We start from the raw sequence: 44,964 nt of genomic DNA on the forward strand, positions 1-44,964 counted from the left end.
CCAGCCGGATTGCCTCCGCCCTGAACTCGGGCGTGAAGCTCCGTCTCTTCCTTCGTTCCATGGGACACATCCTCTCGTGTTTCGACTCATCAGGGGTGTCCACAAAATCGGGGCAGGCTCATACTTCAAGACACCGCTCCCCTCGCGCAAGCCCATACCCGCTCCCACGCATGCGCCGGACACGGCGCCCCTGGGCGGTGCGCTCGTCGCTCGCTTCCCCGGGTGCATCGGCCTTCCTCGCTATAAGTGCTTCCAGCTGGAGCGCGTACGCTGTCGTGCACGAGGCCTGGGCCGACAGTCCGGGCATTCTCTTGCTGCTCACAAGACAGTAGGGTTATCGCGAGTCTGTGATGGCAACGGGGAGGACCACAGCATGAGCGATGGACCGCATCATCTTGCGGACAAAGAGGAGTTCAATCGCAGAGCCGCGAATTCCGCTCCTGAACTCGTCATTGGTCTCGTAGGTGCCATTGGCACGGATCTGACAGCCGTATCCAAAGCGCTCTCTGCGGCACTCACAGCGGAGGCGAACTACGACCCACGCCCCATCCGCCTCTCGTCCTTGCTGCACGAAATCGAGGGACTCGACACCCACCTGAGTTCCAATGGGGACAAGCACCTCTACTACAAGGAGCACATGCAGGCGGGAACCGAGTTGCGCGCAAAGATGGGATGCGCGGATGCGATGGCATGGCTGGCCTTGAGCGCCATCCGGGCTGAACGAAGCGACATGGTCAAGGCTGAGCGCCGCAGTACGCGTCGCGCGTTCATCCTGCATTCGCTCAAACGCCGGGAAGAGGTCGAGTCCCTTCGGAAGATCTACGGTTCCGCCTTCTTCCTCCTGTCTGCATATGCCCCGAGAGACAAGCGCGTCGACAAGCTCTCCCGAAGCATCTCCGAGAGCCGAGGCCTATGGCGCCCGATGGAACTGCGCAGCGAGGCAGAGGATCTCGTACGCACCGATGAACGCGAAATGGGCGACCCCATGGGCCAGGACGTTCAGCGGGCCTTTCCCGAAGCGGATGTCTTCATTGACGCGACGAATCCCAAGGAGATGGAGCGCAGCATCCAGCGCTTTGTCCGGCTCATCTTCGGCCACCCCTTCCACACTCCGACCCGGAGTGAGTGGGGCATCTTCTTCGCGAAAGCCGCTGCCATGCGCTCTGCGGCTCTGGGGAGACAAGTGGGCTCGGCCATCACCTCTCCTGCGGGAGAACTCATCGCCGTCGGCACCAACGAAGTGCCCAAAGCGGGAGGAGGCTTGTACTGGGAGGGAGATGAACCGGACGGGCGCGACTTCGTAGGAGGCGAGGACACCAGCGACCGGCACAAGCACGACCTCATCTCCGAGTTGCTCCGGCTCTTGCAGAAAGAGGAGTGGCTGACGGAGTCATACCGCGACCTGGATGTCCAGGAACTGCGCGAGCGGGTCCTCCACAAGGAGACAGGCCCCTGGAGTGACTCCCGGGTGATGAACCTCATCGAATTCATGCGCCCGGTTCACGCCGAGATGGCCGCGCTCATGGAAGCAGCGAGACGCGGTGTATCCGTGCAGGGTGGTGTGATGTACGTCACGACGTTCCCCTGTCATGAGTGTGCGCGGCACATCATCGCCGCAGGCATCTCGCGGGTCGTCTACATCGACCCCTACCCCAAGAGCCTGGCTGCGGACCTCTACTCGGACTCCATCGCCTTGGAGGGCTCCGAGGGAGGGTCCACCGGCAAGGTCATCTTTTCACCGTTCGTCGGCATCGCTCCCAGGCGGTACATGGAATTCTTCGAACTCAAGGGAGAGCGTAAGGACAAGAGCGGCAGTGTGCTCGCATGGGTACCTACGAAGGTAGTTCCGAAGCACCCAGGAAACTACACTGTGTACAGCCCTCTGGAGGCTGAACATCTCGCGCGATTCGGCTCCATTGTGGAAAGCATCGGCCTTAAATTCCGAGGAGCGGTGCAACCGCGTGAGGAGGAATCCAGTGAGAAAGCCGGGATGGCTCAAAGCGCAGATCGAGGACGCCAGGGAGGAGATTCGTAACTGGCCGCAATGGCTGCGGCAGGCCCGAGGTCTTGAAGCGCCGGATGACGCCCGCCCGAAGCAGTCCCAGACTTCTTCCGAGGAAACGGTCTCGAGAGACGTGCCCGAAGGAGTGAAGGCCTGAAGTACAGCAGGCCCGACTTGCTCGGGCCTCAAGCACTCTTGAGATGTGTGCCTAGAGTTCGAGTGCCGCTGTTTGCCGTGCGGTAAACGCGCATGAGCCCGCTGCATTGATGGGAACGAGGGCGCGCTCAGTGCACGCCCAGTCGCGAGAGGAGCCCGTCGACCAGGTCGGTGGCTCTCACCCGGTCCAGCAGATCGTCGACACGGGAGACTCCCGTCAATGCTCCGAACCGGCGCAGCAGGTCTGCAGCCTTGAATGCCGAGTCGATGCCTAGCAGCTCGAACAGGTGCGCGCGGCCTCGCTGATAGAGCACCGCGTCGAGGCGCTTCCACGCCTCAAAGGCCGCAGGCTCCTCGAGCGGCCAGATCGTGGCGCGCGTGGCCGTTGAGCCCATCCGGTCGAGGATCGCATTGGCCGCGCGCCGCCCTGCCTCGCAAGCCCCCTCCATCGAGGCCAGATTGGTGTGCGTGCGGACATAGTCGCCCGCAAGGCACAGGTTGGGGATCACGCTCGCCGCTTCGGGACGCACCTCCCAGGAACGCGGAGGATGGACCAGGAGCCGCGACGGGTTTCTCGGCGGCAGGCCCGTGCTGTAGTCGAGGTCCGCGTCCAGGTGGGCGGAGTGCAACAGCTCGTCGGTCAGGATCTGCTCATCCGCGTGCCTGCCATTGAGCGATGCCTTGAGCTGCGCCCAGACCTCGAGCTTGATCTCCTCGGGCGTGCAGTCCTTCGCGCGCTTGGGCACGAACGTGCCGGGCGTGTCCCACTCGGAGATGTCCACCGAGATCAGACCGCCCACCGAGCCGTCCCCAAACTGGCGCCGGAACAGGCCGAGCTCACGCCAGAACTGGGGCTGAGAGATCGAAGTCAGTGCCCACGGCGAGTCCGGATAAAAGATGTGGCCCCGGACCAGGGGCACGTCTTCGTAGAGGAAGAACTGGAGCCCCACCATCCACGACACCAGCTGATCGACATCGGCGGCGCGCAGGCGGGCCAGCGCCGGATCCAACGCGGCGAGCTCCGGCGTGATCAGCACCTGGGCAGCGTCGATAGGCACCGCGAGCACGTAGTGATCCGCGCCAAGTGCCTGGCCATCATCGAAGCGGACCTGCGAGATGCGTCCGTCGGTGACATCGAGCCCGCTGCACCGCACACCACCGTGGAGGTGCACCCCGAGGCGTCTCAGATAAGCCACCCAGGGTTCGAGCCACATCTGGCTCGTCGGTCCGCCCATCGTCCGGTCGTTGTTCACACCGCTCGTGGCGAAGTCGAGGAGCAGCTGTATCGAGATGATACCGATTGTCCGTGCCGAGCCGTGCTGAGGATCCATGGCCACCATCGTGCGCGGTACCGCGCGCAGTTGGCGCTGGAGCTTCGGCGAGTAGAGGTCCCCTCGGAGGTAATCCCACCATGAGAGCCCCTCGTACTCGCCGAGCCGGCGCTCATCGCTCGAGGTCATGAACTGGAGGATCTTCAGTCCAAACAGACTGACATCGGCCGCGTCGAAGTCGAGCTCCTGGAAGAACAGCTCGAGCGCCTCGAGCACGCTGTAGGGCTTGTCGAGACGCCGCCGGTAGAAACGGAACCACGTATCTTCGTCCACCATCGCAATGGCGCTCTCGGTAGTGGCCTTGAGGTGCTGCTCGACGTTGCCGTTCACACCGTTCGTCACCGGAGTCCGCTGCATCTGATCGATCACATGCCGGTAGAAGCGCGGGTAGAAGCGGAAGCCATGCTCGCCTGGCAGGTCGCTGCGCCCTCCCGTGCCGGTCCCGGCCACCGGCTGCGAGCGCGCTTTGCCTCCCCAGGCCGTTCTCGCCTCGAACACATGGACCTCGAGCCCGCGCTCGGCGAGCTCGTGGGCCACGGTCAAACCTGCGACACCTCCACCGATCACGATCACACTTGGCATGGAGATCCGTAGGGATGGGGATCCGCTCTCGACCAGGGGACGGAGGGGCACCTCAGTGGTGGTTGGATGACGGCCCTCATCGAGGCGAACGATCTATGCTCCCACTTCATGAAACCGCATGAACTCCTCCTGGCACTCCTGACGATCGCCAGCCCTGTTTCGTTCGCGCGGGCCGACGAGCCGCCCTACTTCTGCGAGAGTGGGGATCGCGGTCGGGATGCCCGCGACATTGCCTGGAACTCGGACGAGTGGCGCACAATCCAAGGCGCAGTGCTTCGCTACTGTGCTCGTGCCACCGGGGACGAGAAGGGCCATTGCCAGCACGTGGTTCCGCTCCTCAAGAACGCCCACTGCGGCTTCGAGTTCAACCCAGCCACGGACAGGTTTCCCGCGAACGTCGCCATGGGCGGCGCCTCCGACAACGAGGCCATCGTGTGGTACGCCCAGCTCGAGCGCGCAGGCGGAAAGTGGAAGGTGCTCAAGATCTTCTTCGATGATCTCGAGAGGCCGTAGCCGGAGCCCCCGCCACCCTGCCCGCGCGCTCACCCGAGCCCCTCTCGGAAATCCACGTGCTCGGCCCACTCCGGGTGGTCGATGAAGGGATTGCGGTTGCCCTGGCGCTCGAAGATGGCGTCGTTGCGGTGCCGCTCGTGCAGCGACGGCGGCTCCGCCTGGTGCCAGTTCAGCAGCACCGCCAGCCGACTCTCCTCGTACTCAGTGGAGGTGCGGTTGATTTCCCCCGGGTACCTCAGCAGGAAGTAGAGCGTGGCCCGCGCCACCGTCCCCTTGCCGCTCGTCGGCTCGAACTTGTTCGCCACCCGCCGCCCGCACTCCTCCCGCTCCACCTCCTCGAAGTCCGGGAAGTCGAAGTACGGCGTGTTGCCTCGGAAGCTGTTGCAGCCCGACTCGCACGCGAACAGGTGGTGCAGATCTCCCTTCATCGGCTCGCGCTTGCCAAACCAGGACTGGGGCACCACGTGCTCGCAGTTGTAGGGCAGCGCCGCCTCCAGCAGATCCATCCTCGCCGCCATCGCCTCGGAGCCGAGCAGCCCCTCGGTGGTCAGCACCTCGCGGAAGCGCTCGCCTCGTAGCTGGTCGATGCGCGCATCCTCTCGGATGAACTCCTCCGGATCGAACCCCTTGCCCGAGTAGATGCTGCGCAGCATGCCCTCCGGGCGCAGGTCCACCCACGGATAGACCTGGCTCATCGGCGCGTAGCGCAACAGCGTGCGGTGAGTGCCTCGCACGAGCTCACGAAGCATCTCGTAGTCCGGCTCATCCCCCACGTCCGCGTAGTAACGCTCCTGCGCGGCGAGCGAGGCGGCCTCGTCAAAGTAGGGCCGACGACGGGACCGTTCCAGCTCCGCGAGCGCCTCTTCGATCTCCGGCCGTGCGTGGGCGGAGACCTGGATGATGGGCCGGCGCGTCGGCGCCTTCCTGAGCGCGGGCGCGGGACGCGGTTCCACGGCACTACCGCCGAGCGCGGCACCGTCTCCCAGACTCACCTGGATGCTCACGCGCAGCGGCAGTGTCAGCGTGGCATTCCCTCCCGTGAGAATCACCCCACGTGTCTCCTGCGCCTGCTCCTTCAGCTCGCTGGGCGGCGCTTCGCCCTCCGAAGGTTCCTCGACGGACGGCTCGGAGACGTTCACCCGCTGCACTGGAAACCCACGGTTCCGTGGATCCAACACCGTCTCCGTGCCGCCTCCCTTCGCATCCCCCTTCACGTGCCGGGCCACGACCGTGGCGATGCGCTTGCGGATACCCGAGCGCGGGCGCGAGGACGTCTCAGGGTTCGCCGTGGATTCGAGCAGCTCCGCGCGCAGCCGGGCCGCCTCTCCCGAGACGGTCCGGGAACGAATGTGCCGCACCAGGCTGCTCACCCGCACGCCCTCGTTCGCCTTCCACGCGAGCAGCGCCGGGTCCATCCCGGGCTCCCAGGTCTCGCCGTCCACCGTGAGCAGGTGACCGTCCTCCGAACGCTTCGGCACACCCATGTGATGGAGCGCCACCACCTCCCACTGATCATTGTAGACAGGCGAACCCGAGGAGCCCGGCGCCGTGTCCGTCATGTAATGGGTGAAGTTATCGAGGAGATCGACGATCTGGTTCTCCCTCAGCGCGAGCTGCTTGGGCTCTCCGTTGGGGTGCTGGATGATGTTCACGTACTCGCCGAGCAGCACCTTGCCCGTCGCTTCGATGAGCCGGTTGAAGCCAAACTCGCTCAGTGCCTGCCCATCCGCCGATCGCTCCTTCACCGCCACCAGCGCGTAGTCGAGTTTCTCGTCCGTGATGAAGCAGGTCGCCGGATCCAGCTCGAAGAGCACCGAGGGCAGTGCCGCCCCGTCGATTCCGGACTGGTAGTTGAACTCGATCTGGCTGTGGCTGGCCTCCGCCGCACTGCCAAGCACATGGTGGTTGGTCAGCATCAGCCGGGGCGACACCAGGAAGCCCGTGCCGTAGCCCGTCAGCCGCCCACGCGCGTCGTTGATGCGCACCCGCCCCACGGTTCGGGACACCTTCAGGCCTCGCTCCAGGAAGCACACGCTCGTCAGATCGCTGCGCCCCAGCACCCGCTCGAACACCAGCTTCGCGGGCTCGGCGGTGCCAGGGACGATACGGGAGCGGACCTGCACGGGATCCGGGCACAGCTTGCCCTCCGCCGCGTCGATGCCCAACCGGCGCAACCGGGCCTGGACGCGATCGGAGCTGTCCACCTCCAGCGGAGTGCGATGCTCGTCCCGCAGCTGGTGCACCACCCCCTCGCGCACCCGACGCCGCTCCTTGTAACGCTGCTCGGTCTGCTCGAGCTGCCCCTGGACACGCGAGTACCACGTGCCAGGAAGCCCTCCCTCGGAAGCCAGTCTCAGTTCCGCCATGACGCCCTCCAGGCTCCGAGTCCCCTGGGGGACTCTCCCGCGTGGTGGAGTGGCGTGGGCGAGGATGTGACGGCGAGCCTAGAAATCGACCCGGAAGAGTGGTGCGTACGGGTACACGGAGAGCGAAGGAGGATACTCCGGCGCCGCATCCGCTCCCGAGGTGAGCACAGGCAACGGGCCCGTGCGGGTGACGGCGCCCGGCAGCATGTCCAGCTTCCAGCCCTCCGCCGTGTGGCGCAGGTAGCCAAGCACGGGCTGACGCGTCTCGGAGGGCCGCAGCTCCGGCGTGACGATGAGCTCCTGCTCCAGTGGCGTCAGTGCCGACGTGCTGGCCCCCGGTGTGGCGGCCAGACTCGCGGAGGGGAGAAGGAACACGATGAGTACGGAGCCCGCGACCGAGACTGCAAGCGCATCCCAGAAGCGCACCGCAGCGGACGTCATGCCTGCAGCCATGGGTCGCGACCTCCTATCTGGGAAACACATAGGAGGCAGGGAAGGTTCCCGATGGTGGGCCGCCAGCGCTCCTCGCGGGAGTGCCCGGCCTCATTCCCACCACGCTCCCGAGGCAGCGCGAGCGCCCCGAGAGCGAGCAGCCTCCTTCCTACTTGGAAGCGGGCACCTTCACCGGCCCCTGGGTGAGGAAGGCCTCGATGCTGGCGCCCTGAGCCGCCTTCTGGGCGATGCACAGGTCGATGCTCTCCAGTACCTGCGACAGCACTCGCGCTCCGCCCTCTTCCTTCCCGCTGCGCTCGCCGAAGTAGTCCGCCACGTCCTTGCGGTGCTCCGCGTCACACCAGGAGCCGCCCACGCGCGACAGGTGGGCGGCGAAGTCCTCCGGCAGCCGCGCCACGAGCGCGTCGTAGTTCTCCTTCACGAAGGCATACACCACGTCTCGCGTCGCGGGATGGTACGCGGCCCCGATCATCATCCACACCCACTCGCGCGCGTCGTTGGCCGGATCCAGCAGCATGGGGAGCAGCTGGCGGAGCAACTGGGGATCTCTCACACCGGACAGGCCGTGGATGAGCTGCTGGCGCAGCTTGCGCTCCTTGGCCATCTTCAAGGCCGCCTGGAACTTCGGAACGAACTCCGACCCGGCGTACTTCGCGGCGATGCCCAGCACCGTGCCCACCAACTCCGGATCCACCGCCCGGGGATCCGCCAGCCACTTCCCGGCCAGCTTCCTCGCCTCGGCGACGAGCACCGGATCTCCTCCCCCACCCCCCGCCAGCCCCAGCAGCAGCGGGCGCAGCAGGCGCGTGTCCTCGTTCTCCCCCGCGCGCGGAGTGAAGCCCAGCTTTCGGGCCCGCGCCCCATAGGTGTCCCGAAGGAAGCGGTGGAAGTCCTCCCGGCGAGCCTCCGGCAGTTGCCGCTCCTCCACCAGGCCCAGCAGCTCCAGCGAGGCGTTGAACACCTGCCGGTCCGTCTCCTGCGCGAAGCGCACCGCCAGAGAGAGCGCATCCGCCGCGGGCAACAGCCCGGCCTTTGTCAGTGCGTACGTGTCCCCAAGCAGCGCCACGCGCTCGGTGCGCGTCAGCCGCTTGTCCGCCGCCGTCACCAGCTTGCGCAGCGCATCGCCCTTCACCTCGGCCCGGTAGTAGCCCGCGCCTCCGGCGTTGGGGTAGAGCCAATCCGGGCAGGACTTCGCCTCGGGCAGCGGCAGCTCCGCGCGCTCTGTCTCCAAAACGGTGCAGGCCCGGCCCGTCGTCGCGCCCACGCCGTAGCGCACGCAGAGCGGCACATGCCAGGTCTGCGCCGCCACACCCGGCGAGCCCAACGGCAGGTATCGGCGCTGGGAGAGCACCACCTTCGGCGTCTTCCCCGAGCAGTCCATCACGGCGCTGACGACGGGAGCCCCGCCCTGATCCAGGAAGGTGCTCAGCACCTTGCCCACGTCCTGTCCCGCCTCGGCCGAGAGCGCATCCAGGAAGTCCTTCGCCGTGGCATTGCCGCGCGCATGAGCCCGCAGGTACCGCTGCACGCCGCGCTGGAACACCTCCCGCCCCAGCCACTCCTCCGTCATCTCCAGCACCGCACTGCCCTTGCCATAGGTGATGGTGTCGAAGGCGTTCTGGACGTCTCCGTCATTCTCGATGGGCTGGCGGATGCGCCGCGCCGACACCAGACTGTCCGACTCCAGCACGAGCGAGCGCATCTGCACACTCTGCACCGGTGCATCCCAGGTGGGCTGCCAGACCTCGATGATGCGCGGGGTGATCCACGTGGCGAACGCCTCGTTGAGCCACAAGTCGTCCCACCAGGACAGGGTGACGAGGTTGCCGAACCACTGGTGCCCCAGCTCGTGCACCTGCGTGTCCGCGAAGTCGCGCTGGCGCTCGGTGCTGTCCTCGGACTCCTTGGCCAGGATCATCTCCGAGTTGAAGGTGACCAGCCCCGGATGCTCCATGGCCCCCCCCAGCAGCGGCACCGCGAGGGTGTCCAGCTTCTCGAACGGGTAGGGAATGCCGAAGTAGTCCTCGAGCCGGGCGATGATCTCCGGCGTCACCTTCGCGGCGTAGGCACCCTCGGCGGCGCGGCCCTTGGGGGTGATGATGCGCGTGGGCACCTTGTTGCGGCCCGAGGGCGCGGCCTGCAGGAAGTCGAATGGCCCCACGGCGAAGGCGATGAGGTAGCTGGGCAGCGGCGGCGTGCGCGCGAAGCGGAAGGTGCGGCCCCCATCCGGCCGGGACTCCTCGGCCTGCACGGACGTGTTGCTCACCGCCACGTTTCCCTTGGGCACGTGCAGGGTCAGCTGCCAGGGCACCTTGAAGCTCGGCTCGTCGAAGCAGGGAAAGACGCGCCGGGCGTCCAGGGGCTCGAACTCGGTGAAGAGGTACCAGTCCCCGCCCTCCTGGTTGCGGAACGCGCCATCCAGCTCACGGGTGGAGGCCACGGCCTCGTAGGTGATGCGCAGGGTCGCCGGGCCCTTGGCCAGCGGGCTCGCGAACGTGAAGCCGAGGAATTCGTCCGTGCCGGGCACCTGCGTCACCGCGATGGACGCGCCCCCTTGCGTCACGGTGGCCTGTTTCACCGTGAGCGCCTTGCCGTTCAGCCAGAGCACCGAGGTGGGCTCGGCCACCTCGAGCGCCACCTCCTCCACGCCCTGGAAGGTCTCCGCGGTGGGGTCCACGGTGAGCTCCACCGTGTAGCCCGTGGGACGCACCGTGGTGGGCAGGCGCAGCCTGGGCGGCGTGAGCGAGGGTGGAGGAGAGGCCGGAGTCGCGGCCTGCGCGGAGGCCGGGGGAGCAGCGGTCTCGGCATCCGGCACGTTCTGCCGAGCTCCACAGGCTGTGAGCAGGCCCGTGAGGAGGAGAGCAAAGAAAGGAAGGAGGCGCATGGGGACGCGGTCTAGCGCGGCACGGCGCAGCAGGGGAGTGACTTCTCGTCGACTGGCCTTGCTCGCCTGTTCGCTTCGGTGTGGAGTGCGCCGCCGTGTCCCTGCCCGCAACCGTGCCCGCCCCCGCGGTCCATCCCATCCGGCTGACGTCCTCCCACCTGCGCCGAGTCATCGGCGAGCCGCCGGGCCCGCTCACCGGCTTCCTGGCCAACCTCGCGTTGCGCTGGGTGGCGGGGCTCAGCCGCGGCACGCGCGAGCGCCTCGTGCGCTTCGTGGGCGGGCTGGCCTACTCGCTGGGCATCCGGCGACGCGTCGCGTTGGAGAACCTGGCCATGGCCATGCCGGAGCTCACCGAGGAGCAGCGGCACACCATCGTCCGTGGCACCTACCTCACCATGGCGCGCACGGTGCTCGAGGCCCTGGCGGATCGGGACCGGATGCCTCCGGACTGGGAGAAGGAGGACGTGGTGGGTCGCGAAGCGTGGCTGGCGCTCCAGGCGCATCTGGCCACGGGCAAGGGCGCGCTGCTGGTGACGGCCCACTTCGGCAACTGGGAGATTCTGGGCGAGGTCCTCATCCACCGCGGCGTGCCGCTCAACGCGCTGGTGCGTCCCCTCAAGGGCGCGCTCAACACGCGCATCGCGGAAAACAGGGTGCGCGCGGGAGCCGGGCTCATCTACCCGCGCGGCGCCGTGCAGGAGCTCATCGACGCCGTCGGGCGCGGCGAGAGCGCGTACATGTTGTTGGATCAGGCCATCCCCACCAAGGGCGTCTTCGTGCCGTTCTTCGGCAAGCTGGCGTCCACCACGCCGGCCATGGCGGTGGCGGCGCAGCGCACCGGGGTACCCGCGTGGGTGGTGATGGGCGTGCGGGACGGCCCGCGCATGCGCGTGCACATCGAAGGGCCCATCCCGCCACCGCCGCCCGAGGAGGGCAAGGACCCCATCACCGAGCACACCGCCCTGGTCACCGCGGGGCTCGAGCGCATCATCCGTCAATACCCTGAACAATGGCTGTGGCTGCACCGTCGCTGGAAGTATGCGCCGCCTTCTCCCGGAGTATAACCCCCGCCTCACGCGCAGCAGCGGGTACCCATGTCGAAGCGGATCCTTTCAGTGGTTGTCGGGCTCACCGTGTGTTTCTCGATGGCGGCGGGCGCGCAGAGCTCCGTCCAGGTCGGCAAGGATGGGAGCGTCAAGGTCCAGTCCGGCGGGTCGAAAGTGGATGTGGGGGGCGGCAGGGTGAACGTCCAGACGGACGATGACGAGTCCAGCACCCCTGCCTCCGAGCGGGCCGCGGACGAAGCCACCCAGGACAGCTCGGGCTCAGAGGTCGAGATCACCGGCAGCGGCCGGAAGGAGACCCTCTCCTGCTCGGGAACGACCGAGGTGTCGATCAGCGGCTCCTCGAACGAGCTGACGATCACCGGCGACTGCAAGAGCGTCGAGGTGACGGGGAGCACGAACAAGGTGACCCTGGAGGGCGTGGGACGGATCGACGTCACCGGCTCCAGCAACACCGTCACGTGGAAGCGCGCCGTGGGCAAGGCCAAGAAGCCCAAGGTGAGCGCCACCGGAATCGGCAACAAGGTGTCCAAGGCGCCCTGAGGGCCTCCGACCCCAGGTCCGCGGGCTCAGGAGAGGCGCAGGAGCAACTCCGGGAGCCCGTGGACCTCGAGCGCTCGAAGCATCGGCGCTCCGGCAAAGACGAGTTCCGAGAGGCCACTCACGGCGAAGCGCGAGCGGAACGCCCAGTCGAAGCCCGGTGAGATGAAGTCGTAGCTGTCTCCATCCGGCAGCAGCGGCACCTTCCAGACCGAGCCCTGGAGGTACTGCACGAAGCCCCACCACTGCTCCAGCGTCGCACCCTGTCCCAGCGGTGCGTGGGGATGAAGGCGATAGCCGATGTGGTTGAGGTCGGGATCCACGACGTGCACGAATCCGCCGGGCGGCGTCAACTCCCGAAAGCGCTCCAGCATCCAGCGGTTGAAGCCGACGATCAGCTCGCGATTCGCGGCGTCGTAGAAGCCGAAGTCCGCCGGTAGCTGGAAGGTGCGAGGTTCACCCAGCCCGGACTCGGCAGCCTCGAAGCGGGCCAGCACCTGCTCCGGCTCGGGGTTCTCCAGCTCGAGCGCTTCCCAGGCATCGTGAGCATCCATACCGGGGCAGTCTGGTCCATCTCCGGCGTGGATTGGGTCATAATCCCAGCGTGTCTCGATGACCTCTGCCTCTGCCGCCATGGCGCTCGATGTCGCCTGCCTCGCGCACCCGGCCTTCAAGCCGGTGGGGACGTGCTCACGGTGTGGCCGCTTCGTCTGCGCCCGCTGTGAGACGTGGGGAGAACTCTGCGCGGCCTGCGAGTACCGCCAGCTCCGGGAGCTGCCTTCCCTGCGAACACGTGGGAGCCTGACGCGGTGGTCGCTGGGCCTTGTCACCGTCGGGATGGGGCTCGGAGCGATCCTCACGGGCTGGCTGATCTCCCGGCTCGACTCGGGCCTGGCGCCTGACGAAGCGGCGAGGACCTATGAGCGGCTCTCCCGCCTGCTGACCGCTCCGGTGGTCCTCGCCACCGCGCTGTCGGCGTTCTTCTTTCTGCGCTGGCTGCACCTGGCCGTGAGGACGGCGCGGATGCTCGGGTTGGATCCCGGGACGACGCCCGCGTGGGCCGTGGCCTGGTGGTTCATCCCGCTGGCCCACCTGTACGATCCCTATCTCGTGGTGCGCAGCTTGCGGCTGAGCCTGGGAGGTTCGCCCAAGCTGAACGCAGCGGTAACGGCCTGGTGGACTGCCTGGGTGCTCGGCGTCGCGGCCTGGATCGTCAAGGAGTACCTCTTCAGCACCCTCGACTCGGATCCCTTCCTACTCACGTCAGCGCTGCTCGCGGGCTTCGCCTCCCAGGTCATCCTCGCCTTCGGCGCGCTGCTCTGCATCGCCGTCATCGGTCACATCCAGCGGCTGACCGATGAGTGCCTGGAGGACGTGGCCGAGGCCGCCTGAGCCCAGGCGCTCAGTCCACCACCACCCGCCGCAAGTGCGCACCCAGCCGGGTCACCAGCTCGTAGTGAATCGTCTGCGCCCAGCCCGCCAGCGCCTCGGCCGACACCGTCTCGTCGCCGTCGTGCCCCAGCAGCGTCGCCGTCACCGGCCGCTCGTCCGCCGTGGCCCGCGTCACGTCCACGATGAGGTGGTTCATCATTACGCGCCCCAGCACCGGACACCGCCGCCCGTTCACCAGCACGTGCGCCTTGCCAGACACCAGGCGCGGGTACCCATCGAAGTACCCCACCGGAAGCACCGCGATGCGCGTGGGCTCCGAGCACCGGTACGTGCACCCGTAACCCACGTAGCTGCCCGCCGGCAGCCACTTCACCACCTGGCTGCGGCACCGCCACGAGAGCACCGGCCGCAGCGAGGGCACCTCGCCCAGCACCAGCCGCGCCGATAGCCGCGTCTCCGTCGAGGGCCACAGTCCATATAAGGAGATGCCCACCCGCAGCGCCTCGTAGCGGGCGCGGGGCAGCACCAGGCTCGCGGCGCTCGCGGCGATGTGCCGCTGCGGAGAATGCGCCGGGGAGAGCTGCGCCACCAGCCGCCCGAGCCCCGTCTCGAAGGCCTCCAACTGCGCCAGCGCGTACTCCTGCTCCGTCACATCCTCTGTATTGGAGAAGTGGCTGAGCACCCCCACCAGCTCGAACACGTCCCTCGCCTCGGCGAGGAAGCCCGTGTCCCGGGGAATCTGCTCCAGCGTGAAGCCCTCGCGCCCCAGCCCCGTGTCCACGTGGACGTGGACCCGCAGAGGACGCTCCAGCCGGGCCGCGCGCAGCACCGCCCCAGCCTCCCGCCACGACAGGTCCGCCACCACCGCGTCCACGCCCTCACGCGCCAGCGCCACCGCCTCGTCCGGGCCAATGGCCCCAATCACCAGCACCTGCCTGGGCGCCAGCCCGTGCTCCCGCTCGTAGGCCCGCACCGCCAGCCCGTCCTGAGGGTTGATGAGGTAGAGGATGTCCACCAGCGGGTGCACCAGCGGCAACAGCTCCCGGAAGCCGTGCCCATACGCGTTGCCCTTGAGCACCGCGCCCATGCTCCGCCGAGGCCCCGTGCCCGCAGCCGCCTCCAGCGCCCGGAACACCTCCACGTTGTGCCGAAGGGCCGGCGCGCTCAGCTCCAGCCAGGAAGCGCAGGCCGGAAAGCCGCCTGCCATGCCGCCGTGCTCCACCACATTCACCTCCGAGGGCCACCTGTGGCCCGCTGCCCGCACCCGGCGGGCTCCCCCCTCTTACCAGCAACCCGAGTGCCAGGACCCCAGGCCTCGCCATCCACCACCTGCCCGAGTGCGCAGCAGGCAGGTAACATCGCCTCCCGCCCCCGCGCGATACGAAAGAGCCTATGCGGACGCTGTTCATCGGAGACGTGCACGGCTGCGCCGACGAGCTGGATGCCCTCTTGAAGGAGTGCGGCTGGCAACCGGGCGAGCGCGTGGTCCTCGTGGGAGACCTGGTGGCCAAGGGCCCGGATTCGGTGGGAGTGCTGCAGCGGGCGCGCGAGCTGGGCCTGCAGGCGGTGCGCGGCAACCATGACGAGCACGTACTGCGCTGGCACCAGGGGCACCAGAAGCAGGGCAAGAAGCTCAAGCCCGAGCACCAGCAGGTGCTGAAGTCCCTGGGCCCCGCGGACTGGAAGTACCTGGCCTCGCTGCTCCTCTACATGCGCCTGCCGGAACTCAATGCCATCGCCGTGCATGCCGGGCTGGTGCCGGGCGTACCTCTGCGCGAGCAGCGCCAGGAGCACCTGCTCAACCTGCGCAGCATCGCCCCCGACGGAAAGCCCTCCAAGCGCGTGGAGGACGGGGACCCGTGGGCCAGCCTCTGGCCCGGGCCCGAGCTCGTCCTCTTCGGGCACGATGCGCTGCGCGGGCTGCAGAAGCACCCGCACGCCTACGGGCTGGACTCGGGCTGCGTCTACGGCGGACGGCTCACCGCCTACGTGCTGCCCGAGGGCCGCTTCTACTCGGTGCCCGCCCGCCGCGCCTATATGGACCTGAACGGCCCCTGAACTCTGGCCTCAGTGCGCCTCCTCCGCCCCCGTCAGCTCGCGAAGCCGGTCGAGCAGCTTCCACAAGTCGAACGGCTTCTGGAAGAAGTCGGCGCACACCAGCGGCGCATCCCGGGTGAGGATGGAGCGAGGCACGGCGCTCATCAGCACCACGGGTATGGACTGCCAGCGCGCGTCGGCCTGCAGCTCGCGCAGCAGCTCGCGCCCGTCCATCACCGGCATCATCACGTCCACGAGCGCCACGTCCGGGCGGACCTCTTGCATCCGGGCGAGCGCCTCGCGCCCGTTCCCAGCCGTCACCACCTGGAACCCCTCGTCCTCGAGGATGCCGGAGAGTGCATCGAGTATGGCGTGCTCGTCGTCGACGAGGAGGACTGTCTTCACTTCCTGCCCCCTCGGCGTTTGCGCACGGCGGGTTTGCGCTGGCTCCGCCTTCTCGTGGACGACAGGCCCGAGTCGGTCAGCACTGCGCCCGTGCTGTCGAAACGGCCCCCGAGGTGCAGGCCCTGATCATCGATGACGAGCTCGCGCAGGGACGGGTCATGCCCGCTCTCGCGCGTCTTGAGAATGGCGAGCACCCGCCGCAGCTCGCCCTTCCATTCAACCTGGCGCAGGAAGATGTGGTTCTCCACGAGCGCGGACAAGCCCTTGACGGGCGTCTCCACCTCGGGGCCGAAGAGCACCCGCGTCTCCTCGGTGAACACGGTCGTCACGTCCAGCGCGCGAAGCTCGTTGGTGAACGCCGCGAAGAAGCGGTTGATGCGCTCGGTGTGGACGGTGGACTCCTTGAAGCCCACCAGCCCGTCGATGAGCAGCCGCGTCACGCCCCGGCGTTTGATGGCCGCCAGAATCTTGACCGCCAATGCGTCCAGCACCAGCTCTACAGGGGGTTGCCAGAGCATCTCCAGCTGGCCATCGCGCACCGCGCTCAGGAGATCCAACCCGATGGCCTGCCCCTTGCCCACCAGCCGGGGCGGAGACTCATAGAAGCCGAAGTACAGACAGGGCTCCCCGTTCTTCGCGCCGTGGGCCAGGAACTGGAGGCCCAGCAGCGTCTTGCCGCTGCCCGAGGGGCCCATGATGAGCGTGGCGCTGCTGCGCTGCAGGCCGCCGCGGAGCATCACGTCCAACTCAGGCACGCCCACCTCCACTCGAGAGGTGTACTCCCCCGGCACGGCGATGGGGTCGGCCAGCATCGCCTCCGAGCGCGGGTAGACGGTGATGCCCTGCTGGGAGATCTGGAACACGTGCCGGCCGCGCAGGTGAGAGCTGCCGCGGAACTTGCGGACGATGAGCTCGCGCACGGCCCGCACGCCGATGAGCTCGTCCGTCAGCTCGATGAGGCCGTCCACCATGGTGTGCTCGGGGTGAACGTCCTCGGGGGAGTGGCCGTTGGTGAGCAGGAAGGTGGTACAGCCGATGACGCTCACCAGGGTGTTCAGCTCGTGGACGAACTCCTTGAAGGCCAGCTCGTTGGGCGCCGACGCGCTGGCGCTCACCAACCCGTCCAGCACCAGCATGCTGGCGCGGTGCTCGCGGATGAGCTGGCGCAGCAGCTCCAGCAAGCCCTTGAGCCCGTCCTGCGTCAGCACCCGGTAGGCGCTCACATAGTGCAGCGCCGAGGCCAGGGGCTCCTCGGAGAAGAAGGCCATGCCGCGCAGGTGCGCCAGCATGCGCCCATGCGTCTCCGCCAGCAGGGTGACGTAGACGACCCGGCCGCCCTGGGACACGTGGTGGAAGCAGATCTGATTGCCGAGGATGGTCTTCCCCGTGCCGGGCATGCCCGCCACGATGTAGGTCCCCCCTTGCAGAAACCCTCCGTCGAGCACGGCGTCCAGACCGATGACGCCGCTGGGGATGCGCGGGAGCAGAGGGGGAGCTACGGCCGTCATTGCGAGAAGCCTCGGTGCCCCATGGGAGAGAGGCTGAGACCCGCCAGGCCGCTCAGGCGGGCCGCCGGGGGCGCGGCGGGACGGGTCGCCCCGGCCAGGGTGCACCGGGGTGCGCGCAAGCTAGCACCCGAAGCATGGGAGGTGGGCCACTGTAAACAGTGGAAGGGCAGGCACGCGGTGGAAACGGTGCACGGAGAGGGACGAGGCGCCATCAGGTGGATTTGATCAGGCAACAACTGGCCATGCCGTGCACCGGCATTTTTCGGATCTGGGCTTAAAAATGACATGCCGCCCCAGGTAGGCGTCCACCAGCGGACACCGTGTCCCTGGAGGCTCGGTCGCGCGGACGCGAGCGAATCGGAGCGAAGCGTGCTTTCGTACCGGGCATGAGCCGATCCCTCTGCCTGCTCCTCGCCCTCTCCCTGCCTGCAGTCGCTCTGGCGCAGGAGCCAGGTGCTCCCGAGGCGCCTCCTCCTCCTCCCGCCGAGGCGCCGCCGCAGCCTCCTCCTCCCGAGGGCCCTCCGCCTCCGTGGCCTCCGCCCCCTCATCGGGCGCCTCCGCCCGCGCGGTCCGAGGAGTCCCTACCGGAGATGGAGACGCTCATCTCCGGGAAGGCCTCGCAGGGGGGCTATGGCGGCCCGGTATTCACGTACAGCCGCATCCTGGGCAAGGACGCCCTCCTCTTTGGCGGCCGCGGTGGTTGGATCGCCAACCACCACTTCGTCTTTGGCGTAGGCGGCTTCGGCCTGGTGACCCGCATCGCGGCACCCGAGGGCGCACCGGACATCGGCGAGCCACTGCGGTTGGACCTCGCCTATGGCGGCCTGTGGATGGAGTACATCATCCTGCCCGAGAAGCTGGTGCATGCCTCCATCGGCGCGCTCATTGGAGGCGGTGTCTCGGGCTACAGCCGGCAGGAGCGCCGGTTCCGGGACGAGCGCTCGGTGGAGGACGACGTCATCTTCGCCGCCGAGCCCGTGCTCTCGCTGGAAGTGAACGTGCTGAGCTTCGTCCGGGTGTCCGTGGGAGCAAGCTATCGGTACATCGGGAGCGTGGACCTGAGCGGGCTGCGCGAGAAGGACCTGAGCGGCTTCTCGGGCTCGTTGATGCTCAAGTTCGGCAAGTTCTGAGGCGCGGCTCCGGCCTCAGCCACGAGGAAGCACGAAGTCGGCCTGGACGGCGGCGTGATCCGAGCCCGCCAGGCCGCTCCCCGGCGCATCGCGCACCACCCGGAACGTGCCCGGGACGTCCTGCCCGGAGGCGTCGCGGGCCCTGTAGAGATGATCGATGGCCTGCGGCGCCCCCTGGAACCACACCGTCCCGAGGTCCTCCAAGGGCAGCTCGCGCGAGACCCGCTGGAGCGCACCGTCCTGCTCCAGCGCTTCGAGCGGCGGAGAGCCCGGCACATCATTGAGATCGCCCCCGAGCACGACGAGCGTCCCGGGACGCTCTGCGGCCACCGCTCTCATGATGTCGTGCGCGGCCTGAGCCTCCGCGTACCGGCGGCCCGGATCGTCATCCACCTTGGAGCGGAAATGGGCGGCGAAGACGATGACCTCGGAGCCATCCACGTCCAGGCGCACCTCGAGGAACTCCCGGGAGAAGACAGTGGTCGTCCCGTCCGGACGCGTCAGGATGCGTTGGGCCCGGTGGCGGCGCACCTCGCGCTGGGGATAGCGGGACAACACGGCCACATCCACCGAGGCGGCTGCGCCTATCTCTCCGAGCACCGCCGAGGAGAACTCCGGAGCCCGGGCCTGGAGCGCGTCCAGACATACCTGGGTCTCGATCTCTGAGAGCAACACCACCCCGGCCTTCAGCGAGGTGAGCGCCCTGGCGATCCGATCCACACGGGCCGCGAAGACCTGGGGCGTGGGCAGCTCCTCGTAGGCCGAGCCTCCGCAGCTCCCGGAGTCACAGACCGTGTCGAAGAGGCGATGTACGTTGAAAGCGGCAATACGGACCGTGCCAGCGGCTGGCTCCGGCTGGGTATTCGTGTCCGGCAGTGCGCCGCCATCTCCGGAGGGAGGCGCCGTGGAGCCTGGGCTCTCGGGGGCCAGACTCTGGCCCTCGATGCATGCATTCGAGCCCGCGAGCACGAGCAGCAGGCCCGCGAGGAGCCCGCTCCGACGAAGAAGGAACCGCGCTGGAACGCTCGGAGCACCGGGTGGTAGCACACGCTCGGAGATGGGAGTCCCCCTGTCGGCCGCACTTGTGGCGAACTGGTACGGCCAGCATACCAGTTGGCTGCGGTCTCGCCCGACAGGGGGCCCCCCCCGAGGCCCGTCAAATATCCCCGGGCGAGACATCCTCCGTGAGGCTGGCGCGCTGGAGTTCTTTCTGCTCGTCGAACTCCAGGCGGACGTTCAGGAGGTACTCGTCATCCATGCCCGGATGGGAGCAGGAGATGAAGCCGCGTCGATCCGGGAACGCCAGCTTGAACTCCAGGGCGTCATGGTCGACCAGGTAGGGCCCGAGGTTGCGGAACCGGACGGTGATCTGCCGGTCCTCCGTGAGCGAGACGGTGGTCACCAGACTCTGGACCTCGGGTGCGGTCTCGCGCGAGACCTGCACGGCGGCGAAGTACTCCGAGGGCAGTTGGGCGCCCAGGCTGGTACCTGGCTCCCAGGTGATTCGAATCAACGAGCCGCCGGCCGTGGGCTCGAGCCCATCCACGAGGCGTGGGTTCGTCATGTTGTTGCCGCTAGAGCAACTGTCCTTCGAGGCTGACGGCTCATCGTCGCCACAGCCCACCTGAGCCATTGCAACGAGCGCTGCAACGACCCACGGCGCGAATCTGGAATTCCGCATCGATCTGTCTCCCCCTTCTCCCGGCTGGAGCTCACTTCTTCGAGCCCGAGCCTCCCGTCCCAGTCTGCTGCTCTTCCTGCTTGACCTTGCCGATCTGATCCAGCTCCTCGTGGTTGTTGATCGAGAAGCGTACCAACGCGCGCAACAGGCGGTTGCGCTTCACGTTGCCGAGCACCTGCCGTAGGTCCTCGTACACCGTGGGGTCCGCGATGAGCCCGCCCACCGTGCCCTCTCCGTTGGCCACCGTGGAGGTGATCTTCTTCAGGTCCGCCGCGGCGCTCCCCAGGTCCGCGAACATGCCCCGCGCATCTCCATAGATGAGCTGGTGCACCGCGCCATTGGGACTCTGCTTCGCATCCTCGATGAGCCCAGCGAGCTGCCCGGCTGCCGCGCCCAGCTCGGTCAGGGCCTGAGCGCCATCCTTGCCATAGATGAGCGCGTGCGCGGTGCCATCGCCCTGGCGCACCTCGGCCAGCAGGGCCTCCACGTGCCCCACCGCTCCATCCATCCGCTGCGCCGCCCGGGACGCATTGGCCAGCAACCCTCGCACCTGGTTGCCTGTCTCCTTGTCATAGATGAGCGCATGCAGCGCGCCGTCCCCCTTTTCCACCTCCCCCAGGATCATCCGGAGGCTGTGGAGGCTGGCGGAGATGTCCTCGGCGAGCCGAGGGTCGGCATAGGTCTCCACCGCCGCCCGCAGAGAGTGGCTGATGGCCCGCGAGTCGTTGAGCACCTCGCTGGCCGCCTGCATGATGGCGTTCAAGTCCCCACTGGTGTCCGTGCGCAGCTCGCCTCCATCCGGTATCGGGGGCGACTTCGGGCTGCCCAGGGAGATGTCCACGGCCTTCTCGCCGAGCACTCCGAGGCTCGACAGCCGGGCCACCGAGTCCTGGCGCACGCGCTCCACATATTTCTTCGAGACCTGGATGCTCACCTGGATGCCGCGCTCCGCGGACTCCTCGGTGAAGTGGATGCCCACCACGCGCCCCACCTCCAGGCCTCCGAGCCACACGGGCGACTTGTCGCTCAGGCCCTGCACGTTGGGGAAGTAGGCGTGGTACGTCACCTGCTTCTCGAAGAAGCGCGTCTCCTGGCCGATGAAGAAGACGACCACGCCGGCCAGACAGAGCCCTGCGGCAACGAAGAGGCCCGCGCGCCAAGCCATGCGCCGCTCACGAGGAGTGGAGGTGAAAAGGCTCATGACGCCACCTCCCGCCCCGTGAGCTCCGCCCGCCGCGCATCGAGGAAGGCGCGCACTTCGGGCACGGTGGAGCGCTGCATCTCCTCGGGCGTGCCCACCTGGACGATGCGCCGGTTGGCCAGCATGGCGATGCGGTCGGCCACATCGAAGGCGCTCACCATGTCGTGAGTCACCACGATGGACGTACAGCCCAGCTTCTCCTTCATCGAGTTGATCATCGCGTTGATGCTCTGAGTGGTGACGGGATCCAATCCCGTGGTGGGCTCGTCCCAGAGGATGACCTCCGGGTTGGTAGCAATGGCGCGCGCCAACCCCACGCGTTTGCGCATGCCGCCAGACAGGTCCGCCGGCATCATGGCTTCGGTGCCGGGCAGGTTGACCCAGGACAGCTTCTCGGCCACGCGGCGGGCCACTTCTTCCGGAGGCAATTCCGGGAAGTGCTCGCGCAGCGGATAGGCCACGTTCTCCCCCACGGTCAGCGAGTCGAAGAGCGCCGCGCCCTGGAACACCATGGCCACGTGCCGGCGCACCGCGAAGAAGTCCTCCTCGTGGAAGCGAGTCAGGTCCTGTCCCTGGAAGAGGATGCGCCCCGCGTCCGGGTACAGCAGACCGATGAGGCACTTGAGCAGCACGCTCTTGCCCGTGCCCGAGCCGCCGATGACCACCAGCGTCTCTCCCGCGCGCACGGACAGCTCGAGGTCGTCATAGACGCGCTTGGGCCCGAACGACTTCTTCAGGTGTTCGAAGTGGATGAGCTCCTCGCCGGGTGCGGGCGGGTGGAACTCCAGGCTGGGTGTCGGAGCGGACAGGCGCATGGGCTAGAGGTAGAGGCTGATCTTGGTGATGAAGAAGTCGGCCAGACACACGGTGACGGAGGTGATGGCCACCGTCTGGGTGGTGGCGCGACCCACGCCCTCGGTGCCGCCTTCCACGGTGAGGCCCTTGAAGCAGCCCACCAGGCCGATGGTGATGCCGAACACGGCGCCCTTGATGACACCCGACACGAAGTCGCTCATGAACACCGTGTCCAGCGCGCCCTGGAAGAAGAGATCCAACGAGATGCCGTACTGGATGTTGACGACGAGCGCGCCGGCCACCAGGCCAATCACGTCCGCCAGCACGGTGAGCGTGGGCAGCACCAGCAGGCACGCCAGCACCCGAGGCACCACCAGCTTGCGCAGCGGATCCGCCCCGAGCGCGCGGATGGCGTCCACCTGCTCCGTCACGGTCATCGCGCCCAGCTCCGCGGCGATGCCCGAGCCGATGCGCGCGCCCACGGTGAGCGCGGTGAGCACGGGGGCCAGTTCGCGGAACAGCGTGAGGACGACAACGCGGCCCACGGTGTACTGCACTCCGAAACGCGCCAGGAAGAAGCCGAACTGCAGCGAGATGACGAGCCCCGCGAACGTGGACGTCAGCAGGGCGATGGGCATGGAGCGCACGCCCAGCGACTCGGTGTGGAAGACGAGCGCACCCCAGTCATACGGAGGGCGCACGGCGCGCGAGAACACCTTGCCCGTCATCACCATCATCGCCCCGAGCACTTCCAGCCGCTGGCGGATGCGCGCGCCCAGGGAGAGGCCACTCTCCTCGGGCAGGGGCTCGGTGCCGCTGTCCGTGCCAGCCTCCATCGAAGGCATGGGGGTCGAGGTGCTCATCGGTCGCGCTCCGTGTGGAAGCCCGCGAGCAGGGCATCGAAGTCCGGCATGCGGGCTTCGGCCTGACCGGGCGGTGCGACATAGGTGAAGTCGAAAACGCAACCGTCCTTCTTGAGGACGACGAGCTCCAGGTCCACGGGCACACCGTCCAGCTTCGCGGTGTGGCGAGAGCGCATGGCCTCGCGCCCGTCGAGCGGAACGAGTTGCTGGGACACCTCCTGCCGATCGGTGAAGCCCATCAGCAGGTGGCGGATGAGTACCGGCAGGGGCGGATCATCATGCCCCTCGCAGGTGGAGTTGATGGAGAGCGCCCGCCCCGTGTCCTGTTCGGAGAAGGCCAGGTCATTGCCCTCCACGAAGACGCGGTGCCAGTAGTTCGGCAGCTCGCCCACCTTGTAGCTCACCTGCTTCTTGGTGAAGACCGAGTCTTCGAAGCGCACGCGACGACAGCCCGTGGTGGCGAGCAGACCAGTCAGTGCGAGCAAGAGGAAAAGCCGCGTCATCGCTCCGTCTCCGAGGAAACGGAAACTAGGCACGGACTCCAGAATGCCTAGGGGCACCCGGAGGCAAGGGTTGAATCCGCGTCACGGGAAGGCCGCGATCCGGCCCGCCGCTCGCGGGAAACCGGGCTCCGAGGCCAGCGCATCCGCCCACCAGCCGACAGATCCTCCCGCGCGCGGCGCCTCTCACTCCTCGCAAGGGTCTGTAGCGACCTGTACCTGGGTCTTCCCCGGCCTCCCCACGCTTCAAGTAGGAAGAATCGGTGATGGACGAGTCCTGACCTCGAGCGGAAATCGAGAGAGCGGGACGCCGGGGCGGGCGGACCCGTCAGCCGACGGCTCAGGATAGATCACAAGTTTTTGCTCCTGGACCGACGCTTCTCGGCCAGCATCCAGCCGTTCTCCACCAGGAGGAGTTCTCGATAGCCGCGCCACAGCGTTTGCCAGCCGGGCGGGCCATTTCTTTTCAGATGGCCGCCACGACGCGCCAGGGCTCCCAGGGCCTGCGCCAGGGTGGGAGCAGTGGGTAGGTTCTTGGCCAAGTGGGCCACGATGAGGAGCTGGCGTGGGGTGAAGGCCAAGCTGGCAGGAGCGGTGGGGTGTGTGCGCTCCAGGGCGCGCAACAGAAGCAGTCGCCACGCGATGGGCATGCACAGCCCCAAGATGTTGGACAGAGCATGGAAGGATTCGTGCTGGCGAACTTCCACGGCACAGCCGGTCTTCAAGGCCTTGAAGAACTCTTCGATGAGCCAGCGCGCACGGTAGATGTCCACGACGCGCTGCACCTCGAGGGCGGTGTGTATCGGCTCGGTGGTGAGCAGAAACCATTCGACGGCGGGTTGTGCCGCCGGCGGCCGCGGCTCCCACACGCGTACCAAGTTGACCTCGATGCCTACAGGAGTGCGCCCTTTGGAGTCGGGCTTGCGCAGGCACGCTGTGGTGGAGCTGAAGGCCACTGTGGCCTGACGTGCCTGACGCTCTGGGTGGCTCTTGCCACCATAGGTGCGGGCCGTGCCAGAGCGCTCTGACAGCTCAATGTGGCGCTGGCCCTGCGCAGGCTGTTGCCGCGCCAGTTCGAACAGGTGCGTCAGCTCTCCTTGGTGGAAGGCGGCTCGATCCTGGCAAGCGCGAATGACGAACCGCGCTTGGAACTGGGTGGCGGCCTGGAGCACCTCGTAGATGTCGCCTTCGCGGTCCATGACATGGATGCACTCGAAGCGGCCAGCGCGCTGCTGTTCGATGCTCTGCATCAGCTCCAACCAGCGCCGCGATTGCTTGGGCCACGGTGGGATGTTGCCGGCTTCGGGTGGGTGCTGGCTCAACTGGTGCGGTTTGACTCGGCGGTGGGGGCCCAAGCGCAAGCCCTTCGGACCCACCGGGCGCGTGTAGAACTCTGCCCCCAAAGTCCCCAGTGGAATTCGCTCCCCCTGCGCAGAGACGGCGAGTGCCGCGTGCACAAAGAAGCCCTGGCCCAATGTCGTGGTGGGACCCAGCCCCGCTCGGTAGCTGTTTCCGGCAAACACGAACTCGGTCGTGTCATGAATGACGAGGCACTGGCCCACCTGGCACGCGCGCTCCAGGGTGGCCCGAACATGGCCCGACATCAGGTCCTGCCAGCCGACCGCCTCATTGTTGAGCAGTCGGTAGGCGGCCTCCAGGCTCGCCTCATCCTCCAGGGCGTTGGCCAAGCTGGCCGTGGGTTGCTGCGAAAGCCGAGCCACGATCTGGCCTGCCACCCGATTGCGCCGCGCATCCCCGAGCTCCCCTTGAGCCACTTCCTGCTCCACCGGCTGCCTCAGCCACTCGGACACGTTCTCACTCGCCTTGCTCATGCCGACGCCAGATCACGCACTGGGCCGCTTCGCAACCCCCAAGTGACTCTCTCAGTAGGTAAGAAAGAAGCCTACTTGAGAGGTTGAGATGTGGGGTATCCTGAGCAGCCGACGGGGGGACCCGCCCCGAGACGAGGGACCCGCGACCTGTGGGCCATACGGTGTCAGCCTCGAGAATCCACTCTAGGGCCCCACCAGCGGAGCTGCCTGGAGCGGAGGCAAGAGGATCCGGAACGTGGATCCGTGTCCCGGCGCGCTGTCCACCTCGATCTCCCCGCCCATCGACTGGATGGTGGCGTGGCAGATGGAGAGCCCCAGCCCTGTGCCCTCCCCCGCTTCCTTGGTGGTGAAGAAGGGCTCGAAGATGCGAGGCAGGATCTCGGGGGCAATGCCCTGACCGGTGTCGTGCACCTCGATGACGGCGCGCCCTGCTTCGTCCCTGCGGGTCGTCACGCGAATCTCATGATGCTCGGGCTGGCCCTCGGGGATGGCCTGAGCGGCGTTGAGCAACAACTGGAGGAAGACCTGCCCCAGGCGTCCCTCGTCCCCCAGCACCGGCTGTGACAGCCCGTAATCCTTCACCAGGCGCGCCCGGCGCCGCAGCTCCTGCTCCAATGCTTCCAGGGTCCGGTCCAGCACGGCGTGAAGATCCACCCTGCTCGGAGGCTCGGCCTGCGCGCGCGCCAGCGTCTTGAGCGCCTGGACGATCTTCCGCACCCGCTCGGCACCATGGAGCGCGTCGGTGAGCGCCTCGTCCACCTCCTGCCAGCGCTCGCTCTCTTCCTCGCGCCGCGGCAGATCCCTCAGCTCCGTGGAGAGATAGCGAAGGTTCGACAGAATGTAGGCAAGCGGGTTGTTGATCTCATGCCCGACACCCGCCGCGAGCGTTCCCACCGCCACCAACTTCTCCGCGTGAGCCAGCCGCTCCTGCGTAGCCTCGAGCTGTTGGAGCCGCATGGCCAGCTCCGCGGTGCGCTCATCCACGCGGGCCTGGAGCCGAAGCTCGCGCCTGCGCAACTGATGGAGGCGAAACCACACCGCGCCAGCCACCCCGAGCACGAGGGCCAGCATCCCCACCACGCGGAAGAGGAGCGTCTCGACGAAGCGAGGCTGCAGGAGGAACACCAGCTCCGCACCGCGCTCGGGCCCGCCACTGTTCGAGCCAAGCGCCTCGACGAGGAAGCGATGATGTCCCGGAGGAATGCGCGTGTAGTACGCGATGCGCCGCGCCCCCGCCGCCACCCAGTCCGTGTCGATGCCCTCCAGCTTGTAGCGGAAGGAGAGCCGATCCGGCGCGCTCAGGGCCGCGGAGGTGTAGTGGATCTCGACCCGGCCCGTTCCGGGAGGAATGCGCGTCCACTCCGATGCGGGAACGGAGCGGCCGTCCACCCACAACTCTTCGATGAGCACGGGCGGAGGAGCCGAGGAAGCAGGCTCCTGGCTCGCGTCATAGGCCACCGCGCCACGGATGGTGGGGAACCACAACCGGCCGTCGCGGGCATGGACTCCGGCGGGGCCACCGAGGGCATTGCACTCCTCGGCCCGCATCCCATCCTCCTTGCCGTAGGAGCGAGAGGTGACACGCGCGAGCCGACCGTCCGCGACGGCCTCCAACTCCTGCTGCGAGGCGCGGAAGATGCCCTTGTTGCAGCTCATCCACAGGTTGCCCTTCCCATCGGGAAGAATGGCGAAGACGACATCGTCGAAGAGCCCCTGGTTGCGAGAGAGGCGGACGAAGCTCCCGTTCTTCCAGCGGAAGAGCCCGTTGGTGGTGCCGACCCACAGCGAGACGCCATCGTCATGGATGCCTCGGACATCCCCATCAATGGGGCCGCCCGGAGAGGACAACGTGCCCGAGCGCCCCTGGGAGTACCAGGCCACGCCTCCACCCTGCGTCCCGAACCAGACTCCGCCCGCGGCCCGCCGCGCCAGCACGCGGCCGAGGGACCCGAGCACCTTGTCCCGGGGAGCGACGAGCGAGAACTGCCTCCCATCCCACCGCGCGAGCCCCTCCTGGGTGCTGACCCAGAGCGTGCCCTGCTCATCCTCATAGACAGCCTGGCCGAGCGGATTCCTCTGCGTCTGGCCCTCTTCGGGCAGCGTGCTGAAAGAACCCTCACTCCACCGCATGAGGCCCTTGCGCGTGGCGAAGTAGAGGCTCCCATCGCGCCCCACGGCGCTGCCAAAGACCATGTTGTCGAGGAGCCCCTCGCGCGTGGTCCACGTCGTCACCTGCCCATCCTTCCAGCGGCTGATGCCGCCGCCGAGCAGGGCGAACCAGAGGCTGCCGTCACGGGCCTCCACCACGGAACTCACCATCTCGTGCCCCAGTCCCTCGGAGGGACCATAGGGCGTGAAGGGAGCATCCTTGAGACGGTGCAACCCATGGGAGCCCATGCCCAGCCAGAGATTCCCTTCGGCATCCTCGATCAAGGCCAGGATCGACGCGTTCTCCAGTCCTTGCGCGGGGGACAGCACGGAGCGGCGGCCATTCGCCAGGCGCAGCAGGCCCAGCCCCCTGCTGGCCGCCCACAGCACCCCGTGATGATCCAGGAGCAGCTTGGAGATGGGGTTTCCCACCAGGCTCGCCTCGGGAACGGGGATCATCCTCCCATTCTGGAGCCGGTAGACGGTGCCGCCTTGATCACCCACCCAGAGGGTTCCCCGCGCATCCTCCACCATGGAGGACACCAGCGGAGGAGACCCCTCGAAGGACGGTCCTGGGAGGAACTTCGTGCCATCCCAGCGCTGCAGTCCCTGGGGACAAGCCACCCAGAGGCCGCCAGCCTCCCCCTCGGTGAACGCCAGCACCCGGTTGCTGACGAGCCCCTGCTCGGACTTCCAGACCTGGAACTGGCCTGCGGACAACCGCACGAGCCCGCTGCCCAGGGTGGCGATCCACAGGCTTCCGTCCCGGGAGGGCAGCAACTGATGCACATCGCGCTCGACGACACCCTCGGGGAGCGGCTGGGAGAAGAACTGCCCCGCGCGCATGCCCGCCATGCCGCGGTTCGTGTTGATCCACAGCGTGCCCTCGCGGTCCACGGCGAGGGCGGTGATGGTGCGATCCGGCAGGGCCGGCGTGTTGCCAGGATCGAAGACGGTGAAGCGCACACCATCGAAACGGACCAGGCCCTCGTAGGTCCCCACCCAGAGGTAGCCATCCGGCGTCTGAGCGAGCGCCTGACTGGTGTTCTGCGGCAGCCCATCCTCGGTCTGCCAGGCACGGTGGGGGAACTGGTTGAGCGCCTTGTCCGGATCCAGCGCCGCGGCGTCCCCAGCCAACCCAAGCACTCCCGCAAGCAGGCATGCCGCGAGCATGCGGGCAAGGAGAGAGAGGGAGGCAGAAGAGGGGCTGCGCTCCCAGCTGTGACGTCGGGGGACACGACACATGGCGTGGGCTGGAGATTCTACGATCGAGACCGCTCAGCGTGCATCCCTTGAGGGCACTTCGAGGCAGTGGCGTTCGGCTCGGAGCCGACATATGCCCCCGGTCCACTCACTCCATGCTCCGCCCTCGCCTCTACCTCCTGCTCGCCGCCCTGCTCTGGTCCACGGCGGGCGCGGCCGTGAAGCTGTCCACCCTCAGCGCCTACCAGATTGCCTCGGGGCGCTCGCTGATCGCGGCGCTGGTGCTGTGGCTCGCCTTCCCCGCGGGGCGCAAGCGTCCCTCGCTGAAGGCGCTGGGAGTGGCGGTGGCATACGCGGCCACGGTGGTGCTGTTCATCATCGCCAACAAGCTCACCACGGCGGCCAACGCCATCTTCCTGCAGGACACCGCGCCGCTGTACGTGTTGGTGCTCTCCCCACTGCTGCTGCACGAGAAGCCCTCACGAGGTGAGCTGACAGCGGCGCCCATCTTCCTGGTGGGCTTGAGCCTCTTCTTCCTGGATCAGCTCCAGCCGGGACAGATGCTGGGCAACGCGATTGCGCTGGGTTCGGGGGTGGCGTTCGCGCTGACCATCCTGGGACTGCGGGCGGTAACGGAGGGCCAGGTGGTGCTGGTGTGGGGCAACGTACTCGCGGGGTTGAGCGTGCTGGTGCCCGCGCTGAGCGGCCCCACGCCCACGTGGGTGGATGGAGGCATCCTGCTGTTCCTCGGCGTGTTCCAGCTGGGGATGGCGTACACGCTCTTCAACCTGGGCATCCGGCACACTCCGGCGGTGGAGGCCTCGCTGCTCATCCTGCTGGAGCCGGTGCTGAACCCGGTCTGGACGTTCCTCTTCGCGGGAGAGCGCCCCGGCCCCTGGGCGATCCTCGGCGGCGTCATCATCCTGCTGGCCACGGCCTGGAGAACGGTGCTGGGCGCACGCAGCGCTGGCGCCACCCCGATGAAAACGGTGGCCCAGGCTGGCGATGCACCTGTGAGAGATCCGGGGTGATCACTGAGCAGAACTGTGCGGATAGACATATCGTCATCCGCGTCGCACGCCGGGCCTGCGCCGAGGAAGACGACCGCTCCAGGCGAGCAGGATGAGCAACGCCAGGGGGAAGCCAGAGGAAGCGCTAGAGCATCCGCAGCCGCTTTCCTCGGGCGTGGGCTCGTCCGGAGTGCCCGCGTCCGGGTTCCCAGCATCTGGAGTGCCCGCGTCCGGAGTGCCCGCGTCCGGAGTGCCTGCATCTGGAGTGCCTGCATCCGGATTGCCCGAGGCCGCCACCTGGATGGTGACGGTGGCCGGGACGGAGGACTCCGCGGCATCGCGGGCCTGGAAGGTGAGGGTGTCAGTGCCCTGGAAGCCTGCGGCAGGCGTGTAGGTGAGCAAAGGCGGCGTGCCGGAGAGGGCTCCGTGCGCAGGCTGCGTCACCACGCTGAAAGTGAGCATGTCGCCCTCCGGGTCGTCGCCCTGCAGGGTGAGGGAGATTGACTGGCCTTCGGTGGTGAAGAGGCTCTGACCGCGCGCCACGGGCGCATCGTTCACCGGGGTGATGGTGAGCTGCACGGTGCTGGGTTCGGACAAGGCGCTGCCATCGTTGGCGAGGAAGGTGAAGCTGTCACTGCCGTGGAAGTTGGAAGCGGGCGTGTAGGTGAGCAGAGGCGGCGTGCCGGAGAGGGTTCCGTGCGCAGGCTGTGTCCCCACCAGGAACGAGAGCCCGTCGCCGTCGCCATCCGTCCCGGCCAGGGTGACAGACACGGCGGTGTCCTCCGCCGTCTCACGCGACATGGGAGTGGCCACCGGCCGGTCGTTGACGGGCGACACTGTGAGCGAGACGGTGGCAGGCGCGGAGGTGTCGCTGCCATCGGACACGGTGAAGGTGAAGCTGTCCGAGCCATGGAAGTCAGGGGCCGGCGTATAGCGAAGCTGAGGCGGCGTGCCCAAGAGCGCGCCGTGAGCCGGAGCGCTGGCGAGGGTGAAGGTCAGCCCATCCCCATCCGAATCACTCCCGGCGAGGGTCAGGTCCAGGGAGCCATCCTCCACGGTGGTGAGGCTCTGGGAGGTGGCAGCCGGCGGAGCGTTGTAGCGTACGAAGCGCATGCGTGCCCGGTCCGCGGGATGCCGGAACGAGGTGTCCCGGATCGAGTAGGCGAGCAGGAAGCCCCGAGCGCCTGCAGGGGTGAGCGAAGGCGCATCCCTGGGCATGGAATTGGCGGAAACGGTGAGGCCCTCTCCATTGATGGGCTGCACCCCGCCTTGGGTGCTGAACTGCGCCCCGTAGACCTCCGGGACGCTGCCGCGAGCGTCGAGCCAGGCGACGAGCGTGTTGGAGCCGCGCGCCGCTACCGTGGGCACCGTCTGAGTCTGCGCGGCGGTGCACACCGCAACGCCCTGGGGATCCAACACGGTCCCCGAACTGCTCACCCGCGCGGCGAAGATGTCCGAATCAGCGGTGCCACCCCGGCCATCCTCCCACGCCAGGGTGTAGTTCTGTCCGTTCCAAGCGATGGCCGGCTGCTGCTGGGTCAACGCCGCGGTGGAGATGGGGATGCCGGTGACATCCACCACCGTGCCGGTCCCGGTGACCCGGGTGCCATAGATATCGCCTCGGGTGGCCTGCTGGCGCTCGTCCCTCCACGCCACGAAGTAGTCCACGCCGTTGGAGGCCACCGCGGCCTCCGACGGTAGGAGAGGCCCTGCACCTCGAGGCTCACGTCCAGCGCACCCTGTCCTTCGGGCTCTCGCGCGAAGGTCCAGCTCTGCTCCACACCGTCATCGCCATTGCGCAGCGTCTCGACGGCCTCCTCCCGCGAGAGCTGGAGGCTCCCATCCGGGGCCAGCGCTCCACGGGCGGGCTTCCTGAAAAGGGTCTGGCCACCGCGGCGGATGCGCGCCGCCCCCAGCTTCAGGGGCGCCCCTCTCACCAGCGCCTGGGGAGCAGCAGGAGCGTGGAAGGGCGTGAGCGCCAGCCCGTCTGCGCCCGCTTGGACAGCGTAGGTGCCATGGTTCCCGCTCCAACGCCCGTCGGCCCCCAGGTGGAACGCGAAGTGCACCTGTCGCATGGCGCGTTTCAAGTCGACGGGGGGAACCGAGCCATCGTTCTGGGGAGCGCCATTCGCGGACAGACTGCAGAGAACGGCACACAGACTGCACAACAGCATCCAGGCTTTCAATGGAGGCTCCACAGGCCGATGGCTGGGACGCTCAGAGCATAAGAGAAATGGGAGGCGGGTTGAAGGAGAGGGCCGGAGCGGAGGGGCAAGGAGTGCCGCGGACGGGGGCCGCCCGAACAGTCAGAAGGAGGAGTGGGTCTGCGCGTTCCTCGCGCGGATGGCCTCTTCAGTCCTCGGAACGAGCGTCTCGAGCCCGGTCCTCACGGCCTCCGCTTGGACCTGCTCGATGAACGGGCGGAAGCGCTCGTTGTAAGCTCGAAACGCGAGCTCGAAGTTGCAGTCGTGATCTCGCATCGCATCCGCCAGTGCGGCCGCGCCATCGATGGCCAACGAGCCCCCCATCCCAGCGGCGGGTGAAGGGCAGTACCCCGCATCGCCCACCAATGCGACTCGGCCTTTCGTCCAGGAAGGCATTCGTATCTGGCACAGCTTGTCGAAGTAGAAGCTCTTCGCGTTCCGCACTTCTTCGAGCAGCTCCGCCGTCCTCCAGCCCGCCCCGACGAACTGGTCCGCGATGATCCGTCGTTGCTCCTCCTCATCGCGACGGTCGTACGGGATCTCCTTGTCGGAAGCGAACGCGAAAATGATGTCCGTGTTGTTCTTGTAAGCGTTGAGCATCACGGCCTTGCCCGGCACGTTGAACATCTGCGCGGTGTTCCGCTCGATGAGCAGCTTGTTCACGATCGTGATCGAGAAGTACTGCCCGAGAAAATACAGGTACTGGGCTTCGTCGCCGAACCAGAGCCTCCGCACGGAGGAGTGAACACCATCGCAGCCAAACACCAGGTCGAACGTGCGTCGTGCTCCCTTGGCGAACGTGGCCTCGATGCTGCCTTGCGTCCCGCTCAGCGCGGTCATGCTGTCGTCGAAGACGACTTCGATGTAGTCCTTCACGGCGTCGAACAGCATGTTCAGCAGAACGGTTCGTTCGATCTCGAACTCGCTGTCCGAAGGTGCTTCGCCTTCACCTCTCAGCACCAACGAGCGCTCCGTGACATCGCGCTCGTTCTTCATTTCCCACCGCTGCAGGCTCAATCGGTTCGACCGGATCTGATCGAAGAGGCCCATGCGCCGGACGATGTCGACGGTGTTGCCTTTGATGTCGACGGCCGTGCCGCCCGTCCGGAGCCCGCGCGCGACCTCCACGACGGTCACCTCGTAGCCGAGGCGGCTCATCCAAAAAGCGGTCGAGAGCCCGGCGAAGCTCGCGCCAGAGATGAGGACCTTCTTTCCATTCGCGCTCATGACTCCTCCTTTTGAGGGCCGCATTCTGGCAACCCTCAAGACCAGGAGATTATACTCGGTAAAAATTTTCGCACGAGATTCGTTGACCAAGTATAAAAAATCCGTGCCCCATGCCGGTGGCGCTTCGCTAGAGTCCGGCGCATGGGCGAGCGACGCGAGAGCAAGAAGCGCGAGACGAGGCAGCGGATCTCCGATGTGGCAACGGAGCTTTTCCTCGCGCGGGGCTTCGATGCGGTGACGCTCGACGAGATCGCGGCCGCTGCGAACGTCTCCAAGATGACGGTCTTCAACTACTTCGCGCGCAAGGAGGACCTCATGCTCGATCGCCAAGATGACTTGAAGCTGCTCTTCTTTCGCGAGGCGATCCGCGCGAGGCCGCAAGGGCAATCTCCGATTGCCGAGCTCCGCGCTCTCATGGGCAAGCTGCGAGAGCAGAAGCATCCGTTCGCCCGCTTCGACCGCCATACGGCTGACTTCTGGCGCTTCGTCGCGGCGAGCCCGTCGCTCGAGGCGCGGCTCCGTGAACTCAACGACGAAGCGGCTGAAGGGCTCGCGATCGAGCTCGGTGGTCCGAAGCCGGATGGCCTCGCGCGGCTCGCGGCCGGCATGATCGTGCTGACGGTGCGTACGGCTCGCCAAGAAGCCGTCCGCGTGTTCGAACACGGAGGCTCCGCGAAGAAGGCGAACGCTGTGTTCTTCGCCTTGATCGATCAGGGCTTCGCGGCCGTTCAAGGAATGGAGTCAAGGCCACCCGCTCGTACACATCCGGGCTGAGGTAGCCCAGCGAGGAGCGGCGGGCCACACTCTTCGTCAGGGGTAGAGCGTGCGCTTCAGTGCTAGGTCATGCTGCCATGCCTGGCGACTCACCCGTCCCACCTCCCGGCGGCTTGCCCACCCTGCACTTCCCCCCCGAGCTCCCCATCTCGAGCCGGGTGGAGGACATCACCGCGGCCATCACCGCCCATCAGGTGGTCATTGTCGCGGGGGCCACCGGCTCGGGGAAGACGACGCAGCTACCGAAAGTCCTGCTCGCCATGGAGCGCGGCCGCCCGCGCCAGATTGGCGTCACCCAGCCCGGCGTATCGCCGCGACGAGCGTGGCGGCGCGCGTGGCACGCGAACTCGGCACGGAGCTGGGCACGGACGTCGGCTACCAGATTCGCTTTGAAGACCGCTCGTCCCGGCAGACGGCCGTGAAGTTCATGACCGACGGGGTCCTGCTCGCGCAGATTCACAGCGACCCGCTCCTGAGCCGCTACGACACGGTCGTGCTCGACGAGGCCCACGAGCGCAGCCTCACCATCGACTTCCTGCTCGGGTGGCTCAAGCGCATCCTCCCCAGGCGCCCCGACCTCAAGGTGGTGGTGAGCTCGGCCACCATCGAGACCGAGCGCTTCTCGCAGTTCTTCGGGGGGGCTCCAGTCATCCAGGTGGAGGGCCGTACCTTTCCGGTGGACGTGCTCTACGAGCCACCCCCCGAGGACGCCGAGCTCGCCGACTCCGTCGCCGATGCGGTGGCGGACGTGCTCTCGCTCGACCCGGACGGGGACGTCCTCGTGTTCCTCCCCGGGGAGCGGGAAATCCGCGAGGCCGAGAATGCCCTGAACGCGCGCGAGCTCCGCGGCACGGTGGTGCAGCCCCTGTATGCGCGCCTGTCGGCCGCCGAGCAGTCGCGCGTCTTCGCTACCATCCCCGAGCGCCGGGTCATCCTCGCCACCAACGTTGCGGAGACGTCGGTCACCATCCCGGGGATCGTGTACGTCGTGGATACGGGAGTAGCGCGCCTGTCGCGCTACGACCCGCGCTCGGGCACCACACGCCTGCACATCGAGCCGGTCTCCCAGGCCAGCGCCGACCAGCGCAAAGGGCGCTGCGGCCGCGTGCGTGAGGGGGTCTGCGTGCGCCTCTACGACGAGGCGAGCTTCACCACGCGGTCCGCTTTCACCGACCCGGAAATCAAGCGCACCGGGCTCGCGGGGGTCATCCTGCGGATGAAGTCCCTCGGCCTCGGTGACGTCGAGGACTTCCCCTTCCTCGACCCGCCCCAGCCGAGGGCCATCGCCGAGGGCTGGCGGGTGCTCGAGGAGCTCGGGGCCATCGAGGGCAAGGAGCGCACCTTGACGCCGCTCGGGCACCAGCTCGTGCGCTTCCCGGTGGACCCGCGCATCGCGCGGATGATTCTCGCCGGCGCCGAGTACGGGTGCCTGGACGAGGTGCTCATCATCGCCGCGGCGCTCAACCTGCAGGACCCGCGCGAGCGGCCACGGGAGCTCGCGCAGAAGGCGGACGAGTTGCACCGGCGCTTCCGTGACGAGCACTCGGACTTCACGGGGCTCCTCAAGCTGTGGGCGTTCGTGCGCGAGGCCGAGGGCCGGGGGACGTCCCATCTGCGGCGCGTGTGCCGGGACAACTTCCTGTCCTTCCTGCGGGTGCGCGAGTGGCGGGACGTCCAGCGCCAGCTTGAGGAGACCGTCCGCGAGCTGCGCCTGCCGCGCAAGGGCCGGGGCGCCCCGTCGCGCGGGGACGCCCTGCACCAGGCTCTCCTCACCGGGCTCCTGTCCCGCATCGGCCAGTGGAATCCGGAGCAGCGCCACTATACGGGCGCGAAGCAGACGCGCTTCATGGTTCACCCCTCGTCGGCGCTCGCGAAAAAGCCCCCTGCCTGGGCGATGGCGTTCGAGCTCGTGGAGACGTCCCAGCTGTTCGCGCGCACCGTGGCGAAGCTCGACCCGGAGTGGCTCGCGGCGGCGGCCCCCCACCTGCTCAAGCGCAGCTACTCCGAACCGCACTGGTCGGAGAAGTCCGCGCGCGCCGTGGTGAAGGAGAACGCGACCCTCTTCGGGCTTCAGGTCTTCAAGGAGCGCCCCGTGGCCCTGGCCAGCATGGACCCCGCTCGGGCACGGCTGATGTTCCTCGATCATGCCCTGGCGCGCGGCGAGTACCGCACCCGAGGGGCGTTCCAGGAAAAGAACCGCCAGGTGCTCGAGCGCGTGGCGCGCCTGCGGGACAAGGCCCGGCGCAGCGAGCTGCTCGACAGCGAGGCGCTGCTGACGTTCTTCGACCAGCGCCTCCCGGCGGACGTGACGGACGGAGCGAGCTTCGAGGCCTGGCGCCGCAAGGCCGAGGCGGCCGACCCCGACGTGCTCGTCCTCTCGATGGAGGATGCCCTCTCGCACGACCCGGACCTGTCCCCGGCGCACTACCCAGACGCCATCACCTTGCACGGCGCGTCCGTGCCGGTGACGTACACCTTCGACCCCTCGGCAGAGGACGACGGCATCACCCTGAGCGTGCCGCTGCTGCTGCTCGCACAGCTGGTCCCGGGTGAGCTGGACTGGACCATCCCCGGGTGGCAGCGGGAGAAGCTCACCGCCCTGCTCGAGCAGGTCCCCCGCGCCCAGCGCAAGCAGCTGGGGCCGGTGCCGGACCTGGTCGACCGTCTCGAGAAGGAACTTGTGCCCTTCCGCGGGCCGATGATTCCAGCGCTCGCCCATGCGGTGTCCCGGCTGTGCGGCGTGGACGTGCCCGAGGAATCCCTCCGGGCGGATGCCGTGGCGCCGTACCTGCGCATCACGCTCCGGGTGCTCGACGAGCGGGGAAAGGAGCTCGCGCGGAGCCGCGACGCCGACGCGCTGCTCGAGCAGTACGGGGGACGTGCACGGGCGGCGCTGCGCAGCGTGGCACCGACTTCGGACTGGGAGCGCAAGGGGCTGACGGCCTGGACCTTCGGCGAGCTGCCCCCTGTGCTCACCCGGCGGGCCGGGGGGCTCGAGGTCCGCAGCTACCCCGCGCTCGTCGACCGGGGCGCTGCCGTAGACCTGGTGCTGCTCGAGACCTCCGCCGCCGCCGACGCGGCCACGCGCACGGGGGTCCGCCGGCTCCTGATGCTCGCCGCGCGCGGACACGTGGCTGTCAGCGCCGCGCGCATGCCGCTGCCCTTCCCGTCCTTGGACGGCGCGCCGCCCGCGCGGGGCCAGGCCGAGGCCTTCCGGGCGCTCCTCCTCGCACGCAGCGTCGACGATGCGTTCAAGCTCGCACCGGGTGCGCCGCTGCCCCGCACGAAGGTGGCCTTCGAGGCGCTGGTTCGTGATGGCTCACCGCGCATCGAGGATGCGGCCCGGGACTGGGCGGACGCCGTCATTGCCACCTCCTCGGAGCTCGCTGCGACGCTCGCTGCACTCAAGGCAGCATCCAAGGGGCCGAGCGGCGCGGCGGCCGTGCGAGACATCCGCTCGCAGCTCGGGCACCTGTTCCCCGCGAACCTCATCGAGTGGATTCCCCTCGTGCGCCTGCTGAACTACCCGCGCTACCTCCGCGCGGCCCAGGCACGGCTGTCGCGTGCGGTGGCAAACCCCGGCAAGGACGCAGGGAAGACGGCGCCCTTCACCCCCTTGTGGGAGACCTTCCTCGCCAGGCGCGCCACCGTGCGTGACCAGGAAGCGGCGCAGGAGCTGCGGTGGGCCTTCGAGGAGCTCCGCGTGGCCATCTTCGCTCCGGAGGTGACGACGCCCGTGTCGGTGACGGTGACGAAGGTCGGCGCAGCCCTCGCGGCGCTGCGTTAGGCAACAACGACCGGAACACGCTGGAGCGAAGACGCCATGAAACCTCGTGAGGTTCGCCCGAGGCGGGGGCACCAGGGACACCAGGCGACGTAAGAGTTCCAGTCCAGTGAAGAAGAGGTGCGTAGTGCCATCCGGCAGCGGTCGCTTCATTCGGTAGGCGATGCGGCCGTCCTCCGTTCGCGACAAGCGCACTGGATGAACGACACGGCCCCTGCCTGCGCACGACGGATGCCCTGCCTCCGCGCTCGCCGCCGTCACATGTGCCCGCTTCGCGTTGCAGGATGGGCACACCCTTCGCCCCTTGCACGAGAAGGCGACGAGAAGTTCGTCCTTGCAACTCTCACAGAGCACCCGCGCGAAGCCGCGCGCCAATACTCCGCACTCCAGGTATCTTGTGAAGTCCCGCTCCACGTAGAGCAACCCGCCGCTCTCAAGCGCTCTCCCTCTAAGAAAGGGAGCGGGGCTTGCATTCGGGGACCCAATCGGCTCTTGACGCACCCAAATTTGGACCCAATCCGGAGAACACATAGACGCTAAGGAGCGCCGGGTCTGAGCGGGTCTGCGAGCTGGTGCTGGGCCCTGTAGGCGGGAGGTACGAGGTGCCGGAGCGCGTGCCACGTGAATGCGGACCACTGCGCTCCCGGGGTGAAGCTGTCCGCTATCAGTTGGTTCCAGCGCTTGTGCGCCTCGCGGATACGGCCAGCGACCAGATGTTGTTCCACTTCTTCGATGCTCGGCAGCAGCGTTCGCACGTGGCCCTGAGCCCGACCCGCCAATTCGCTGAGCTGGAGAATTTCGATGGTTACTCTTCCCTCGTCCGTCAAGCCCAGGGGCGTCCAGATCCAGTCCCGCCGGTTGAAGCTGGTGTTCGTAGGGTACCACTCGATGTGGTCGAGCGGGTCTTCGGTTCCTGCCGGATCGATCAACAGCGGCCGCTCTTTGGACACGTCCGAGATGGGGTAGGGCGGCGGGAGCGAGAGGGGCGCCTTGGGTGCAAGGGCTTTGCGAGTCTTGCGGCGCAGCGGGAAGTAGTTCGCCTTGTGGCCTCGGTCATTGCATCGGGTGCAGGAGAACAGCAGGCTCGACCAGCTCCAAGCCAGCCACCAGTAATACCCCTTGTCGACGCGCTGCTTCTGGCCTGGGAAGTGCCTCCAGGCACCATCCTTGGGACGGTAGTGCTCGACCGGCGAGCTGCTGAAGTCCATTTGGCGCTCGCACCATGCGCACTTCTCGTGCTGGGCGAGGTACAGGGACTGCTTGGTCGCGCGAGAGTTGTAGCCTTTGCTCAGCATTTCCAGCAGGACGTCGGACACCCCCCCGTGCTGGTTGAAAACCTTCGCGGCGGCAGCCCGGTACCGGGGCGCGGACCTTTGAAGGCCGATGGGATCGGCACCGCGAGCGATGCGGATCACTGCGCGCTCCCTCGGTTTGCCGAGAGGTCTTCAAAGGCTTTCCTGCCCTCGGCTCTTCCGAGCCGCTGAATGAGTTCTCTCCGCACCTCGCCGTGCAGCTCCCTCAGCTCCCGGGACTGAGCGGCTGTCGGAGCGGGGTGGGCCGAGAGGACCTGGAGCCGCCGGAGCTTCTCCCCCAGAGGATTGGGCGTCATGCCTTCGAGTCCGAACCACGTCCGGTACAGCTCACCGCCAGTCATGAGCCGCGGATCGGGCTGATGCTCGGCGTCTTGAACGCCCGGACGGAACTGTCCTCCCCGGCGGTCCCAGCCCCCCTGGACGATGTCGCCCGTCTCCTCGTCCACCACGAGCCGGACCACCTCATGGGGAGCCAGCGATGACAGCACGACAGGGGAGTGGGTGGTTGCCACGAACTGCATGCGGGGGAAGACGCGGCGCAGGGCCGGAATGAAGCGCGCCTGCCAGGTTGGATGCAGGTAGAGGTCGATCTCATCAATGAGAACGAGCCCCTCCATGTCGGTGGTGTCCAACTCGGTCTTCGACTCCAGCAGAACGTGGCCGATGAGATCCGCGATCCAGGCGAAGGTCGACTGGTATCCGTGGGAGAGCGCGACCCCCGCGATGGCAACCGGGTCCTGCTTCCGGGCCATGACCTGGTAGAAGCGGTCGCTCTCGATGAGCGACATACTGGAGCGGGCGCCTCCCTGGCCGCGCAGTTCTAGGCGCGCCAGCCCCGGAAAGAGGTCAGCGCCTCCCAGCTTGATCGCTTGGTTCAGCATGCGGCTGAAGCGGCGTGAAGTCTCTCCTAGCCTGCGGCTTTCTCTCTGATCCTTCTCCAGGAAGTGATTCGCGAAGCCAATCGATGCGAGCTGCTTCTGCCGGAACAAAGGCTCCAGGCGCTCGATGGAAGGGCGAGTCAAGGTGGGCGTCTCGTTCGCATCCGGCAGCGCGCGCGCGATGCCATAGCCCGCGACGAACCAGAGCGGCGCGTTGGTGGCCCGAGCCTCGGCGAGGGGATCACGCGCCACCGGCTTCGAGGACTCGCCGCCATAGTGGGCATCGGCATCCAGGGAGGTGGTGCCGAACGGGAGGCTGACGCGAGAGCGAAGTTCCCAGCTCCCTGACTGGTGCTTGGCCTTGGGCGGCATCAACGGGTGGATCTTCTCGCCTCCTGCGATCGAGTCGGGACCGAACATGAACTGAACGTCGATCAACATGGACTCTTCTTTTCGCCGGTCGCACAGGTGTTTGACCGTAGCCCCAGCGAGCCCGCTGACCTCTTTGTACCCAGCCGCTGCCAGCGCGATGGCTTGGAGGAGCGTGGTCTTGGCCGTCCCGTTTTCGCCAATGAGCACCGTCCACATGCGGGGCTCACCGCGGTGCGTAAAGTCGAGTTCAAAGCGCCCGAGTCGCTTCAGGTTATCGACCTCAAGGTGGCGGATGTACATGGATGCACGGTCACATACGCGCATCCATGCCGCAAGAAGTAGGACAGTCCCCGTTGGGGGTTCAAACTCGCCACGAAGACGAGCCGCCTCCTCGCACGGCCAGGGACTCAGCGGACGTGTTCGATGACGAGCCATGAGACCTTGGGGCAGAGCATGCGGTAGGCTCCGGCGGCGTGGGCTCCCAGCCCAGCGTTCCTGACCCGGTACGAGTCCGTATCCGCCGCTTCCAGTTCGTCGTGGGACTCGGCGACTGGGAAGCACTTCCCGAGATGCCGGGCGAAGTCCTAGGGCTCCACGCGCATCTCGGGCTAGGCCTCTGGCAACGTGCGACCCCCTCTGCGAGCGACTTCGCGAGGGACGCCTCCTCCCCCGGAGGGCACGGACGCGCGGCGCCCGCGACGAAGACCTAGAGCAGCTCTGGGGGAGAGGAAGGATAGCCGAGCGCTCGTTGGCGAAAACAGAGGATCCAGCTCTGCCAACGCCTGGCAGTGACCTGACCTGCCCGTGCCCAAACTCCACGCTCACCAAGCCGAGGCCCAGCTCGGTCCTGGCAGTGGGCACGGGGTATCGTGCCTGTCGACCCTATCGGATATGCTGCACCTGTCCAGGCTTCGTCGCCTACCGGCTCAGGGGATGTCAATGAAGCAAGAGGTCGCAGTCAATCTGCGCGAAGCTTTTTCCAGCATTCATGCAGACGACCCCGCCCGCTCGCGCAGCATCTATTTTGCGTTTGAGAACTTTGTACTGGAGCTGCTTCGAACGCACGCAGAGTCACAGAGACGGTCTTTTCGTAGCAAGGTCCGTCTAGGTAGTCCGGAAGGCGCGCTGGAGCTTGATGCCGTTGCGCCTGAAGGACTGGATGGGATACCAGGACCTGCGGCCTTCGAGATCAAACTCACGAAGGATCCATCTGCATTACACGCCGCGCGCAAAGCAATTGAGCACGTCGCGCTCTTGCGTCATACAGTCAGGCTTGCGAGCGCGGTCATCATCCTGAACCGGAATTTGTCGCCTGAAGAGTTGGGGCGTCTTCAATCCGAGAATCTTGCCCCTGGTCTTCAAATCCAGGTCTGGGGCCCGAAGGAGCTTCAGCTCATTGCCGAGCAGCATCCAGAAACCGCTCGATTACTGATAGAGAATCTGCCGAACGCTGACACCGCAAAGGCGATTCAACGTGCCGCCACCGGGCAGGATGACGATTGGCGAAGGCAGACGCAGATCCTGCTCGGTGATCTGCACCATGCCTGGCGCAATAATGATCTCGTTCCCTTCCTCGGGGCTGGCGTCTCCATTGACGCTGGGATCCCCAGCTGGAATGGCCTGCTCAATCAGCTGCTTGTTGCCATGGTTGAGAAGATGGGCGACGATGGGAATCTGGCTCTGGGGGTCAGCACCGAGAAGCGACAGACTATTGCGCAGAGGCTCCAGAGATTGCAGGAGTCTTCCCCACTCCTCGCAGCACGGTACATCCGCTCCGGCTTGGGCGAGTGGTTCGTGACAGCGCTGGAGCGCGCTCTGTACAGCAACCTCAAGAGCGAAGCCCCGCCCCAGCTCGCTGCGTTGGCCCGCCTTTGCGTCCCGCGAAAGAACGGCAGCGGCGTCCAGGCAGTCGTCACCTACAACTTTGATGACCTCGTGGAGAAGCAGCTGCGAGAGAAGGCGGTCGAGCATCAGCCCGTATATCTCGCAGGCACTCGGGTCCCAGCTGATTGCCTCGCGATCTACCATGTGCATGGCTTCCTTCCCCAGCACCGGCCCGAGGGTGAAGACTCCGCCAGTAGCCTCGTGGTGTTCAGCGAGGAGCGATACCACGGGCTCTATAATGATCCCTACTCCTGGTCCAACATTGTACAGCTCAACCTCTTGTCGGATCACACGGGCGTCTTTATTGGCCTGTCAATGAATGACCCCAATCTCCGTCGCCTGCTGGAGATCGCCGCTAAGAACGAAGAGAAGCCGCGTCACGTCGCACTACTGAAGCGGCTCACGATCGAGAAGTTCATGGCGGATGAGCCAGAGACACAGAGGCCAGACTCTTCTCAACTCGACTCCAATCTTGCTCACATCGTGCTGGCCGCCCACCATCAACTCATTGAAAAGTCTGTCGAGGAACTGGGCGTGCGTGTCGCATGGTTCGAGGATTTTGGAGAGATCGCCATGATGATCGACCAGATCCGCCAGGGGGCAGACTAGCACTCGCAGAGTGCTCAAGAGGGACTGCAATGTCTTCAGAGAGCAATAATTTCCGGGACGGAAGAACTAACACCAGTGGCATGATGGACCTCCACTCCGGAGAGAGATGGGCATTCCTTGTTGAGCTCCATGGGCCCAATATAGGCAAGCCCTATGAGCTGCTGAAAGAGAAGGCCTGGACGCTTGGGCGCTCCGATTCCGCCGACATCGCGATTGAGGAGCAAAGCTTGTCGCGACGCCATGCCGTGATCAAGTACTCCGCTGCTGGAAGAAATTGGATCCTGGAGGATCTGGGATCCAGAAATGGCACCTATGTGAATGGCCTGCAGATCCTGCGGCCGGTCAACCTGAACGACGGCGACCGTGTCCAGCTGGCACACGTGCTTCTCCAATTCAAGTATAGCGACGTTGTTGAGTGGTCGCTCCATAACAAACTTTATCGCGACACCCTCACGGACGAGCTTACCAAGCTCCCAAACAAGAAATATCTGCTTGAGTTTCTGGGGCGCGAGTGCCGCAACAGCCTCCAGTCTGACCGCCCTCTCTCCCTTGCAATGTTCATGCTGGAGCAACCTGAATCCAGGAGTGGGCCTAGCCAGATACAGGTGGCGGATGCCGTGCTTCATGAGCTGGCACAGGTGGCAAAACGCTCGGTGGAAGAGTCCGACTGCCTCGCGCGATACGACGGGAGTGTGTTCGTGCTAGCCATGCTACAGCAGGACCCCAGGCGGGCGCGACATGAGGCAGAGACTCTGCTGCGCACCCTGGAGAACACGGCCATTGCCGTGAATGGGCAATCAACTTTCGTGAAGCTGCGTCTGGGCTTTGCGAGTCTGACGCCGCAAATGAGCAGGCCAGAGGACTTGCTTCAAGCCGCAAGGAGCGAGCTGACTCAGGGGAATGAAGAGCACGCCTCCGGCCCTGAAGTGCAAACCACGACGGACACGACGGTCGTAGCCAAAATGAACCCGGTGGCCGTAACCCGGGCGGACAGGGCTGTCGTCAACTTGCGCCCGATAGATGGGGTTGCCCTGATACGGCGGATCCTCGCGGCGCCAGCTCCTGGTGCGCTCGTGGCGTTTGAGCTTTCAGGAGAGAGCGCCCTTGCCGAAGTCATGGGCCCGCGAGGCATCGAAGTCTGGAACTCCGAATTGGAGCAGGAGATCGTGCGGCTCCTCAAGCCGGAAGAGTCGCTTGGCTTCTGGAAGAACCGGTACTTTCTCGTTGCGCTGGGGCCCGAGTCCAGTGCGAAAACAGGTCGAGCATTTGCCAGAGTGATCATGGACGCATGGACCAGGAAGCCAGTGCCAGAGCATGTCCGTGGCATACTCACCCGATCACTGCGCACTGCCACCTTGTCACCGGACGAGGTCCTATCTCATGGCGAGAGGAGTCTGGAGTTCTTGGTGACCGAGTTGTTAGATGACCCCAACGAGCGCGCTTACAATTCCGATACTCGTCAAGAGATGGCTCAGTCTCATCTTGGCAGATTGCCGTTTCCGCTCGAAGGGCCTTTGGCCCAAGTGGACGCACAGGCGACGGAACATGCCCGCGCGCATACGGTCGCGAACGCAATGAATGTCATGATCCGGTTCGTGGCTTCTATCGGTATTGCTCTTCTTCGAGACCATGCTGATGAGCCAACGCGTGCCGCAGGGATTGGCATTCTTCAACAGTACTCGGGGAGGAGACTCAGTTTTGATGAATGGTCAGGCTTCGCCCTGAAGATTTCCTCGCTCGTTTCGAAGATATCGGGACATCCAGTCGCGGCGGCGCTGCGCAAGCTACCAGCAACCATCTCTCCTCTTGACTATATTGGGTTCCGCCAAGCCGTTGCAGCTCTAAATGAAAATGCTTATCTTGTCAGTGTGGCAGGTGTCGAGCCATTCTCAATGACTGGTGACGCGGATGACTCCAAGATTCGTTACAGACTGTACAGCCACCAAGGCGCTTCTGCGCGCTTTCACATGATCCACGTGGCACTCGATGCCAAGCTCACGGGGGAATGGTGCTACCTGCTCGTTCCAGGAGCGAAGCCGCTCTGCCTTGCTCCCATCGTGCGACAGCAGATGTGCGAGAGGTGCAACCGCCTAGAGGTGTTCATGGCGGAGCAGCTCGTACTTGGCCCCCCGGGTGCGCCTGTGAGCTTCACGGGGGTCACTTCAGGTCACGAAGCTCTCGCCACCATCCCTCCCTTCGCGAGTTAGGAGCCGCGCAGGAATAAAGTTTCAGTTTGCGGGTGCCCGAGATCGTGCCCATCAATGTAGGCATGGACCTGGAGGAAGTCATCGCGGCGAAGTACCAAGCGCTTGAGAGCGGACTT

General features: G+C 66.7%; 32 protein-coding genes and 2 pseudogenes. 12 read left to right on the plus strand and 22 right to left on the minus strand.

Features of this window, described 5'->3' with window-relative positions; all coding sequences use genetic code 11:
* Positions 1 to 373: 373 nt before the first annotated feature.
* A complete protein-coding gene (locus KY501_RS51125; protein WP_224372883.1) occupies positions 374 to 2,035 on the plus strand; it encodes an anti-phage dCTP deaminase in 1,662 nt (553 codons plus the stop codon).
* Positions 2,036 to 2,286: 251 nt separating this feature from the next.
* On the opposite strand, the gene KY501_RS51130 is transcribed toward KY501_RS51125, so the two are convergent.
* Positions 2,287 to 4,071 (minus strand): hydroxysqualene dehydroxylase, encoded by a 1,785-nt coding sequence (locus KY501_RS51130; RefSeq protein WP_224372884.1) that lies wholly within the window; start codon positions 4,069 to 4,071, stop codon positions 2,287 to 2,289.
* Between the two features lie 66 nt (positions 4,072 to 4,137).
* Between KY501_RS51130 and KY501_RS51135 the strand changes: the two genes are divergently transcribed.
* Positions 4,138 to 4,584, plus strand: a complete 447-nt coding sequence (locus KY501_RS51135; protein WP_224372885.1) for a hypothetical protein — start codon at positions 4,138 to 4,140, stop codon at positions 4,582 to 4,584.
* Between the two features lie 29 nt (positions 4,585 to 4,613).
* Here the strand turns inward: KY501_RS51135 and KY501_RS51140 are convergent, their stop codons facing one another.
* The 3 genes from KY501_RS51140 to KY501_RS51150 all read right to left on the minus strand — a co-directional run bounded on the left by KY501_RS51140 (position 4,614) and on the right by KY501_RS51150 (position 10,287).
* Positions 4,614 to 6,950 (minus strand): endonuclease, encoded by a 2,337-nt coding sequence (locus KY501_RS51140; protein WP_224372886.1) that lies wholly within the window; start codon positions 6,948 to 6,950, stop codon positions 4,614 to 4,616.
* A gap of 78 nt (positions 6,951 to 7,028) precedes the next feature.
* Positions 7,029 to 7,403 carry a hypothetical protein gene (locus tag KY501_RS51145; RefSeq protein ID WP_224372887.1) on the minus strand — a complete coding sequence of 125 codons (375 nt, stop codon included), beginning with the start codon at positions 7,401 to 7,403 and terminating at the stop codon, positions 7,029 to 7,031.
* A gap of 148 nt (positions 7,404 to 7,551) precedes the next feature.
* Positions 7,552 to 10,287, minus strand: coding sequence for a M1 family metallopeptidase (locus KY501_RS51150; protein ID WP_224372888.1), 2,736 nt, complete (start codon positions 10,285 to 10,287; stop codon positions 7,552 to 7,554).
* A gap of 95 nt (positions 10,288 to 10,382) precedes the next feature.
* Between KY501_RS51150 and KY501_RS51155 the strand changes: the two genes are divergently transcribed.
* Together KY501_RS51155 and KY501_RS51160 are read left to right on the plus strand one after the other, a co-directional pair.
* Positions 10,383 to 11,351, plus strand: a complete 969-nt coding sequence (locus tag KY501_RS51155) for a lysophospholipid acyltransferase family protein (protein ID WP_224372889.1) — start codon at positions 10,383 to 10,385, stop codon at positions 11,349 to 11,351.
* A 30-nt stretch (positions 11,352 to 11,381) separates the two neighbouring features.
* On the plus strand, positions 11,382 to 11,894 hold the full coding sequence (locus KY501_RS51160; RefSeq protein ID WP_224372890.1) for a DUF3060 domain-containing protein: 513 nt from the start codon (positions 11,382 to 11,384) through the stop codon (positions 11,892 to 11,894).
* Between the two features lie 26 nt (positions 11,895 to 11,920).
* Here KY501_RS51160 and KY501_RS51165 read toward each other — a convergent pair whose 3' ends face one another.
* Positions 11,921 to 12,526 (minus strand): hypothetical protein, encoded by a 606-nt coding sequence (locus KY501_RS51165; RefSeq protein WP_224372891.1) that lies wholly within the window; start codon positions 12,524 to 12,526, stop codon positions 11,921 to 11,923.
* Here KY501_RS51165 and KY501_RS51170 point away from each other — a divergent pair.
* Positions 12,504 to 13,283: a DUF4328 domain-containing protein gene (locus KY501_RS51170; protein ID WP_224372892.1), complete on the plus strand. Its 780-nt coding sequence runs from the start codon at positions 12,504 to 12,506 to the stop codon at positions 13,281 to 13,283. The genes KY501_RS51165 and KY501_RS51170 overlap by 23 nt on opposite strands.
* 10 nt (positions 13,284 to 13,293) lie before the next feature.
* Here KY501_RS51170 and alr read toward each other — a convergent pair whose 3' ends face one another.
* A complete protein-coding gene (gene alr / locus KY501_RS51175) occupies positions 13,294 to 14,490 on the minus strand; it encodes an alanine racemase (RefSeq protein WP_224372893.1) in 1,197 nt (398 codons plus the stop codon).
* Positions 14,491 to 14,675: 185 nt separating this feature from the next.
* Between alr and KY501_RS51180 the strand changes: the two genes are divergently transcribed.
* Positions 14,676 to 15,341, plus strand: coding sequence for a metallophosphoesterase (locus tag KY501_RS51180; protein ID WP_224372894.1), 666 nt, complete (start codon positions 14,676 to 14,678; stop codon positions 15,339 to 15,341).
* 9 nt (positions 15,342 to 15,350) lie between these two features.
* Here KY501_RS51180 and KY501_RS51185 read toward each other — a convergent pair whose 3' ends face one another.
* Both KY501_RS51185 and KY501_RS51190 read right to left on the minus strand, forming a co-directional pair.
* Positions 15,351 to 15,725 (minus strand): response regulator, encoded by a 375-nt coding sequence (locus tag KY501_RS51185; protein WP_224372895.1) that lies wholly within the window; start codon positions 15,723 to 15,725, stop codon positions 15,351 to 15,353.
* Positions 15,722 to 17,233, minus strand: coding sequence for an ATPase domain-containing protein (locus KY501_RS51190; RefSeq protein WP_224372896.1), 1,512 nt, complete (start codon positions 17,231 to 17,233; stop codon positions 15,722 to 15,724). Before KY501_RS51190 ends, KY501_RS51185 begins: the two co-directional genes overlap by 4 nt.
* Positions 17,234 to 17,619: 386 nt before the next feature.
* Between KY501_RS51190 and KY501_RS51195 the strand changes: the two genes are divergently transcribed.
* A complete protein-coding gene (locus tag KY501_RS51195) occupies positions 17,620 to 18,363 on the plus strand; it encodes a hypothetical protein (protein WP_224372897.1) in 744 nt (247 codons plus the stop codon).
* A gap of 15 nt (positions 18,364 to 18,378) precedes the next feature.
* Here KY501_RS51195 and KY501_RS51200 read toward each other — a convergent pair whose 3' ends face one another.
* From KY501_RS51200 to KY501_RS51235, 8 genes are all read right to left on the minus strand, one after another.
* A complete protein-coding gene (locus KY501_RS51200; protein WP_224372898.1) occupies positions 18,379 to 19,410 on the minus strand; it encodes an endonuclease/exonuclease/phosphatase family protein in 1,032 nt (343 codons plus the stop codon).
* A 109-nt stretch (positions 19,411 to 19,519) separates the two neighbouring features.
* Entirely contained in the window at positions 19,520 to 20,044 is a 525-nt protein-coding gene (locus tag KY501_RS51205) for a hypothetical protein (RefSeq protein ID WP_224372899.1), read from the minus strand.
* A 31-nt stretch (positions 20,045 to 20,075) separates the two neighbouring features.
* Complete coding sequence (locus tag KY501_RS51210; RefSeq protein WP_224372900.1) at positions 20,076 to 21,245, minus strand: MlaD family protein; 1,170 nt, start codon at positions 21,243 to 21,245, stop codon at positions 20,076 to 20,078.
* Positions 21,242 to 22,060, minus strand: coding sequence for an ABC transporter ATP-binding protein (locus KY501_RS51215; protein WP_224372901.1), 819 nt, complete (start codon positions 22,058 to 22,060; stop codon positions 21,242 to 21,244). The genes KY501_RS51210 and KY501_RS51215 overlap by 4 nt, the downstream gene beginning before the upstream one ends.
* A gap of 3 nt (positions 22,061 to 22,063) precedes the next feature.
* Entirely contained in the window at positions 22,064 to 22,777 is a 714-nt protein-coding gene (locus KY501_RS51220; protein ID WP_224372913.1) for an MlaE family ABC transporter permease, read from the minus strand.
* A gap of 122 nt (positions 22,778 to 22,899) precedes the next feature.
* Positions 22,900 to 23,406 (minus strand): hypothetical protein, encoded by a 507-nt coding sequence (locus tag KY501_RS51225; protein WP_224372902.1) that lies wholly within the window; start codon positions 23,404 to 23,406, stop codon positions 22,900 to 22,902.
* A 347-nt stretch (positions 23,407 to 23,753) separates the two neighbouring features.
* Positions 23,754 to 25,190, minus strand: coding sequence for an IS4 family transposase (locus KY501_RS51230; RefSeq protein ID WP_224372903.1), 1,437 nt, complete (start codon positions 25,188 to 25,190; stop codon positions 23,754 to 23,756).
* 228 nt (positions 25,191 to 25,418) lie between these two features.
* Positions 25,419 to 28,520, minus strand: coding sequence for a sensor histidine kinase (locus KY501_RS51235; RefSeq protein ID WP_224372904.1), 3,102 nt, complete (start codon positions 28,518 to 28,520; stop codon positions 25,419 to 25,421).
* Between the two features lie 221 nt (positions 28,521 to 28,741).
* Here KY501_RS51235 and KY501_RS51240 point away from each other — a divergent pair, with 221 nt between their 5' ends.
* A complete protein-coding gene (locus tag KY501_RS51240) occupies positions 28,742 to 29,617 on the plus strand; it encodes a DMT family transporter (RefSeq protein WP_224372905.1) in 876 nt (291 codons plus the stop codon).
* A gap of 33 nt (positions 29,618 to 29,650) precedes the next feature.
* Here KY501_RS51240 and KY501_RS51245 read toward each other — a convergent pair whose 3' ends face one another.
* Entirely contained in the window at positions 29,651 to 31,279 is a 1,629-nt protein-coding gene (locus tag KY501_RS51245) for an Ig-like domain-containing protein (RefSeq protein ID WP_309243066.1), read from the minus strand.
* Between the two features lie 623 nt (positions 31,280 to 31,902).
* On the minus strand, positions 31,903 to 33,027 hold the full coding sequence (locus KY501_RS51250; protein WP_224372906.1) for an FAD-dependent monooxygenase: 1,125 nt from the start codon (positions 33,025 to 33,027) through the stop codon (positions 31,903 to 31,905).
* Positions 33,028 to 33,168: 141 nt separating this feature from the next.
* On the opposite strand from KY501_RS51250, the gene KY501_RS51255 reads away from it, so the two are divergent.
* Complete coding sequence (locus KY501_RS51255; RefSeq protein ID WP_224372907.1) at positions 33,169 to 33,801, plus strand: TetR/AcrR family transcriptional regulator; 633 nt, start codon at positions 33,169 to 33,171, stop codon at positions 33,799 to 33,801.
* Between the two features lie 334 nt (positions 33,802 to 34,135).
* Positions 34,136 to 37,588 carry an ATP-dependent RNA helicase HrpA gene (gene hrpA / locus KY501_RS51260; RefSeq protein WP_309243067.1) on the plus strand — a complete coding sequence of 1,151 codons (3,453 nt, stop codon included), beginning with the start codon at positions 34,136 to 34,138 and terminating at the stop codon, positions 37,586 to 37,588.
* Between the two features lie 27 nt (positions 37,589 to 37,615).
* Here hrpA and KY501_RS54655 read toward each other — a convergent pair.
* The 4 genes and pseudogenes from KY501_RS54655 to KY501_RS51275 form a co-directional block, all read right to left on the minus strand.
* Positions 37,616 to 37,846: pseudogene (locus KY501_RS54655) on the minus strand (transposase); the annotation flags it as partial.
* Positions 37,835 to 38,002: pseudogene (locus KY501_RS54660) on the minus strand (transposase zinc-binding domain-containing protein); the annotation flags it as partial. The pseudogenes KY501_RS54655 and KY501_RS54660, both read right to left, overlap by 12 nt.
* A gap of 119 nt (positions 38,003 to 38,121) precedes the next feature.
* Entirely contained in the window at positions 38,122 to 39,000 is an 879-nt protein-coding gene (locus tag KY501_RS51270; protein WP_224372909.1) for an HNH endonuclease family protein, read from the minus strand.
* Positions 38,997 to 40,472, minus strand: a complete 1,476-nt coding sequence (locus tag KY501_RS51275; protein WP_507236562.1) for an AAA family ATPase — start codon at positions 40,470 to 40,472, stop codon at positions 38,997 to 38,999. The genes KY501_RS51270 and KY501_RS51275 overlap by 4 nt, the downstream gene beginning before the upstream one ends.
* 615 nt (positions 40,473 to 41,087) lie before the next feature.
* Here KY501_RS51275 and KY501_RS51280 point away from each other — a divergent pair.
* Together KY501_RS51280 and KY501_RS51285 are read left to right on the plus strand one after the other, a co-directional pair.
* On the plus strand, positions 41,088 to 42,641 hold the full coding sequence (locus tag KY501_RS51280) for an SIR2 family protein (RefSeq protein ID WP_224372911.1): 1,554 nt from the start codon (positions 41,088 to 41,090) through the stop codon (positions 42,639 to 42,641).
* Between the two features lie 29 nt (positions 42,642 to 42,670).
* Positions 42,671 to 44,848, plus strand: coding sequence for a GGDEF domain-containing protein (locus KY501_RS51285; RefSeq protein WP_224372912.1), 2,178 nt, complete (start codon positions 42,671 to 42,673; stop codon positions 44,846 to 44,848).
* Positions 44,849 to 44,964 lie beyond the last annotated feature (116 nt).

It is taken from the genome of Hyalangium versicolor, from assembly GCF_020103695.1.
GTDB lineage: Bacteria > Myxococcota > Myxococcia > Myxococcales > Myxococcaceae > Hyalangium > Hyalangium versicolor.

What these genes read in the sequence shown, in the direction of transcription:
- KY501_RS51205 (WP_224372899.1), bottom strand. Translation starts at nt 20,044, where the DNA reads ATGCGGAATTCCAGATTCGCGCCGTGGGTCGTTGCAGCGCTCGTTGCA.
- KY501_RS51160 (WP_224372890.1), top strand. Translation starts at nt 11,382, where the DNA reads ATGTCGAAGCGGATCCTTTCAGTGGTTGTCGGGCTCACCGTGTGTTTC.
- KY501_RS51250 (WP_224372906.1), bottom strand. Translation starts at nt 33,027, where the DNA reads ATGAGCGCGAATGGAAAGAAGGTCCTCATCTCTGGCGCGAGCTTCGCC.
- KY501_RS51130 (WP_224372884.1), bottom strand. Translation starts at nt 4,071, where the DNA reads ATGCCAAGTGTGATCGTGATCGGTGGAGGTGTCGCAGGTTTGACCGTG.
- KY501_RS51255 (WP_224372907.1), top strand. Translation starts at nt 33,169, where the DNA reads ATGGGCGAGCGACGCGAGAGCAAGAAGCGCGAGACGAGGCAGCGGATC.
- KY501_RS51135 (WP_224372885.1), top strand. Translation starts at nt 4,138, where the DNA reads ATGACGGCCCTCATCGAGGCGAACGATCTATGCTCCCACTTCATGAAA.
- KY501_RS51145 (WP_224372887.1), bottom strand. Translation starts at nt 7,403, where the DNA reads ATGGCTGCAGGCATGACGTCCGCTGCGGTGCGCTTCTGGGATGCGCTT.
- alr (WP_224372893.1), bottom strand. Translation starts at nt 14,490, where the DNA reads ATGGCAGGCGGCTTTCCGGCCTGCGCTTCCTGGCTGGAGCTGAGCGCG.
- KY501_RS51140 (WP_224372886.1), bottom strand. Translation starts at nt 6,950, where the DNA reads ATGGCGGAACTGAGACTGGCTTCCGAGGGAGGGCTTCCTGGCACGTGG.
- KY501_RS51195 (WP_224372897.1), top strand. Translation starts at nt 17,620, where the DNA reads ATGAGCCGATCCCTCTGCCTGCTCCTCGCCCTCTCCCTGCCTGCAGTC.
- KY501_RS51165 (WP_224372891.1), bottom strand. Translation starts at nt 12,526, where the DNA reads ATGGCGGCAGAGGCAGAGGTCATCGAGACACGCTGGGATTATGACCCA.
- KY501_RS51240 (WP_224372905.1), top strand. Translation starts at nt 28,742, where the DNA reads ATGCTCCGCCCTCGCCTCTACCTCCTGCTCGCCGCCCTGCTCTGGTCC.
- KY501_RS51275 (WP_507236562.1), bottom strand. Translation starts at nt 40,472, where the DNA reads ATGCGCGTATGTGACCGTGCATCCATGTACATCCGCCACCTTGAGGTC.
- KY501_RS51285 (WP_224372912.1), top strand. Translation starts at nt 42,671, where the DNA reads ATGTCTTCAGAGAGCAATAATTTCCGGGACGGAAGAACTAACACCAGT.
- KY501_RS51280 (WP_224372911.1), top strand. Translation starts at nt 41,088, where the DNA reads ATGAAGCAAGAGGTCGCAGTCAATCTGCGCGAAGCTTTTTCCAGCATT.
- KY501_RS51220 (WP_224372913.1), bottom strand. Translation starts at nt 22,777, where the DNA reads ATGATGGTGATGACGGGCAAGGTGTTCTCGCGCGCCGTGCGCCCTCCG.
- KY501_RS51125 (WP_224372883.1), top strand. Translation starts at nt 374, where the DNA reads ATGAGCGATGGACCGCATCATCTTGCGGACAAAGAGGAGTTCAATCGC.
- KY501_RS51225 (WP_224372902.1), bottom strand. Translation starts at nt 23,406, where the DNA reads ATGACGCGGCTTTTCCTCTTGCTCGCACTGACTGGTCTGCTCGCCACC.
- KY501_RS51215 (WP_224372901.1), bottom strand. Translation starts at nt 22,060, where the DNA reads ATGCGCCTGTCCGCTCCGACACCCAGCCTGGAGTTCCACCCGCCCGCA.
- KY501_RS51210 (WP_224372900.1), bottom strand. Translation starts at nt 21,245, where the DNA reads ATGAGCCTTTTCACCTCCACTCCTCGTGAGCGGCGCATGGCTTGGCGC.
- KY501_RS51170 (WP_224372892.1), top strand. Translation starts at nt 12,504, where the DNA reads ATGACCTCTGCCTCTGCCGCCATGGCGCTCGATGTCGCCTGCCTCGCG.
- KY501_RS51190 (WP_224372896.1), bottom strand. Translation starts at nt 17,233, where the DNA reads ATGACGGCCGTAGCTCCCCCTCTGCTCCCGCGCATCCCCAGCGGCGTC.
- KY501_RS51150 (WP_224372888.1), bottom strand. Translation starts at nt 10,287, where the DNA reads ATGCGCCTCCTTCCTTTCTTTGCTCTCCTCCTCACGGGCCTGCTCACA.
- KY501_RS51180 (WP_224372894.1), top strand. Translation starts at nt 14,676, where the DNA reads ATGCGGACGCTGTTCATCGGAGACGTGCACGGCTGCGCCGACGAGCTG.